The sequence below is a fragment of the Nocardioides sp. genome (genome assembly GCF_036401255.1).
GTDB lineage: Bacteria > Actinomycetota > Actinomycetes > Propionibacteriales > Nocardioidaceae > Nocardioides.
In genome coordinates, this window is the sequence record NZ_DASWVI010000147.1 from 1 (window position 1) to 55,283 (window position 55,283).

At 72.8% G+C, this 55,283-nt stretch carries 59 protein-coding genes (1 of these 59 running past the window's edge); 23 read left to right on the plus strand and 36 right to left on the minus strand.

Going from position 1 to position 55,283, the window contains the following annotated elements; translation table 11 throughout:
* On the minus strand, positions 1–375 hold a 375-nt coding region (locus VGD85_RS06730; RefSeq protein ID WP_331062676.1), incomplete at its 3' end, for an ATP-binding protein.
* 172 nt (positions 376–547) lie between these two features.
* On the minus strand, positions 548–802 hold the full coding sequence (locus tag VGD85_RS06735; RefSeq protein WP_331062677.1) for a hypothetical protein: 255 nt from the start codon (positions 800–802) through the stop codon (positions 548–550).
* Positions 803–874: 72 nt separating this feature from the next.
* Here VGD85_RS06735 and VGD85_RS06740 point away from each other — a divergent pair, with 72 nt between their 5' ends.
* Genes VGD85_RS06740 through VGD85_RS06750 form a run of 3 tightly spaced genes read left to right on the plus strand, consistent with a single transcriptional unit; the run spans position 875 to position 2,330 of the window.
* Positions 875–1,087: a hypothetical protein gene (locus VGD85_RS06740; protein WP_331062678.1), complete on the plus strand. Its 213-nt coding sequence runs from the start codon at positions 875–877 to the stop codon at positions 1,085–1,087.
* Positions 1,088–1,117: 30 nt separating this feature from the next.
* Positions 1,118–1,984 (plus strand): Fpg/Nei family DNA glycosylase, encoded by an 867-nt coding sequence (locus VGD85_RS06745; protein WP_331062679.1) that lies wholly within the window; start codon positions 1,118–1,120, stop codon positions 1,982–1,984.
* A 10-nt stretch (positions 1,985–1,994) separates the two neighbouring features.
* Positions 1,995–2,330 (plus strand): rhodanese-like domain-containing protein, encoded by a 336-nt coding sequence (locus VGD85_RS06750; protein WP_331062680.1) that lies wholly within the window; start codon positions 1,995–1,997, stop codon positions 2,328–2,330.
* Between the two features lie 16 nt (positions 2,331–2,346).
* Here the strand turns inward: VGD85_RS06750 and VGD85_RS06755 are convergent, their stop codons facing one another.
* Entirely contained in the window at positions 2,347–2,901 is a 555-nt protein-coding gene (locus tag VGD85_RS06755; RefSeq protein WP_331062681.1) for a hypothetical protein, read from the minus strand.
* A 58-nt stretch (positions 2,902–2,959) separates the two neighbouring features.
* Entirely contained in the window at positions 2,960–3,676 is a 717-nt protein-coding gene (gene aat, locus VGD85_RS06760; protein WP_414690769.1) for a leucyl/phenylalanyl-tRNA--protein transferase, read from the minus strand.
* A gap of 38 nt (positions 3,677–3,714) precedes the next feature.
* Between aat and VGD85_RS06765 the strand changes: the two genes are divergently transcribed.
* Positions 3,715–4,416 carry an EcsC family protein gene (locus VGD85_RS06765; protein ID WP_331062682.1) on the plus strand — a complete coding sequence of 234 codons (702 nt, stop codon included), beginning with the start codon at positions 3,715–3,717 and terminating at the stop codon, positions 4,414–4,416.
* A gap of 3 nt (positions 4,417–4,419) precedes the next feature.
* On the opposite strand, the gene VGD85_RS06770 is transcribed toward VGD85_RS06765, so the two are convergent.
* From VGD85_RS06770 to VGD85_RS06785, 4 genes are all read right to left on the minus strand, one after another.
* Positions 4,420–5,541, minus strand: a complete 1,122-nt coding sequence (locus tag VGD85_RS06770; protein ID WP_331062683.1) for a hypothetical protein — start codon at positions 5,539–5,541, stop codon at positions 4,420–4,422.
* A 122-nt stretch (positions 5,542–5,663) separates the two neighbouring features.
* Positions 5,664–6,596 carry a hydroxymethylglutaryl-CoA lyase gene (locus VGD85_RS06775; protein WP_331062684.1) on the minus strand — a complete coding sequence of 311 codons (933 nt, stop codon included), beginning with the start codon at positions 6,594–6,596 and terminating at the stop codon, positions 5,664–5,666.
* The gene (locus VGD85_RS06780) at positions 6,596–8,503 is read right to left on the minus strand and encodes an acetyl/propionyl/methylcrotonyl-CoA carboxylase subunit alpha (RefSeq protein WP_331062685.1); all 1,908 of its coding nucleotides are present in this window, start codon (positions 8,501–8,503) and stop codon (positions 6,596–6,598) included. The genes VGD85_RS06775 and VGD85_RS06780 overlap by 1 nt, the downstream gene beginning before the upstream one ends.
* A gap of 130 nt (positions 8,504–8,633) precedes the next feature.
* Positions 8,634–10,220 (minus strand): carboxyl transferase domain-containing protein, encoded by a 1,587-nt coding sequence (locus VGD85_RS06785; protein WP_414690770.1) that lies wholly within the window; start codon positions 10,218–10,220, stop codon positions 8,634–8,636.
* 113 nt (positions 10,221–10,333) lie between these two features.
* On the opposite strand from VGD85_RS06785, the gene VGD85_RS06790 reads away from it, so the two are divergent.
* Positions 10,334–11,620 (plus strand): O-acetylhomoserine aminocarboxypropyltransferase/cysteine synthase family protein, encoded by a 1,287-nt coding sequence (locus VGD85_RS06790; protein ID WP_331062686.1) that lies wholly within the window; start codon positions 10,334–10,336, stop codon positions 11,618–11,620.
* Complete coding sequence (gene metX, locus VGD85_RS06795) at positions 11,617–12,729, plus strand: homoserine O-acetyltransferase MetX (RefSeq protein WP_331062687.1); 1,113 nt, start codon at positions 11,617–11,619, stop codon at positions 12,727–12,729. The genes VGD85_RS06790 and metX overlap by 4 nt, the downstream gene beginning before the upstream one ends.
* A gap of 53 nt (positions 12,730–12,782) precedes the next feature.
* On the opposite strand, the gene VGD85_RS06800 is transcribed toward metX, so the two are convergent.
* The 3 genes from VGD85_RS06800 to VGD85_RS06810 form a co-directional block, all read right to left on the minus strand.
* Positions 12,783–14,327 (minus strand): vWA domain-containing protein, encoded by a 1,545-nt coding sequence (locus tag VGD85_RS06800; protein ID WP_331062688.1) that lies wholly within the window; start codon positions 14,325–14,327, stop codon positions 12,783–12,785.
* Positions 14,328–14,485: 158 nt separating this feature from the next.
* The gene (locus VGD85_RS06805; RefSeq protein WP_331062689.1) at positions 14,486–14,650 is read right to left on the minus strand and encodes a hypothetical protein; all 165 of its coding nucleotides are present in this window, start codon (positions 14,648–14,650) and stop codon (positions 14,486–14,488) included.
* Positions 14,651–14,706: 56 nt separating this feature from the next.
* Complete coding sequence (locus VGD85_RS06810; protein ID WP_331062690.1) at positions 14,707–16,863, minus strand: MMPL family transporter; 2,157 nt, start codon at positions 16,861–16,863, stop codon at positions 14,707–14,709.
* Between the two features lie 123 nt (positions 16,864–16,986).
* Between VGD85_RS06810 and trxA the strand changes: the two genes are divergently transcribed.
* The 4 genes from trxA to VGD85_RS06830 all read left to right on the plus strand — a co-directional run bounded on the left by trxA (position 16,987) and on the right by VGD85_RS06830 (position 18,708).
* Positions 16,987–17,367 (plus strand): thioredoxin, encoded by a 381-nt coding sequence (trxA, locus tag VGD85_RS06815; protein ID WP_331062691.1) that lies wholly within the window; start codon positions 16,987–16,989, stop codon positions 17,365–17,367.
* Positions 17,364–17,771, plus strand: a complete 408-nt coding sequence (locus tag VGD85_RS06820) for a DUF302 domain-containing protein (protein WP_331062692.1) — start codon at positions 17,364–17,366, stop codon at positions 17,769–17,771. The genes trxA and VGD85_RS06820 overlap by 4 nt, the downstream gene beginning before the upstream one ends.
* 1 nt (position 17,772) lies before the next feature.
* On the plus strand, positions 17,773–18,036 hold the full coding sequence (locus tag VGD85_RS06825) for a metal-sensitive transcriptional regulator (protein ID WP_331062693.1): 264 nt from the start codon (positions 17,773–17,775) through the stop codon (positions 18,034–18,036).
* A 123-nt stretch (positions 18,037–18,159) separates the two neighbouring features.
* Positions 18,160–18,708, plus strand: coding sequence for a TetR/AcrR family transcriptional regulator (locus VGD85_RS06830; RefSeq protein ID WP_331062694.1), 549 nt, complete (start codon positions 18,160–18,162; stop codon positions 18,706–18,708).
* On the opposite strand, the gene VGD85_RS06835 is transcribed toward VGD85_RS06830, so the two are convergent.
* Both VGD85_RS06835 and VGD85_RS06840 read right to left on the minus strand, forming a co-directional pair.
* The gene (locus tag VGD85_RS06835; RefSeq protein ID WP_331062695.1) at positions 18,701–19,360 is read right to left on the minus strand and encodes an SWIM zinc finger family protein; all 660 of its coding nucleotides are present in this window, start codon (positions 19,358–19,360) and stop codon (positions 18,701–18,703) included. The genes VGD85_RS06830 and VGD85_RS06835 overlap by 8 nt on opposite strands.
* An 8-nt stretch (positions 19,361–19,368) precedes the next feature.
* Positions 19,369–22,062, minus strand: coding sequence for a DEAD/DEAH box helicase (locus VGD85_RS06840; protein ID WP_331062696.1), 2,694 nt, complete (start codon positions 22,060–22,062; stop codon positions 19,369–19,371).
* A gap of 60 nt (positions 22,063–22,122) precedes the next feature.
* Here VGD85_RS06840 and VGD85_RS06845 point away from each other — a divergent pair, with 60 nt between their 5' ends.
* A complete protein-coding gene (locus VGD85_RS06845) occupies positions 22,123–22,611 on the plus strand; it encodes a glutathione peroxidase (protein WP_331062697.1) in 489 nt (162 codons plus the stop codon).
* A gap of 347 nt (positions 22,612–22,958) precedes the next feature.
* Here VGD85_RS06845 and VGD85_RS06850 read toward each other — a convergent pair whose 3' ends face one another.
* From VGD85_RS06850 to VGD85_RS06860, 3 genes are all read right to left on the minus strand, one after another.
* Entirely contained in the window at positions 22,959–23,639 is a 681-nt protein-coding gene (locus tag VGD85_RS06850; RefSeq protein WP_331062698.1) for a hypothetical protein, read from the minus strand.
* A 34-nt stretch (positions 23,640–23,673) separates the two neighbouring features.
* Positions 23,674–24,774 carry an alpha/beta hydrolase gene (locus VGD85_RS06855; RefSeq protein ID WP_331062699.1) on the minus strand — a complete coding sequence of 367 codons (1,101 nt, stop codon included), beginning with the start codon at positions 24,772–24,774 and terminating at the stop codon, positions 23,674–23,676.
* Between the two features lie 63 nt (positions 24,775–24,837).
* Positions 24,838–26,946, minus strand: a complete 2,109-nt coding sequence (locus VGD85_RS06860) for a RecQ family ATP-dependent DNA helicase (RefSeq protein WP_331062700.1) — start codon at positions 26,944–26,946, stop codon at positions 24,838–24,840.
* Between the two features lie 202 nt (positions 26,947–27,148).
* Between VGD85_RS06860 and VGD85_RS06865 the strand changes: the two genes are divergently transcribed.
* From VGD85_RS06865 to VGD85_RS06880, 4 genes are all read left to right on the plus strand, one after another.
* Complete coding sequence (locus VGD85_RS06865; protein WP_331062701.1) at positions 27,149–28,198, plus strand: serine/threonine-protein kinase; 1,050 nt, start codon at positions 27,149–27,151, stop codon at positions 28,196–28,198.
* A gap of 101 nt (positions 28,199–28,299) precedes the next feature.
* Positions 28,300–28,923, plus strand: coding sequence for a hypothetical protein (locus tag VGD85_RS06870; protein ID WP_331062702.1), 624 nt, complete (start codon positions 28,300–28,302; stop codon positions 28,921–28,923).
* A 1-nt stretch (position 28,924) separates the two neighbouring features.
* Entirely contained in the window at positions 28,925–29,986 is a 1,062-nt protein-coding gene (locus VGD85_RS06875; RefSeq protein WP_331062703.1) for an SGNH/GDSL hydrolase family protein, read from the plus strand.
* A gap of 44 nt (positions 29,987–30,030) precedes the next feature.
* Entirely contained in the window at positions 30,031–30,306 is a 276-nt protein-coding gene (locus VGD85_RS06880) for a hypothetical protein (protein WP_331062704.1), read from the plus strand.
* A 44-nt stretch (positions 30,307–30,350) separates the two neighbouring features.
* Here VGD85_RS06880 and VGD85_RS06885 read toward each other — a convergent pair whose 3' ends face one another.
* Complete coding sequence (locus VGD85_RS06885) at positions 30,351–30,986, minus strand: A24 family peptidase (RefSeq protein ID WP_331062705.1); 636 nt, start codon at positions 30,984–30,986, stop codon at positions 30,351–30,353.
* Between the two features lie 5 nt (positions 30,987–30,991).
* Entirely contained in the window at positions 30,992–31,354 is a 363-nt protein-coding gene (locus VGD85_RS06890) for a DUF192 domain-containing protein (protein WP_331062706.1), read from the minus strand.
* A 78-nt stretch (positions 31,355–31,432) separates the two neighbouring features.
* Here VGD85_RS06890 and VGD85_RS06895 point away from each other — a divergent pair, with 78 nt between their 5' ends.
* The 4 genes from VGD85_RS06895 to VGD85_RS06910 all read left to right on the plus strand — a co-directional run bounded on the left by VGD85_RS06895 (position 31,433) and on the right by VGD85_RS06910 (position 34,586).
* The gene (locus tag VGD85_RS06895; protein WP_331062707.1) at positions 31,433–31,843 is read left to right on the plus strand and encodes a hypothetical protein; all 411 of its coding nucleotides are present in this window, start codon (positions 31,433–31,435) and stop codon (positions 31,841–31,843) included.
* A 222-nt stretch (positions 31,844–32,065) separates the two neighbouring features.
* Entirely contained in the window at positions 32,066–33,385 is a 1,320-nt protein-coding gene (locus VGD85_RS06900; protein ID WP_331062708.1) for a hypothetical protein, read from the plus strand.
* A complete protein-coding gene (locus tag VGD85_RS06905; protein WP_331062709.1) occupies positions 33,382–34,017 on the plus strand; it encodes a hypothetical protein in 636 nt (211 codons plus the stop codon). Before VGD85_RS06900 ends, VGD85_RS06905 begins: the two co-directional genes overlap by 4 nt.
* Positions 34,014–34,586 (plus strand): hypothetical protein, encoded by a 573-nt coding sequence (locus VGD85_RS06910; protein ID WP_331062710.1) that lies wholly within the window; start codon positions 34,014–34,016, stop codon positions 34,584–34,586. The genes VGD85_RS06905 and VGD85_RS06910 overlap by 4 nt, the downstream gene beginning before the upstream one ends.
* An 83-nt stretch (positions 34,587–34,669) precedes the next feature.
* Here the strand turns inward: VGD85_RS06910 and VGD85_RS06915 are convergent, their stop codons facing one another.
* From VGD85_RS06915 to VGD85_RS06965, 11 genes are all read right to left on the minus strand, one after another.
* Complete coding sequence (locus tag VGD85_RS06915) at positions 34,670–35,362, minus strand: pilus assembly protein TadG-related protein (RefSeq protein ID WP_331062711.1); 693 nt, start codon at positions 35,360–35,362, stop codon at positions 34,670–34,672.
* A gap of 95 nt (positions 35,363–35,457) precedes the next feature.
* Positions 35,458–35,661, minus strand: coding sequence for a hypothetical protein (locus VGD85_RS06920; protein ID WP_331062712.1), 204 nt, complete (start codon positions 35,659–35,661; stop codon positions 35,458–35,460).
* 190 nt (positions 35,662–35,851) lie between these two features.
* Complete coding sequence (locus VGD85_RS06925; RefSeq protein ID WP_331062713.1) at positions 35,852–36,547, minus strand: response regulator transcription factor; 696 nt, start codon at positions 36,545–36,547, stop codon at positions 35,852–35,854.
* Positions 36,540–37,715 carry a sensor histidine kinase gene (locus tag VGD85_RS06930; RefSeq protein WP_331062714.1) on the minus strand — a complete coding sequence of 392 codons (1,176 nt, stop codon included), beginning with the start codon at positions 37,713–37,715 and terminating at the stop codon, positions 36,540–36,542. The genes VGD85_RS06925 and VGD85_RS06930 overlap by 8 nt, the downstream gene beginning before the upstream one ends.
* Positions 37,712–38,623: a type II secretion system F family protein gene (locus VGD85_RS06935; protein WP_331062715.1), complete on the minus strand. Its 912-nt coding sequence runs from the start codon at positions 38,621–38,623 to the stop codon at positions 37,712–37,714. The genes VGD85_RS06930 and VGD85_RS06935 overlap by 4 nt, the downstream gene beginning before the upstream one ends.
* Positions 38,620–39,534 (minus strand): type II secretion system F family protein, encoded by a 915-nt coding sequence (locus VGD85_RS06940; RefSeq protein WP_331062716.1) that lies wholly within the window; start codon positions 39,532–39,534, stop codon positions 38,620–38,622. The genes VGD85_RS06935 and VGD85_RS06940 overlap by 4 nt, the downstream gene beginning before the upstream one ends.
* On the minus strand, positions 39,531–40,910 hold the full coding sequence (locus VGD85_RS06945; protein ID WP_331062717.1) for a CpaF family protein: 1,380 nt from the start codon (positions 40,908–40,910) through the stop codon (positions 39,531–39,533). The genes VGD85_RS06940 and VGD85_RS06945 overlap by 4 nt, the downstream gene beginning before the upstream one ends.
* The gene (locus tag VGD85_RS06950; RefSeq protein WP_331062718.1) at positions 40,907–41,242 is read right to left on the minus strand and encodes a TadE/TadG family type IV pilus assembly protein; all 336 of its coding nucleotides are present in this window, start codon (positions 41,240–41,242) and stop codon (positions 40,907–40,909) included. Before VGD85_RS06950 ends, VGD85_RS06945 begins: the two co-directional genes overlap by 4 nt.
* On the minus strand, positions 41,239–42,795 hold the full coding sequence (locus VGD85_RS06955) for an AAA family ATPase (RefSeq protein WP_331062719.1): 1,557 nt from the start codon (positions 42,793–42,795) through the stop codon (positions 41,239–41,241). The genes VGD85_RS06950 and VGD85_RS06955 overlap by 4 nt, the downstream gene beginning before the upstream one ends.
* A complete protein-coding gene (gene cpaB, locus VGD85_RS06960; RefSeq protein ID WP_331062720.1) occupies positions 42,792–43,523 on the minus strand; it encodes a Flp pilus assembly protein CpaB in 732 nt (243 codons plus the stop codon). Before cpaB ends, VGD85_RS06955 begins: the two co-directional genes overlap by 4 nt.
* Positions 43,520–44,332: a hypothetical protein gene (locus VGD85_RS06965; RefSeq protein ID WP_331062721.1), complete on the minus strand. Its 813-nt coding sequence runs from the start codon at positions 44,330–44,332 to the stop codon at positions 43,520–43,522. The genes cpaB and VGD85_RS06965 overlap by 4 nt, the downstream gene beginning before the upstream one ends.
* A 254-nt stretch (positions 44,333–44,586) precedes the next feature.
* On the opposite strand from VGD85_RS06965, the gene VGD85_RS06970 reads away from it, so the two are divergent.
* On the plus strand, positions 44,587–45,219 hold the full coding sequence (locus VGD85_RS06970; protein WP_331062722.1) for a hypothetical protein: 633 nt from the start codon (positions 44,587–44,589) through the stop codon (positions 45,217–45,219).
* Between the two features lie 13 nt (positions 45,220–45,232).
* Here VGD85_RS06970 and VGD85_RS06975 read toward each other — a convergent pair whose 3' ends face one another.
* Complete coding sequence (locus tag VGD85_RS06975; protein WP_331062739.1) at positions 45,233–47,146, minus strand: vWA domain-containing protein; 1,914 nt, start codon at positions 47,144–47,146, stop codon at positions 45,233–45,235.
* A 122-nt stretch (positions 47,147–47,268) separates the two neighbouring features.
* On the opposite strand from VGD85_RS06975, the gene VGD85_RS06980 reads away from it, so the two are divergent.
* Positions 47,269–47,778: a DNA-binding protein gene (locus tag VGD85_RS06980; protein WP_331062723.1), complete on the plus strand. Its 510-nt coding sequence runs from the start codon at positions 47,269–47,271 to the stop codon at positions 47,776–47,778.
* 11 nt (positions 47,779–47,789) lie between these two features.
* On the opposite strand, the gene VGD85_RS06985 is transcribed toward VGD85_RS06980, so the two are convergent.
* Entirely contained in the window at positions 47,790–48,248 is a 459-nt protein-coding gene (locus tag VGD85_RS06985; RefSeq protein WP_331062724.1) for a pyridoxamine 5'-phosphate oxidase family protein, read from the minus strand.
* A gap of 140 nt (positions 48,249–48,388) precedes the next feature.
* Here VGD85_RS06985 and VGD85_RS06990 point away from each other — a divergent pair, with 140 nt between their 5' ends.
* Positions 48,389–48,910 (plus strand): hypothetical protein, encoded by a 522-nt coding sequence (locus VGD85_RS06990; RefSeq protein WP_331062725.1) that lies wholly within the window; start codon positions 48,389–48,391, stop codon positions 48,908–48,910.
* Here the strand turns inward: VGD85_RS06990 and VGD85_RS06995 are convergent.
* The gene (locus VGD85_RS06995; RefSeq protein WP_331062726.1) at positions 48,888–49,661 is read right to left on the minus strand and encodes a 2-phosphosulfolactate phosphatase; all 774 of its coding nucleotides are present in this window, start codon (positions 49,659–49,661) and stop codon (positions 48,888–48,890) included. The two genes, VGD85_RS06990 and VGD85_RS06995, sit on opposite strands and share 23 nt — an antisense overlap.
* A 128-nt stretch (positions 49,662–49,789) precedes the next feature.
* The gene (locus tag VGD85_RS07000) at positions 49,790–51,739 is read right to left on the minus strand and encodes a M13 family metallopeptidase (RefSeq protein WP_331062727.1); all 1,950 of its coding nucleotides are present in this window, start codon (positions 51,737–51,739) and stop codon (positions 49,790–49,792) included.
* A 167-nt stretch (positions 51,740–51,906) separates the two neighbouring features.
* Here VGD85_RS07000 and VGD85_RS07005 point away from each other — a divergent pair, with 167 nt between their 5' ends.
* Positions 51,907–53,343 (plus strand): hypothetical protein, encoded by a 1,437-nt coding sequence (locus VGD85_RS07005; RefSeq protein ID WP_331062728.1) that lies wholly within the window; start codon positions 51,907–51,909, stop codon positions 53,341–53,343.
* Between the two features lie 106 nt (positions 53,344–53,449).
* On the opposite strand, the gene VGD85_RS07010 is transcribed toward VGD85_RS07005, so the two are convergent.
* The 3 genes in view from VGD85_RS07010 to VGD85_RS07020 are tightly spaced (at most 25 nt apart) and all read right to left on the minus strand, a layout consistent with a single transcriptional unit that may run on beyond the window.
* Complete coding sequence (locus VGD85_RS07010) at positions 53,450–54,412, minus strand: NADPH:quinone oxidoreductase family protein (protein ID WP_331062729.1); 963 nt, start codon at positions 54,410–54,412, stop codon at positions 53,450–53,452.
* Between the two features lie 25 nt (positions 54,413–54,437).
* On the minus strand, positions 54,438–54,821 hold the full coding sequence (locus tag VGD85_RS07015; protein WP_331062730.1) for a DUF5655 domain-containing protein: 384 nt from the start codon (positions 54,819–54,821) through the stop codon (positions 54,438–54,440).
* Positions 54,818–55,283, minus strand: the 3' end of a protein-coding gene (locus tag VGD85_RS07020; RefSeq protein WP_331062731.1) for a M15 family metallopeptidase. It continues 764 nt past the right edge of the window; only the last 466 of its 1,230 coding nucleotides appear in the window; its start codon lies off the right edge, out of view — the gene reads right to left on this strand; the stop codon is at positions 54,818–54,820. Before VGD85_RS07020 ends, VGD85_RS07015 begins: the two co-directional genes overlap by 4 nt.

Genomic DNA, 55,283 nt, shown 5'->3' on the forward strand with positions numbered 1-55,283 from the left:
GGCGCCGGTGCGCAGCGCGAAGCTCTTGAGTACGCCGGCCACCGCGTCGACGCGGTCGGGGTCGCGGTGCCGGTGCGCGACCTCGCGGACCGCGGCGTGCACCGCCTGGGCGACCGGGAGCCGGACCCCCTGGTCGGGCCGCGCCTCGATCTTGCCGGTGCCCCAGGCCCGTCGTACGGCCTGGCCGCGCAGCGCGTTGAGCAGCACGGTCTTGCCGACCCCGCGCAGCCCGGAGAGCACCATGCTGCGCTCCGGCCGGTTGGCGGCCACCCGCTCGAGCGTGACCTCGAACTGCTCGAGCTCCCGGTCGCGCCCGGCGAGCTCCGGTGGCCGCTGGCCCGCCCCGGGGGCGTACGGGTTGCGGATCGGATCCATGCTCAGGACCGTATCGGGCCGTCTAGCCGATTCCGTAGACAACGCGCGACACGCCGGCGGGGTTCACCGGCCGGCCGGTGAAACCCGCACGACACGCCGGGGGGGTACGGCGTGTCGTGCGGGTTCTGGCTGACAAGTGGCCCTCCGGGGTCTGGCTGATCGCCCAGGTCGGTCAGGCGGACTCGGGCGTGCCGAGGCGGTCGCGGGCCTGCTCGTAGGAGCGGACCAGGCCGGCGCGGAGCATCTCGATCAGCTCGGGCACCTCGTCGATCGCCAGCCGGAAGGAGCCGGCGCAGACGTTCTCGCGCCACAGCGAGAGCACCACGAGCCCGGACTCCTGGTGCCAGGAGACCCGCAGCGCACGGTCGCCGCCGCGGGCGTCGAGGAAGATCGACCCCGTCTCGGGGAGCGGGCGTACGGCGGGCACGTCTCCATGATGCTCCTCGGCGCCGAACCGTGTCACCGGTTCGCGCAGTCGGCTTCGGGGCACCGGGGACCCATGAGCAGCCTCGAGATCGCCTGGGGCGTCGCGCTGATCGTCACCCTCGGCGCGCTGCCCGCCGGCATCGTGCGCACGGTCGCCTACCGCTCCGGCGAGATCGACCACACCCGGACCATGCGGATCGCGGCCACCGTCGCCCTCACGCTGGGCCTGGCCGGGCTGGTCGCGCTCGTCGCGCTCAGCGTCGCGCTCGGCCTCGCACGCGGGTGACCGTCGGCCCACCGCCCTACACTCGGTCGCGTGCCCGAGCTGCCCGAGGTGGAAGCCCTGGCCCTCGACCTGCGGGGCCGGTTGGACGGCCACGCCATCACCAAGGTCCACGTCGCGGCGTTCAGCGCGCTGAAGACGTTCGACCCGCCGCTGAGCGCGCTCGAGGGCACGCTGGTCGACGACGTGGGCCGGCACGGCAAGTTCCTCGACATCGAGGCCTCGGGCCTCCACCTCGTGCTGCACCTGGCCCGCGCCGGCTGGGTCCGCTGGCGCGACGAGGTCCCCGCCGTACCCCCCAAACCCAGCACCAAGTCGACGCTCGCGGTCCGGGTGGTGCTCGAGGACCAGTCCGGTCTGGACATCACCGAGGCCGGCACCCGCAAGAGCCTCGCGATGTACGTCGTCCGCGACCCGCTCGACGTCCCGGGCATCGCCAGCCTCGGGCCGGACCCACTGACCGACGAGTTCACGATCGAGGCGTTCCGGGAGATCCTCGAGCGCGAGGGCCGCAAGCAGCTCAAGGGCGTGCTGCGCCACCAGGGCACGATCGCCGGCATCGGCAACGCCTACTCCGACGAGATCCTGCACGCGGCGCGGATGTCGCCGTTCAAGCCGGCCGGTGGCCTCACCGACGACGAGCTGCAGATCCTGTACGACGCGCTGCGCACCACCCTCGGCGACGCGGTCGACCGGTCCCGCGGGCTCGCCGCGAGCGAGCTCAAGGGCGAGAAGAAGTCCCACCTCGCGGTGCACGGCCGCACCGGCCAGCCCTGCCCGGTGTGCGGCGACACGGTGCGCGAGGTGTCGTTCGCCGACTCGAGCCTGCAGTACTGCCCCACCTGCCAGACCGGCGGCAAGCCCCTGGCCGACCGCCGGCTCAGCAGGCTGCTGAAATAGCCTTGTCCGGGTGAACCAGATCCCGACCGTCTCCGTCGCCGGCGTCCCCGACCCCCTGCCCCAGGGCCTGGTGGTGCTCGACGTCCGCGACCCCGCCGAGTGGCAGCACGGCCACGTCGAGGGCGCCGTCCACATCCCGCTGTCGTTGCTGCCCCTGCGCCACACCGAGCTGCCCAGCGCCCAGATGCTCGTGGTGTGCCGCGTCGGCGGACGCTCCGCTCAGGCGGTCGCCTGGCTCCAGCGGCAGGGCCGCGACGCCGTCAACCTCAGCGGCGGACTGGTCGAGTGGGAGGCGGCCGGACGCGCGTTGGTGAGCGAGACCGGCCGGCCTCCCCAGGTCGTCTGACCCGGCAGCCCGGCCGCTACGGGCTGGCCGTCAGGTCGCTCATCTCGGAGGCGAGGTCGGACATCATCGACTCCAGGTCCGAGGGGTCCATGCTCGGCAGGTCCGACGGGTCGATGCTGGGCAGGTCGGACGGGTCGATGCTCGGCAGGCCCGGGAGGTCGATCGGGCAGTTCTCCTCGGTCCAGGCGCTGAACGCCTCTCCGTCGGCCTGGTCGGCGTCGCTGAAGTCCTCGCCGAGCTTCTCGAGGTCCGCGAGGGTGGCGTCCTCGTCGAGGTTCTGGGCCTGCTCGACGAACAGCTCGAAGCCCCGACGGGCGTCCTCGGGCATGTCGCTCGGCGTACCGATGTCCTCCATGTCGCCGGCCCAGTCCTTGAGCGCCGTGATCATCGCCGAGGAGTCACCGGTGGTGGCCTGGGCGAGGACCTTCTCGAAGAGTCCGTTGAAGCCCTCGCAGAAGTCGTCCTTCGACGCGTCGTCCGGCGCCGCGCTGCCCGAGCCCCCGTCGCTGCCGCCGCACGCGGTGAGCGAGGCGGCCAGGGCCAGACCCGCCAGGATCCGTAGTGCTCTCATGGGTCCGTCTCCCGTCTCGGTTGGTGCGCCGGCGCTTCCCCGTCCGCCGGCGTCGTCCTCATGCTCCACCCCCGACCGGTGGTTCGGACAGGGCGAGCGCCTGTGGGATCGGCAACGCGAGCGCGCGGCGCAGCGCGCCGAGGTACGCCGCGCGCGGGATCTCGACCGCGCCGAGCGAGGCCAGGTGGGGCGTCAGCCACTGGACGTCGAGCAGCCGGTCGGCGGCCCACTCGTCGCCGAGCACCTCGACCAGCCCGACGAGGGCCACCTTCGACGCGTCCCGCTCACGGTGGAACATCGACTCGCCGGCGAACAGCCCGCCGATCGCCACGCCGTACAGCCCCCCGGTGAGCCGGCCCTCGTGCCACACCTCCACCGAGTGCGCCCAGCCGAGCTCGTGCAACCGCAGGTAGGCCGCGCGGATGTCGTCGTCGATCCAGCCACCGGGCCGTCGCGGGTCGGCGCAGCCGGCGAGCACCTCCTCGAAGGCGGTGTCGATGCGGATCTCGGCGCGTCGGCGCGCCTGGCGCAGCGACCGGGACACCCGCAGCCCGTCGAGCGGCAGCACACCGCGACGCAGCGGGCAGAACCACGCCATCGGGTCGCGCGGTCCCCCCGCGGGCATCGGGAACAGGCCGTGGCGGTACGCCGCCAGCAGCGTGCCGGGCTCGAGGTCGGCCCCGATCGCGACCAGGTCGTCCTCGGGGAGCGGCTCGCTGCGCGGGTCCGCGAACGCCCAGCGCGACGGCGGCGGCTCCTCGGGCGGCACGGGCACGGGTCGACCGTAGCCGTCCGGTCCGTACCATCGGGCCCATGAGCGCCAACCGGAGCGGCGGGATCACCGGTCGCCTGGTGCACAAGCACCTCGCCCCACGGGTGCCGCACCTGGCTCCCGACGTGACGGCGTCGTTCGTCCGCGAGGCGCTCCAGCGCGCGATCCACGGCGTCGGGCCGCTGCCGCCCGCCGCGGAGGCCGCCGACAAGCAGCTGCGCGAGCAGCACGGCGACCACGACCGCGCGGTGCGCGAGGTCATCGAGAACCACGTCCGGTACGCCGGCGCCCAGGGGCTGCTGACCGGCGTCGGCGGCGTGGTCACCGCGGCGTTCGCGATCCCCGCGAACCTCACCGGCCTGGCACTGGTCCAGGCCCGGATGGTCGCCGGGATCGCCCACCTGCGCGGCTACGACCTCGACGACGCGCGGGTCCGCAACGCCGTGCTGGCCTGCATGCTCGGCCGCGACACCGTCGACCGGCTGATCAAGGAGCGCAAGCTGCCGGCCCCACCGATGGCGATCGCGACAGCGCCGGTGCACGATCCGCAGCTCGACCGGGTGCTGTCCGCGGAGGTGACCTCCGACCTGGTGACCCGGGTGGCCGGCAAGCGGCTGGCGATCACCGTCGCCCGGCGTACCCCCGTCGTCGGCGGGGCGTTCGGGATGGGCGCGGACGGTCTCGCGACCTGGCGCATCGGCCGGTACGCCGACCGCGAGCTGCGCCGGCGGCCGCGGGCCTGAGCCTCAGTCGCCGCGCAGCCGCTGCGCCTGGGCGCGGACCCGGTGGGTGAGCTGCCGCTCCGGGTCGGGTCGGCGAGCCGCCTCGCGGGTCATCGCGGCGAGGGCGTCGAGCGCGGTCGCGAGCTGCCGCTTCGCACGGACCCGGTCGGGGTCGTGCCACTCCTGGTCGGCGGGCGGGCGCACCGGGCGCAGCTCGGCCACGTCGCCGAGGACGTGCACGCCGCTGCCCTCGATCCACTCGATCCAGCGCTCGGCGCGCTCCTCGGCCCAGTCGTAGCGGTCGGGGGGCAGCCGCACGGCGGCGGAGGCGCGCTTGACCAGCTCCCCCTGGGCGAGGAGGTCACGGATCAACGCGTCGTAGGTCGACTCCCGCCGCGCCGAGCGCTCCATGCGCCGGTTGAGCTGCCGGATCACCTGGGTCTCGGCCATCCCGAGAGAGCGGTTCGAGCGGTCGCTGTCGAGCGGGGCCCAGGCGGGGTCGATGCCGAGGACCTCGCACATCCGCAGCCAGAGCCGGTCGTCGTGCTGGGTCTGGGTCGGACCCGGCACCCGCGGCTGGGTCTGGGAGTGCGGCACGGTCACGACGTGCACGTGCTCGGGGGGCAGGCCCGCCGCCCAGGTGCCGAGCACCCGCGGCAGGTCGAAGGCCCGGTAGAACCAGGTGCGGCCCTTCTCCGAGCGGTCCAGGAAGCGCCGGTAGGTCCAGCGCCGGCCCTGCTTGATGCTCTCCTGCCAGGCCGCCGGCAGCTGCCGCGCGAGGTCGCGGGCCGTGTAGACGATGTGGATCTCGCTGCCGGCGAGGTCGCGCATCGCGCGCGCGACCTGGCCGGGAGCCGCCGGCGCCAGGATCTCGTGGCTGACGATCACGGTCCCCGAGCGCCGCTTGACCCTGCGGACCAGCGCCTCCCAGCTGCCCTCGGCGTGCCCGGGCGGGCCGCCCCAGTCCTGGCCGAGCAGGTCGAGCGCCGCGCGGAAGTGGAACAGGCCGGGGCTGACCAGCGGCGAGCCGGTCGGCAGGTGCACCCCGTGGTCGGCCAGCGTCTTGGCGTTCAGCGCCAGCCGGTCCTGCAGGTAGGTCGTCCCCGTCTTCGGCGCACCGATGTGCAGGTAGACCTTCCGGCTCATGGCGCCGATTGTGCCGCAGCCCCCGCGCACCGCTGTAACGCGGGGTTAGCGGATCTGGTGACCCTGTTGTAAGGGGGTTCCTAGATCCAACAACCCCGCGTTACAAGCGAGGGGACGAGGGGTCAGCGGGCGGACGGGGCCAGCGCCCGGACGACGGCGGAGGGGCTGGGGCGGCCCAGGTGGCCGGCCATCCACACGCTGGTGGCGGCGACCTCCTCGAGGTCGACGCCGGTCTCGATGCCGAGCCCGTTCAGCATCCACACGAGGTCCTCGGTGGCGAGGTTGCCGGTCGCGCTCTTGGCGTACGGGCACCCGCCCAGGCCGCCGGCGCTGGCGTCGTACGTCGTGATGCCGGCGTGCAGCGCCGCGTAGGTGTTCGCGAGCGCCTGGCCGTAGGTGTCGTGGAAGTGCATCGCGAGCCGGTCGGCGCCCAGCCCGGCCTCGTCGAAGGCGCGGACCAGCGCGGTCACGTGGCCGGCGGTGCCGACGCCGATGGTGTCGCCGATGCTCAGCTGGCTGGCGCCGAGGTCGAAGAGCCGCTTGCCGACGCCGACGACCTGCTCGATCGGCACCGCGCCCTCCCACGGGTCGCCGAAGCACATGCTGACGTAGGCGCGCACGTCGAGGCCGGCGTCGCGAGCGCGGCGCACGGTGGGCTCGAACATCGCGAACTGCTCGTCGAGGCTCCGGTTGAGGTTCTTCTGGGCGAAGGTCTCGGTGGCCGAGCCGAAGATCGCGATGTGGCGTACGCCCAGCTCCAGGGCCCGGTCGAGCCCGCGCTCGTTGGGCACCAGCACCGGGCAGTCGCGACCGGCCGGTCCGAGCAGGCCGATCAGCTCCGCGGCGTCCGCGAGCTGGGGCACCCACGTGGGGTGGACGAAGCTGGTGGCCTCGACGATCGGCAGGCCGGCGTCGACGAGGCGTCGCACGAACTCGGCCTTGACCTCGGTCGGCACCAGCGCCTTCTCGTTCTGCAGGCCGTCGCGGGGCCCGACCTCGTAGATCGTGACCCGGTCGGGCAGCCCCGGGGCGGGGATCACCGTGGGCGTGCGCATCAGTCCTCCATCTCCACCGGGGCCTCCGCCGTCTCCACCAGGAACAGCCGGTCGCCCAGCGCCACCTGGGCACCGGTCGTGGCGTGCACCTGCCGCACGACACCGTCGAACGGCGCCTTGAGGCTCAGCTCCATCTTCATCGCCTCCAGCACGCCGAGCACCTCGCCCGCAGCCACCGGAGCGCCGGGCTCGACCCGGACGTCGAGGACGGTGCCCGGCATCGGCGCGGTGATCGCGCCGTCGCCGACGTCGACCGCCTGATCGCCGAACACGTCGGGGCGGTCGAAGACGAAGCGCTGACCGCGCAGCGCGACCTCCGCGGTGTGCGGCTGGACGTTGACGACGGCCGAGTGCAGCCGGCCGTCGATCTCGAGGGTCAGCACGTGGTTCTCCGCCGACACCTGCCGGACCGGCAGGTCGTCGACGCGCCCGGCGTGCCGGTCGACGACGACCGGCCGGTCGAGCTCGACGATCGTGGGCGCCGGGTCGGCGCCGGAGCGCCAGCCGTCGGCCTGGAACGGCTGCCCGGCATCGGTGCCGGCCGCGAGCATCGCGCTGACCCACGCCACGAACACCCGCGGCAGCTCGTCATCGGGCGCAGGGACGGTGTGCCGGTCGAGCCAGGCGGTGTCGATCGTCGCGTCGCGGAACTCCTCGCTCGCGACGAGCGCGCGCAGGAAGCCCGTGTTGGTCGTCAGGCCGAGGATCGCGGTCCGGTCGAGGGCGTCGACGAGCGCCCGGCGCGCGGTCTCCCGGTCGGGGCCGTGGACGATGACCTTGCCGAGCATCGGGTCGTACGACGTGCTGACGACCTGCTCCGGCTCGAGCGCGTGGTCCACGCGCTGGTCCGGCGGCCACCGCACGATCGACGTCCGGCCCGCCTGGGGCAGGAACCCGCCGAAGGAGTCCTCGGCGTACACCCGCGCCTCGATCGCGTGCCCCGAGGCGCCTACGTCGGCCTGGGTGATCGGCAGCGGCTCGCCGTCGGCGATGCGGAGCTGCAGCTCGACCAGGTCGAGACCAGTGATGGCCTCGGTGACGGGATGCTCGACCTGCAGCCGCGTGTTCATCTCCAGGAAGTAGGCCTCGCCGGTGCTGTCGTCGAGGAGGAACTCCACGGTCCCGGCGTTGCGGTAGCCCACGTGCGCGGCGAGCGCGACCGCACTGGAGGTGACGAGCTCGCGCACCTCGGGCGTGATCGTGGGGGCCGGCGCCTCCTCGAGGACCTTCTGGTGGCGGCGCTGGGTCGAGCAGTCGCGCTCGAAGAGGTGCACGACGTTGCCGTGGGCGTCGGCCATCACCTGGACCTCGATGTGGCGGCCGCGCTCGACGTACTTCTCGATGAGCAGCGTGTCGTCGCCGAACGCGCTGAGCGCCTCACGCGCCGCCGCGGCCTTCGCCTCCTCGAGCTCGGCCTCCTCACGGACGATGCGCATGCCCTTGCCGCCACCGCCCGCGGCGGCCTTCACCAGCACCGGATAGTCGGTGGTTGAGGAAGGCGCGCTAGCGCCTGTCTCGAAACCACCCCACGACGGGACGACCGGCACCCCGGCGGCGACCGCGATCTCGCGCGCCGCGTCCTTGCGGCCCATCGCGTCCATGACGTCGGCCGATGGCCCGACGAGCGTGATGCCCGCGGCCTCCAGCGCCCGGGCGAACGCGGCCCGCTCGGAGAGGAAGCCGTAGCCGGGGTGCACCGCGTCGGCACCGGCCCGCTTCGCCACGGCGACGACCTCGTCGACGTCGAGGTAGCTCGCGACCCGGAACGCGTCGTCGGCGGCCCGGACGTGGGGTGCGGTCCGATCGAGGTCGGAGTAGATCGCGACCGTGCGGATGCCGAGGCGGGCGGCGGTGCGTATGACCCGCAGCGCGATCTCGCCCCGGTTGGCAACTAGCAGAGTCTTCATGCGTGGTCCTCGATCCGCCTGACTATTGGATTTCGACGCGCCCGTTGCGGCCTCGTCCCTCGGCCGCAGGGCTTGCTCAATCTGGCCGCGCCCACGCGCCGCGCTCGTCCCTCGCGCGTCACTGCGCGTCTCACATCCTCCAGACGCCGTAGGAGGGCGCGGGCACCGGCGCGTTCGCCGCGGCCGCGAGGCCCATGCCGAGCACGCGGCGGGTGTCGGCGGGGTCGATGATCCCGTCGTCCCAGAGCCGCGCGGTGGAGTAGTACGGGGAGCCCTGGGTCTCGTACTGCTCGCGGATCGGCGCCTTGAACGCCTCCTCCTCCGCCGGGTCGTCGAAGCCCCGCACGGTCGCGAGCACCGACGCCGCCTGCTCGCCGCCCATCACCGAGATCCGGGCGTTGGGCCACATCCACAGGAACCGCGGGTCGTAGGCGCGCCCGCACATGCCGTAGTTGCCGGCGCCGAACGAGCCGCCGATGACGACGGTGAACTTCGGGACCACCGAGCACGCGACGGCGGTGACGAGCTTGGCGCCGTCCTTGGCGATGCCGCCGTTCTCGTACTCCCGGCCGACCATGAAGCCGGTGATGTTCTGCAGGAACACCAGCGGGATGCCGCGCTGGTTGCACAGCTCGATGAAGTGCGCGCCCTTGAGGGCCGACTCGCTGAACAGGATGCCGTTGTTGGCGACGATGCCGACCGGGTGGCCCCAGATGTGCGCGAAGCCGGTCACCAGCGTCTCGCCGTAGAGCTTCTTGAACTCGTGGAACCGGCTGCCGTCGACCACGCGGCGGATCACCTCGCGCACGTCGTACGGCGTGCGGGTATCGGCGGGCACGACGTCATAGAGGGTCGAGGGGTCCTCGTGCGGCTCCTCGACCGGCCGCACCTCCCAGCCAGCCACGGTGGTTGAGGAAGGACGGAGTCCTGTCTCGAAACCACCGTGCCTCGGCAGCGTGTCGACGATCGACCGCACGATCGCCAGCGCGTGGGCGTCGTCCTCGGCGAGGTGGTCCACGACGCCCGACGTGCGGGCGTGCACGTCGCCGCCGCCGAGCTCCTCGGCGGTCACGACCTCGCCGGTCGCGGCCTTCACCAGCGGCGGGCCGCCGAGGAAGATCGTGCCCTGGTTGCGCACGATCACGGTCTCGTCGGACATCGCCGGCACGTAGGCGCCGCCCGCGGTGCAGGAGCCCATCACCGACGCGATCTGGGGGACGCCGCGCGCGGACAGGTTGGCCTGGTTGAAGAAGATCCGCCCGAAGTGCTCGCGGTCGGGGAACACCTCGTCCTGCATCGGGAGGAACGCGCCGCCGGAGTCGACGAGGTAGACGCACGGCAAGTGGTTGTCGCCCGCGATCGTCTGCGCGCGCAGGTGCTTCTTCACGGTCATCGGGTAGTAGGTGCCGCCCTTGACCGTGGCGTCGTTGGCGACGACCACGACCTCGCGGCCGCTCACCCGGCCGATGCCGGTCACGACACCGGCCGACGGCACGCCACCGCCGTACATCCCGTCGGCGGCGAGTGGGCTCAGCTCGAGGAACGGGCTGCCGGGGTCGAGCAGCCGGTCGACCCGGTCGCGCACCAGCAGCTTGCCGCGGTCGGTGTGCTTGGCGCGGGCGCTCTCGCTGCCGCCGAGGCGCGCCGCCGCGAGCCGCTCGCGCAGCTCGTCGACCAGCTCCTTCATGTGGCTCACCCGGCCAAGGTTAGCGATCATTAACCAACGGGTCCACTGTCCAGATTTCGAGACGGTCTCTCACCATGCGGACGCTCAAAGTCGACGGGACCACTGCTCTTTACGCTGCCAGGACCGCCACCCGAGGAGACACCATGAGCTACCGCCCCGAGACCCTGGCCGTGCACGCCGGCCAGGAAGAGGCCGACCCCGCGACCAACGCGCGGGCGGTGCCGATCTACCAGACCACGTCGTACGTCTTCAACGACACCGAGCACGCCGCGAACCTGTTCGCGCTCGCCGAGCCGGGCAACATCTACACCCGCATCATGAACCCGACCCAGTCGGTCTTCGAGGAGCGGATCACGCAGCTCGAGGGCGGCGTCGGCGCGCTCGCCACCGCGAGCGGCTCGGCCGCGACGACGTACGCCGTGCTCAACCTGACCTACGCCGGCGACAACATCGTCGCGCTCTCGACCCTCTACGGCGGCACCTACGCGCTGTTCGCCCACACGCTGCCGCAGTTCGGCATCGAGGTCCGCTTCGTCGACCCCGAGAAGCCCGAGGAGCTGGCCCAGCACGTCGACGAGAAGACCCGGCTGGTCTTCGGCGAGACCGTCGGCAACCCCAAGATCAACGTCGTCGACATCCCCGCCTGGGCCGAGGCCGCCCACGCGCAGGGCCTGCCGCTGATCATCGACAACACCGCCCCGACGCCCTACCTCGTCCGCGCGCTCGACCAGGGCGCCGACGTCGTCGTGCACGCCGCGACCAAGTACATCGGCGGCCACGGCACCTCGATCGGCGGCGTGATCGTCGACTCCGGCCGCTTCGACTGGGCCGCCCACTCCGAGCGCTTCCCCGGCCTGACCAAGCCCGACCCGGCCTACCACGGCGCGGTGTGGACCGAGGCGGCCGGCCCGGCGGCGTACATCATCCGGGCCCGCACGGTGCTGCTGCGCAACACCGGCGCGGCCGTCGCCCCGCTGAACTCCTGGCTGTTCCTCCAGGGCCTGGAGACCCTGCACCTGCGCATGGAGCGGCACAGCTCGAACGCGCTCGCGGTCGCCGAGTTCCTCGCGGGCCACGACGCCGTGTCGTGGGTGAGCTACCCCGGCCTGCCGGACAGCCCCTACAAGGAGGTCGCGGACCGCACGTTCACCGGCAAGGGGTACGGCGGCCTCGTCAGCTTCGGCGTGAAGTCCGGGCGCGACGGCGGCAAGCGCTTCATCGAGTCGCTGCAGCTGTTCAGCCACCTCGCCAACATCGGCGACGCGAAGTCGCTGGCGATCCACAACGCCACCACCACGCACAGCCAGCTCACCCCCGAGGAGCTCGAGGCGGCCGGCGTGCCCGAGGACATGGTGCGTCTCTCCATCGGCATCGAGAACGTCGAGGACATCGTCGCCGACCTGGAGCAGGCGCTCGCCGCCAGCAAGTGAGCGGCACCCTCGGCTACGTCGAGACGCAGCGGGTCGTCCTCGCCGACGAGGACGACCCGCTGCTCCTGCGCGGCGGCGGGCGCCTCGACCACGTGGAGGTCGCCTACGAGACCTACGGCGAGCTCGCCCCGGCGCGCGACAACGCGGTGTTCGTCTGCCATGCCCTGACCGGCACGGCCAACGCCGCCGGGCTGCACCTGGGCACCAAGAAGCGCGGTTGGTGGGACAACATGATCGGCCCGGGCCGGCCGGTCGACACCGACCGGTTCTTCGTGATCTCGCCCAACATCCTCGGTGGCTGCTCCGGCACGACGGGGCCGCTGTCGACCGATCCGGCGACCGGCCGGATCTACGGCCTGGACTTCCCGCTGCTGCACATGACCGACCTCGTCGCCGTGCACCGCCGGCTGCTGCGCCACCTCGGCGTCGAGCGCCTGTACGCCGGCATCGGCGGGTCGCTCGGCGGCATGCAGGTCCTGCAGTGGGCGATCGACGACCCCGCCGCGATCGAGCGGGCCGTGCTGGTGGCCGCGTCGTCGCGGCTGACCGCAGAGAACATCGCGTTCTCCGCCGTGGCGCGGGAGGCGATCATGAACGATCCGGACTTCGTCGGCGGCCGGTACGCCGAGCACGGCGTCTTCCCGTGGCGCGGCCAGAAAGTCGCCCGGATGATGGCGCACATCACCTACGTGTCCGCGCAGTCCCTGGAGTCGAAGTTCGGGCGAGCACGCAGCTCGACCGGCGACGCCTGGACGATGGAGTCCGACTACGAGGTCGAGCACTACCTGCAGCACCAGGGGCTGACGTTCCTCGACCGCTTCGACGCCCTGTCCTACCTCTACCTGACCCGGCTGCTGGACTACTTCGACCCGTTCGGCGACTCGGGCACCGACGACGCGCTGCGGGCGGCGACCACGCGCTTCCAGGTCACCTCTTTCGACAGCGACTGGCGCTTCGCCACCCCGCAGTCACAGCGCCTGGTCGCGGAGCTCGAGCGCGTCGGCGTACCCGTCGACTTCGCCGAGCTCTCCTCGCCGTACGGCCACGACTCGTTCCTCCTCGAGCCGCCCGGCTACCACGACCGGGTCCGCGCCTTCCTCGACACCTGACGCGGCGAGCCGGCGCAGCCTGACAGGCTGCGCCGGCTCGGGGTGGTGAGGGGCTACTTCGGCGGGGCCGGGACCAGGCAGGCCGTCGGGGCGGACTGGTTGCCGCTGAAGTCCGTCGCGTAGACCTCGGCGTCACCGGTGCCGGTGATGTGCAGGATGCCGCCGGGCATCGGCTTCACCGACGGCTTGGCGCCGTTCTCGGTGTACTTGATCAGCTGGCCGTCGGCGTAGGGGCCGAAGACCGTGCCGCTGCCGGTGTCGCGGACGTAGATCTGCGGCGCCGCGTCGACCGCGTCCGAGGAGGTGAGCTCGAAGAACCCGTCCGGGTTGTGCGAGCCGGGCACGTGGCCGCCCGGGTTGGGTCCCTCGGGGCACTCGGCGGTCGGCGCGGTGGTGTCGACCACCGTGATCGTGCCGGTCCCGGTGCCGGTGTTGCCGGCCGCGTCGGTCGCCGAGCAGGTGACGGTGGTCGCGCCGAGGCCGAACAGGCTCCCGGAGGCCGGCGAGCACGTGGGCGCCAGCGGGCCGTCGACGTTGTCCACCGCGGAGGCGTCGTACGTCGTGGAGGCGCCGTCGGGACCGGTGGCCTCGACGGTCTTGCTCTCGACGGTGACGACCGGCGGCGTGACGTCGTTGACGGCGATCTCGACGGTCTGGACGAACTCCGGTCCCGGGAGCTCGCCGTTGACCAGGAACCGCGTCGTGCAGCTCAGGGTGCTGCCCTGGGGCGCGTCGCCGGCGAGGGTGGCGGTCTCCTCGAACGTCGTGGTCCCACCCGAGGTGACCGTCCGGCTCGTGTGGTCGAAGGAGAGCGTCAGGCCCGGGTCGCACGTGGTGTCGTGGGTGACGACCGCGGGGAGGTTCTGCAGCTCGCTGAGGATCGTGCTGGCCACCTCGGACGGGTCGGCGGCGGACAGCGTGCCCCCGGTCTGGCCGGTGACGTACGTCGCCTGGCCGTCGATGTCGAGGTCGCCGACGTCGATCGCGATCACGCGGATGCCCGCGGCCTGGAGGCCGGCGGTGGCGGATCCCAGCGTGAAGCCGAGCGACGGGTCGTGGCTCGGGGCGTCGCCGAACATGACCAGCACCCGGGTGCCGTCCGGCCGGAAGTCGATCGTCGAGGGCACCCGGCCGAGCGCGCCGATCCAGGCCTCCGGGGCGTCCCCGCCTCCCGCGGCGGACCAGGCGTTGATCCCGGTCACGACGTCGGCGGCGTTGCCGGTCAGCTGCTGGTCCACGCGGTAGACGTCGGCCCCGTCGCTCTCGTCCTTGTACTCGGCCACGGCGAACTGCGCGGTCGGCTGGGCGCTCTGGATCTGGCTGAGGATGGCGCTGGCGTTCGTGCGGACGTTCGCGATGCTCCCGTCCATGCTCCCGGTGGTGTCGGCCATCAACACGATGTCGGGCCGGGGCGGGATCGGCGGCGTCTCGACCGTCTTGGTGATCGTGACCGACGCCCCAGGGTCGAGGCTGTCGGCGTAGTGACCGGGGGTGACGCCCGGACCGGCAAGGGCGGCGGCCGAGGTCGCCACGGCGAGGGCGGTGGCGCCCGCCACCGGCAACAGCCGGCGCGGGATCGCCCGAGATGTGGTGCGCATGATGAGTCCTCCGAGGTAAGGCGGCTTGTGCCGCCTCATCGACGCTAGGAACGCACCCCGGCCCCCGGACATGACTCTCCCGGGCCACCCCGCGCCCCCCGTGAGGGGGATTACGCAGGCTCACGGCCTGCGGGCGGGGTGACCCGGGAGAAGGGAGCTCAGCCCTGTCGGCGGAACCGGTCGAACAGCCCCGGCCGGGGCTCGTTCTCGTGGCCCTGGCAGCGGTCGGCCTTCGGCACGCCCGCCATGACCTGCGAGACGTGGGCGCCGCAGCCGGACCAGCTGGCCTTGCCGCACCGGCGACAGGTGATGCGATGACACATGGTGATGAGGATCCTCTCTGTTGGGTCTGTCTGTGTCGGTCGGCGAACCGCCGAGATCAGCTGTGGGAGAAGCGGACGTCGGGCAGCACGCGCGAGAGCCAGTTCGGCACCCACCATGCGGCACGGCCGGTGAGGCGCAGCAGCACGGGCAGCAGCACCAGCCGGACCAAGAAGGCGTCCAGCAGCACGGCCACGCCGAGGACCACGCCCATCTCCTTGGGCGGGAGCGGTCCGGAGAGCGCGAAGGTGAAGAACACCGCGACCATCACCGCGCCGGCGGCGAAGATCACCCGGCCCGAGTGCGCGATCGATCCGACCATGGCCTCCCGCGGGTCGCCGGAGTGCTCGTAGTGCTCCTTCGCCGAGGCCAGCAGGAACACCGTGTAGTCCATCGCGATCGCGAAGATCATCGCGAAGAAGAACACCGGCGCCCAGGCGTCGAGGAAGCCCTGGTGCTCGAAGCCGAGCAGGTCCGAGCCGTAGCCCTCCTGGAAGATCAGCCGCGCGACACCGAAGGCCGCAGCGGTCGACAGCAGGCTGGCCAGCGTGCCGAGCAGCGCGATCAGCGGCGCCTGGAGCGCGACCAGCAGGAGCAGGAAGCCGAGCGCCAGGATCACGCCGATCACGAGCGGCGTCGAGTCGTCGAGCTGCGACTTCAGGTCGAGGTTCTCGACCGCGGCGCCACCGACGACGGCGGACTCGGGCAGGTCGGCGCGCAGCCGGTCGACGGTCTGGCCGAGCTCCGGGTCGGACGGGTCCACCGTCGGCACGGCCTGGATCAGCACGTGGTCGGTGCCGTCGGGGGCCGCCATGGGCGGCATGGCCGCGGCGATGCCGGGGTCGGAGGTGAGGGCGTCGTACGTCGCCTCCGCCTCGTCGGAGCTCGCCACGACCTGGAGCGCACCCGGCGCTCCCTCGCCGAAGTTCTGCTGCACGATGTCATAGCCGACCCGGGCGCTCGCGTCCTCCGGCAGCACCTTGATCGACGGCATCGCGGTCTTCAGGCCGAAGATCGGCGCGGCCAGCGCGAGCAGGACGACGAGGGCCGCCAGGCCGAACGCGAACGGCCGCTTCCACAGCCGCTCGCCCCACGCGGCGAACTTCGGCGAGCGGTGCTCACCGGTGTGCACCCACGGCAGCGCGAGCTTGTTGATGCGCTGGTCGAGCTTGTGCAGCACCAACGGCAACAGGGTGAGCGTCGCTCCCAGCACGAAGATCACCGAGAGCATGATGCCTCCGGCCATCGACCGGAAGGCCGGCGCCGGGACCAGCATGACGGCGGAGAGCGAGATCAGCACGGTGGCGCCGGACAGCAGCACCGCCTTGCCCGCGGTGTCCATCGTCTCGGCGATCGCCTGGCGCGGGCTCTCGTGGTGACCCATGCGGGCCGCCCGGAAGCGCACGACCATGAACAGCGCGTAGTCGATGCCGAGGGCGAGCGCGAACATCATCGCGAAGTTCATCGCCCAGATGGAGACGGGCACGACCTGGTTGATCAGCACCAGCGAGCCGGCCGAGGCCACCAGGCCGGCGAGCGTCAGGATCAGCGGCAGGCCCGCGGCGACGAGCGCGCCGAACGCCAGCACGAGGATGGCCAGGGTCACCGGCCACGAGAACATCTCCGACTTCAGCATCGCGTCGAGGTTGGCCTCGTTGAAGTCCGACCACAGCAGCGAGGCACCCGTCGGGTTCACCTGCACGCCGTCGGCCGACAGGTCCTCCAGCGGACCCTTGAGGTCGTCGGCCACGCGCACCATGTCGTTGGGGTCCGCGCCGGCGCCGGCCAGCAGGACGGCCGTCGAGCCGTCCTGGCTGAGCGTCGCACCCTCCTGGGGCTGGACGACCTCGGCGATCCGGCTGTCCTCCTCGAGCAGGGCGGTGGCGCGCGCCAGGATCTCCTTGCCGGCGCCTTGGGTCACGGGGCCGTCGTTGCTGCGCACGACGACCTGGATCGCGGAGCTGGCGTTGCCGCCGAAGTGCTCCTGGGCGAGCTCGCGGACGGCCACGGACTCCGAGCCGTCGGCCTGCCAACCGGCACCGGACAGCTCGGCCTCGACCTTCGGCGCGAAGGCGCCGAGGCCGACGATGATCAGCAGCCAGACGACGGCGGTCATGCGGGTGTGGTGGGTGACCCACACACCGAGGCGGCCCAGCGGGCCGGGGCGGTAGCCGATCTCGGGATCGACGTCGGGGGGCGTCGTGATGGTCGACATGGGGAAAGAAACTCTCACTCTCGGGGTTTCGGTGCATGGTCGGAATACCCCGGGGGGTATCCGTCGTTCGGAACCATAACACCCCCGGGGGTATCGTATTCCCGGGACGAACAGAGGAGAGACATGACCACCACCGCCCTGACTTCCGCCGTGTTCGAGGAGACCGTGACCGGGAACGACATCGTCCTGGTCGACTTCTGGGCCTCCTGGTGCGGACCCTGCCGCCAGTTCGCCCCGGTCTTCGAGGCCGCGTCGGAGAATCACCCGGATGTGGTATTCGGCAAGGTCGACACCGAGGCCGAGCGCGACCTCGCCGCGGCCGCCCAGATCACCTCGATCCCGACGCTGATGGCCTTCCGCGAGGGCGTGCTCGTCTTCGCGCAGCCGGGGGCGCTGCCCGCCACCGCGCTCGAGCAGGTCATCAGCGCGGTCCGCGAGCTCGACATGGACGACGTCCGCGCGCAGCTGGCCGCCCAGGGCCAGGGACAGGAGGGACAGCAGTGAGCTTCACGCTGAGCACGACCGTCGAGCGGCCGTACGACGACACCGTCGCCGCGGTCCGCGCGGCACTGGGCGACCAGGGCTTCGGCGTCCTCACCGAGATCGACCTCAAGGCGACACTGGCGGCCAAGCTCGGCGTCGACGTACCCCCGCAGGTCATCCTCGGCGCCTGCCGCCCGCAGCTGGCCCACCGTGCGCTCGAGGTCGACCCGTCCATCGCAGCCGTCCTGCCCTGCAACGTCGTCGTCCGCTCGGTCGGCGAGACCACCACGCTCGTCGAGGCGTTCGACCCGGACGCCATGATGGGCCTCGCGGGCGACGGCCTCACCGACGTCGCCGCGGAGGCCCGGGAGCGGCTGTCCGCCGCGCTCGCCGCACTGACCCCACCATCGGCCGAGGAGAACTGAGATGGAGCTCGATCCGCAGGAGATGTCGCCGGTCATCAACCGCATCAAGCGCGCCCAGGGCCAGCTGGCCGGCGTACTGCGGATGCTCGAGGACGGCCGCGACTGCGAGGACGTCGTCACGCAGCTCGCGGCCGTCTCCCGGGCGCTGGATCGGGCCGGGTTCGCGATCGTCGCGACCGGCCTCCAGCAGTGCCTGGCCGCCGGCGAGGGCGTCGACAGCCTCGACGCCAAGAAGATGGAGAAGCTCTTCCTCTCCCTCGCCTGAGGCCCCCTCCCCGGGAAACTGGCGCCGACTCGACCGCCCTCCCGGGGAAACTGGCGCCGACTCGACGGCCCGTTCTGGGAAACTGGCGCCGGCTCGGCGGTTAACGGGTACTAACCTTCAGGCATGAGCCGCCGCGACCAGATCCTCGCCACGGCGGCCGAGCTGTTCGCGGCGCGTGGCTTCCACGGCGTGTCCGTGGCCGACCTGGGTGCGGCGTGCGGGATCTCCGGGCCGGCGCTCTACAAGCACTTCCCGTCCAAGCGGGCCGTGCTCGCCGAGATGCTGGTCGCGATCAGCGAGGAGCTGCTGCAGGTCGGGGCCGAGCGGGCCGAGGCCGCGGCCGGGCCGCGTCGCGCGCTCGCCGCGCTGGTCGACTGGCACGTCGACTTCGCGCTGCGCCACCGCGCGCTGATCATCGTCCAGGACCGCGACTGGGAGGCGCTGCCGCAGGAGGCGCGCGAGCGGGTCCGCGCCCTGCAGCGCGAGTACGTCGACCTCTGGGCCGCGCAGCTGCGCCTCGACGACCCGGCCCTCGACCTGCCGACGGCTCGGGCGATGGCGCACGCGGCCTTCGGCCTGATCAACTCCACCCCGCGCAGCGGCCGGCTGCCCGACGACGCGATGCGCGGACTCCTCAGCCGGATGGCGCTGGGATCGCTCGGGGTCAGCTGACCTCGGGCTGGTGCTCCAGCAGCCGCGCGGCGTACAGCGCCGCCTCGACCGCGGCCTCCAGGTCGGGATCGTCCGCGTCCTCCGCGTGCGGGTCGCCGCCCGGTGCGACGGTCCGCGCATGCAGGCGCGCGAGCAGGTCGTCGCGGGGCAGGCCCCGCAGCTGCAGCAGCAGGAACGGGTCGGCGTCGACCAGCCACGCCAGCTGGTGCAGCACCGCGAGCGCATGCACGCACGGATCGGTCCAGTGCTCGCACGTGCACGAGGACCCCAGCTCGCCGCCGTAGGGCAGCAGCTCGACCCCGGCCTCCTCGGCGTGCTCGACCAGACCGTGCGGCAGCTCCCCGGCCAGCAGCGCCGCGATCCGGCCGGACTCGGCGGCCACCGTCTCCACCAGCGCGTCCACGTCGGCCGGGTCGAGCACCGGCACGGTGCCCTCGACGGTCCACAGCCCGCGCCGGTCCTCGACCGACGCCACGAAGCGGCCCGGCTCGGTGCCGATCTGCCCGACCTGGCCGGCGCGGGCGATCGCCCGCGAGGCGACCAGCTCGGCGTCGGCGTACGCCGCCTCGTCGACGGCGCGCACCCACGCCTTGCCCCACCACGTCGTGGCCCGCACCGCCGAGCGGCGGGGCGCCAGGCGGGGGTGCAGCACGGTCGGGTTCATCGGTCCGGGCGCAGGGCGACGAAGTCGCGCAGCTCGTCGTCGCTCAGCTCGGTCAGCGCGGCCTCGCCGCGGGAGAGCACCGCGTCGGCGAGCGCCCGCTTGCGCGTGAGCAGCTCGGCGACCTTGTCCTCGACGGTGCCGCGGGTGATCATCCGGTGCACCTGCACCGGCTTGGTCTGCCCGATCCGGTAGGCGCGGTCGGTGGCCTGCTCCTCCACGGCCGGGTTCCACCACCGGTCGACGTGCACGACGTGGTCGGCACGGGTGAGGTTGAGGCCGGTGCCCCCGGCCTTGAGCGAGAGCAGGAACACCGGGACCGCGCCGTCCTGGAAGCGGGCGACCATCGCCTCGCGCTCGCGCACGGGGGTGCCGCCGTGCAGCAGTTGGTGGGGTACGCCGGCGCGCGCCAGGTGGCCCTCGAGCAGTCGCGCCATCGCGACGTACTGGGTGAACACCAGCACCGCGCCGTCCTCGGCGAGGACGGTCCCGACGAGCTCGTCGAGCAGGTCGACCTTCTCGGAGCGCCCGGACAGCCGGGCGCCGGAGCGCTTGAGGAACTGGTCGGGGTGGTTGCAGATCTGCTTGAGGCCGGTCAGCAGCATCAGCACCAGTCCGCGCCGCGATGCCGGGTCACTGGGGTCGGCGCGCTCGATGCGTGCCATGGTGTCGCGCACGAACGACTCGTAGAGCACCACCTGCTCGCGGGTCAGGCTGAGCCGGTGGTCGGTCTCGGTCTTGGGCGGCAGCTCGGGGGCGATGCCGGGATCGGACTTGCGCCGGCGCAGCAGGAACGGCCCGATCAGGTCGGCGAACCGGCGGGCCTTGGTCGGCTCGAGCCCGGACTCGATCGGCCCGGCCCAGACCTTGCGGAACGCGTTGCGGCTGCCGAGCAACCCGGGCGTGGTCCAGTCGAGGATCGCCCACAGCTCGGTGAGGTTGTTCTCGACCGGGGTGCCGGTCAGCGCGACCCGGGCGGCGCTCTCGATCGAGCGCAGCGCCCGCGCCGTCGAGGTGCGCGGGTTCTTCACGTGCTGGGCCTCGTCGGCCACCACGAGGTCCCACCGCACCGAGCCGAGCGACTCGGCGTCACGCCGCATCGTGCCGTACGTCGTGAGCACGAACCCGTCACCGGCCAGCGACACATCCCGCGCGCTGCCGTGGAACCGCACCACCGGCACGCCGGGCGCGAACCGGCGGATCTCGTCCTCCCAGTTGCCGAGCAGGCTGGCCGGGCACACGACGAGGGTCGGCCCGGAGCAGCCGGCCTCGCGGCGGTGCAGGTGCAGCGCGATCAGCGTGACGGTCTTGCCCAGGCCCATGTCGTCGGCGAGGCAGGCCCCGAGCCCCAGCGAGGTCATCTCGGCGAGCCAGGTCAGCCCGTGGCGCTGGTAGTCGCGCAACGTCGCCCGCAGCGCGGCGGGCGGCTCGACCGGCGACCGGGTCGCGGCGTTCAGGAGCCGGTCGCGGACCGTCAGCAGGCTCGCCCCGACGACGACCTCGTGATCGCTGTCGGCGACCTGCACCGACCCGGTGAGCGCGGCGGCCACGGCCTCGGCCGGCTTGACCGTGCGGATCAGCCGCCGGCGCGCCTTGCGCGCGATCGCCGGGTCGACCACGGTCCATGCGCCGCGCAGCCGCAGCAGCGGCGAGGCGGACCGGGCGAGCTGGTCCATCTCCTCGGCGGTGAGCGGGTCGCCGTGCAGCGCGATCTGCCAGTTGAACGCGAACAGCGCCTCGGTGCCGAGCACCGGCTCGTTGAGCGGCTCCTCGCGCGGCTCGGCCGGCGCCCGGTCGAGGACGGTGGTGGCCGTCAGGTCGCGACCGAGCGAGCGCGGCCACAGCACGTCGATGCCGGCCGCTCGGAGGGCGCCCACGCCCTCGTCGAGGAGGCTGACGAGCTCGTCGGTGTCGAGGGCCAGCTCGTCGGGCACGCGCAGCTCCAGGAGGCGGTCGAGCACCGGCCACGCCTCGGCCGCGGCACGCAGCGCGATCGTCGCGTGGGTGCGGGCCCGCTCGCCGAAGCCGTGCTCCTCGGGCGTCCCGGTCCACAGCAGCGCGAGGTCGCAGAGGTGGAGCGGGTTCTGCTCGTCGTGCGCCTGCGGCACGAGGCGTACGGCGCCTCCGACCAGCTCCTCCTCGTCGGCCTCGACCCGCAGCGAGATCGTGACGAGCTGCGGCAGCTCGCGCGCGTCGACGCGCCGGTGGCGCTCCAGCCGCGCCTGCAGGCGCTCCTCGAAGGTCGGGCGGCGCTCGCGCGGCGGGGTCGTCGCGCTCGTCGGCGGATGCGGCCGACCATGAGCCGGCCCCCGCGGCTGGGTGCGCGGCATCGCGTCCGCGACCGCGTCGAGGAGGTCACGGACCAGCCGCTCGTCGTCGGCGCCGGCGCGTGCGAGCATCGCGATCCGGTGCTCGTCGTCGTCGTCGAGGCCGGAGACCCGCCAGGCGGGCGGGCTGCCGGCCGGGGCGAACTTGCCCGCGGCCACGAGCCGCAGCCCGAGCAGGGCCGCGCCCGACAGCACGCCCACGGTCGGGTGCAGGTCGTCACGCGAGCGGGCCTTGGTGAGCACCGGCAGCGCCGCCCGGATCGGCAGGCTGACCGTGCGTCGCTCGTCGGTGAACTCCACGACGCCCTCCCGGGGCGGGTCGGCGGCACGGAAGGTGGCCGGGCCGGTGACCGGGACGAAGCTCACGCTGTGACCGTAGTCGGCGACACCGACGGGGCGCTTCGGGGCGCCACGTAGCCTGCTGGCATGAGCATCCTCGACGCCCCCATCGCGCGCCTGGACGGCACCCCCACCACCCTCGGCGAGATCACCGGCGGCCGGCCCGCGCTCCTCGTCAACGTGGCGAGCAAGTGCGGGCTGACCCCGCAGTACACCGGCCTCGAGGAGCTCCACGAGCAGCACGCGGCCCGCGGCTTCTCGGTGGTCGGCCTGCCCTGCAACCAGTTCGGCGGCCAGGAGCCGGGGTCCTCGGAGGAGATCGCCGAGTTCTGCTCCGCGACGTACGGCGTGACGTTCCCGATGACCGAGAAGATCGAGGTCAACGGAGAGGGCCGGCACGAGATCTACCGCGCTCTCGTCGAGACCCCGAACGAGAACGGCGAGGCCGGCGACATCGCCTGGAACTTCGAGAAGTTCCTCGTCGACGGCGACGGTGCGGTCGTGGCCCGGTTCAGCCCCGGCGTCGAGCCCGGCGACCCGCGACTCGTCGCGGCCGTGCAGGCCCGGCTGGGGTGAGACCCGCGTCCTCCTGGTGACCGAGCGCACAGCACGCGCACGCCGGGGGAGGAAGAACGCCGGCACCAGCACCAGGGCGACCATGATGGTGGCCACCACGAACACGTGCGCGAACGCGTCGGCCAGGCCGGGGACGAACGTGGCCGGGTCGGACGGGTCGAGGTCGATGGTGCCGCAAGGTCGCCCAGCCCGACCCGGCCCTGGTCGTCGGCCACTGAGCACACCGTCCGGATAGCGGCCACGAGGGTCGACCTTCCGGACCTGTCAGCCAGAACCCGCGCGACACGCCGATGCCCACCGGCGTGTCGTGCGGGTTTCACCGGTCAGCCGGTGAAACCCGCACGCCGTCACCGACCGGCGGCACTCCGCTCCGCGAGCCGGACCGCGGCCTCGCGCACCAGCTCGGCGCGGTCGGGGTCGGCGGCGGCCTGCTCGGGGACCTCACCGCCGAGTAGACCGGCGGGCTGGGTGAGCCACGCCCACACCTTCCAGGGATCCATCCGCGCCGCGAGCAGCGGCTCGAGCACGGGGCCGAGCTCGGGCCGCAGGTTGCCGTCGGGGGTGAGCTGGAACGCCGGGACCAGGGTGCGCTCGTCGGCGGCGACCACGAGCAGCCGGTGCTCACCACCGGCCTTGTGCACCACGAACCGGGTTGCGTCGACCGAGGACTCCCGCAGCTCGGCGAGCGTCTCGTACGTGAACCACGGGCTCTCCAGGAGCTCCTGGCGCAACCGTGCCTGACGGGCGATCTGCACCAGCTGGACGGGCACGGCGTGCTTCGGCTCGGAGCCCTCGCTGCGCAGCAGCCGCTCGAGGTCGACCAGCTGGTCTCCCGACATCGGCAGCCCGGTGTGCGGGTCGGTCCACGCGACCGTCCCTCGCGCGTCGCGCGCGAAGGTCGGCAGCCCGGCGGCCGCCAGGTGGTCAGCGAGGCCGAGGGACTCGAGCCAGGCGGCGAGCCGCTCACCGAGCTCCCCCACTCGAACGTCCACCTGCGAGCCGTCGTGCGTGCCGTCCTGCGAAGTCATGCCATCAGAGTGCCGCACCCGATCCGCGGAGGCGTCATCGGTCGGCGGCCAACGCCTCGCCGAGGAAGTCCAGGACCCGCCGTTCCCACTCGTCCGGGGCCGTGCGCAGCCCCGCCACGTGGCCGGCGCCGGGGACAGTCCAGACCTCGACCGCCTCCGGGGCGGCTCGCTCGAGCCGCTCCGCGGCCAGGCCCTCGGTCTCGACGTCGCCGGCGGCCACGAGGAGGAACGAGGTCCCCCGGGCCGCCGCGGCGACGACCGAGTCACGCAACGGGGCGGGCTCGGGCGCCGGGGTCAGCAGGCCGGCCACGGCGTACGTCCCCACGTCGATCGCCTGCTGGAGGTGTCCACGGACGCCGTACGCATCCAGGTAGGCCTTGTCGGCGGCGACCCGGTTGGTGGCGCCCTCGGCCACGACCGCGCGGACGCGGTCGTCGACGCCGGCGGCCCCGATCGCCTCCTCGCCGCCCATGGACAGGCCGAGCAGCCCGATGCGGTCCGGCGCCACGCCCGGCTGAGCGACCAGGAAGTCGACGGCGGCCGCCACGTCGCGCTCGCCCCACCAGCCCAGGTCCATGCCGCGTCCGTCGCTCTCGCCGTGACCGCGGGCGTCGACGAGCAGCACGCCGTAGCCGGCCCGGGCGACCACGCCGGCCTGGTCGAGGGCGGCGGTGCGGGTCGACCCCGCGCCGTGCAGGACGACCACGGCCGCGCCGTTGCTCGGCGCCACCCACCAGGCGGCCAACGCGACGTCGTCGGAGGTCCGCAACGCGACGTCGTCGTAGGCCAGGCCGACGTCGGCCGGGGTGCGCGAGCCCAGGTCCGGCCGGGCGGGCAGACCGGCCGCGACGCCCAGTCCGACCGTCCAGGCGGCGAGGTACGTCGCGACCAGCAGCAGCGGGATCGTCAGCGCCCACCAGCGCCGCCGGGTCGAGCCGAGCAGCCGCCGGACCGACCGGACGGCGAGCAGGGCGCCGACCACCAGCAGCGCCGCCCCGACCAGGCCCAGGACACCCAAGCCCTCCTTGCGCAGGTGCGGCAGCGCGAGGCCGAGCCCGGCCGACGCGACCACGGCGGCGCCGGTGAACGCCGATCCGGCGAGGAGGATGCGCCCCCGAGGCTGCTGCTCAGGCACGACGCGACGCTAGGAGCACCCGGCGGCCCGCCGCCAGGGCAGAAGGTCCGCAGAGGTCCGTCGTCACGAGGTGGCGGCGAGCACCAGCGGCCGGACCTCCGCGGCCCCGGCCCGGCGTGCGGCGCGGGCGGCGAGCGTCAGCGTCCAGCCGGTGTCGGTGCGGTCGTCGACGAGCAGCACCCGCAACCCGTCGAGGGGCTCCTCGGTGTGCAATGCGAACCGGCGGCCGACGGCCGCCACCCGTTGCGCGGAGTTGGCGGCGCCCTGCCCGGGGCCCACGTCGGGGTTGACGATCGCCCAGCGACCGACGACCGGCACCCGGAGGTAGCGCGACAGCCCGTCGGCCAGGTCGCTCGTGAGCGTCGGGTGGGTCTCGGACTCGACGACCACGATGCCGTCCACCGGCGGGCGCCAGTCGCCGAGCACCTCCACCACCGCCCGCACCAGCGGGATCGGCACCGGACCGTCGGGCGTCGACGGACCGAAGAGCTCGCGCAGCGCGCCACCGTGGCCCAGGTCGGTGAGCCGGGCGACCGCCCGTCCCTCCTCCGCGCCCTCGGTGATCTTGCCCTTGAGCTCGATGCCGAGGTTGGCCAGCGCGGTGGGCCACATCTTGCGCGGCTCGACGACCACGCCGGGCCGCGCCAGCCGCGCACCCGCCTCCTCGACCGCGGCCGCCGAGACCTCGGTGGAGAGCTCGAGGCCCCCGCAGTTGTCGCATCGCCCGCAGTCGGCTGCTTCGGGGTCGTCGAGCTGGTCGCGCAGGAACCGCATCCGACAGGCGTCGGTCGCGATGTAGTCGAGCATGGCCTGCTGCTCGCGCTGGCGGGCCTCGGTGACGCGACGGTAGCGCTCCCCGTCGTAGGCCCACTCCCGCCCGGTGGCCTCCCAGCCGCCGCGGACGCGGCGTACGGCGCCGTCGACGTCGAGCACTTTGAGCATCGTCTCGAGGCGGGTGCGGTTGAGGTCGACGTAGGTCTCCAGCGTCGCGGTGCTCAGCGGCCGGCCCTCGGTGGCGAGCACCTCCAGCGTGCGGCGCACCTGCTCCTCGCGGGGGAAGGCCAGCGAGGCGAAGTAGGCCCAGATGTCGCGGTCCTCGATCGCGGGCAGCAGCACGACGGTCGCCTCGCTCGTGCCGCGACCCGCGCGGCCGACCTGCTGGTAGTAGGCGACCGGCGACGGCGGCGCACCCATGTTGACCACGAACCCGAGGGTGGCGTCGAAGCCCATGCCGAGCGCGCTGGTCGCGACCAGCGCCTTGACCCGGCCCTCGACGAGGTCCTGCTCGAGCGCGTGCCGCTCGGTCGGGTCCGTCTGACCGGAGTACGCCGCGACCGCGTGGCCGCGCGAGCGCAGGAAGTCGGCGATCTCCTGGGTGGCCGCGACCGTCAGGCAGTAGACGATCCCGGACCCGGGCTGGTCGGCGAGGTGGTCGGCCAGCCACGCGAGCCGCTGTTCGGCGGTCTTGAGCCGGACGACGCCCAGCCGCAGCGACTCGCGGTCGAGCGAACCGCGCAGCACGAGCACCTCGCCCATCGCGCCGTGGCCGGCGCCGAGCTGCTCGGCGACGTCGGCGGTCACGCGCGCGTTGGCGGTGGCGGTGGTCGCCAGGACCGGGATGCCGTCGGGGAGGTCGCCGAGCAGCGTGCGGATGCGGCGGTAGTCGGGGCGGAAGTCGTGGCCCCAGTCGGAGATGCAGTGCGCCTCGTCGACGACCAGCAGCCCGCAGGTCGCCGCCAGTCGCGGCAGCACCTCGTCGCGGAAGCCGGGGTTGTTGAGCCGCTCGGGGCTCACGAGCAGCACGTCGACCTCGCCCGCCGCGATCGCGGCGTGGATCGGCTCCCAGTCCTCCATGTTGGTGGAGTTGATCGTGACCGCGCGGATGCCCGCGCGCTCGGCGGCCGCGATCTGGTTGCGCATCAGTGCCAGCAGCGGCGAGACGATCACGGTCGGACCCGCGCCCTGCTCCCGCAGCAGCAGGGTCGCGACGAAGTAGACGGCCGACTTGCCCCAGCCGGTGCGCTGCACGACCAGGGCCCGCCGGCGCGCCACGGCCAGCGCCTCGATGGCCGCCCACTGGTCCTCGCGGAGCGTCGCATCGTCGCTGCCGACCAGCGCGCGCAGGTGTCCCTCGGCGCGCTGGCGTACGTCGGTCGCGGCTGGTGCGGTCATGCGGCCTGTCTACCAGCCGGCTCCGACGGGCCCCCGAGACCGGCCGTCGAGATTGGCCGTCGAGATTGATGCCCGCGCGAGGTATCTGGCCCGGCCGGCTCCGCTCCTGGTCAGCGCCGGCGCGCGCAGGCACGGGGGCGTGTGCGCGCCGGCACCCCGTAGCATGCGGCCATGCGTCCCTCGGCCCGCGCCGCGCACGTCGGTGTTGGAGCAGACGCCCGGCCAGGTCGTCTCGGTCGTCCAGGTCGTCCAGGTCGTCCAGGCGGTCGGCGTGGGTGAGGTCTTCGCACGCCGCTACGAGCTGCTCGATCCCATCGCCGACGGCGGCATGGGCTCGGTGTGGCTGGTCCGCGACCTGACCGAGGGCGACGTCAAGGTGGCGAAGCTGCTGCGCCAGAGCGACGCGGGCTCGTTGTTGCGGTTCATGCGGGAGCAGTCGACCCGCATCCACCACCCGCACGTCGTCACCCCGCTGTCCTGGGTGGGCGAGGACGACTCCGTGCTGTTCACGATGCCGCTGGTGCGCGGCGGCTCGGTGGCCGCGCTGATCGGGGACTGGGGCGCGCTGCCCGAGCAGTGGACCGTGGAGATCGTGGCGCAGGCCCTGACCGCCCTGGACGCCGTGCACGGCGCCCGCGTGGTGCACCGGGACGTGAAGCCCGCGAACCTGCTGCTCGAGCCCACCGGGCCCGGGCGGCCGCACGTCCGGCTGTCCGACTTCGGCATCGCCGCGCCCCTCGACCAGCCTCGGATGACCGTCGCCGCGACGGCGCTCGGCACGCCGGGCTACGTGGCGCCCGAGCAGCGCGCCGGCGGCGACCCCGATCCGCGTCAGGACCTCTACTCCGTCGGGATCGTCGGCCTCGAGATGCTGCTGGGACATCCGCCGCCGTTCACCCTCGACGAGCTCCCGACGACGCCACTCGCGCGGTTCCTCGCCCGGGCGTCCGATCCGGACCCCGAGCGCCGACCCGACTCCGCCGCGACGATGCTCGCCGAGCTGCGCGCCGAGTGGCCCGAGCGGCCGTGGCCGGACGGCGAGATCGAGGTCCTCGACCAGTTCGCACCGCACGGGAACACGCCCCGGTCGGCGGAGCCCCGGCTCGAGCCACCGACGACCGTGCTGCCCCGCGAGGCGCCGGCCACGCCGCCGCACCCGCGCCGGCAGCCGTCGATGGCCCCGATCGTGGCGCTCGGCATCGCCGGGGTGCTCCTGGTCCTCGCCGCCGTGGTGCTCCTCGTCGTCGGCTGATCACGCGCGTCGCGGGGTCTCGCCGCGGACCGGCGGGGTGGGACCGGCGGTAGGACCCAGGGCCCAGGAGGACGGAGCCGCTCGCGCCTAGCGTGCGCGGCATGACCAGGCGCGCAACACGCTCTCTCGGCCTCGCCGTCGCGTTGATGGGGATCGGCGTCACCATGGCCGGCTGCGGCCACGAGACCGGCACCGCAGCCGACGCCTCCAACACGGTGAGCACCGCCGACTACCTGATCACCTCCGAGGCGCTGCCGCGCGGCTGGGGCGACAGCAACTCCCAGGGCGTCGACTACCGGGTCAGCGTGTGCGGCGTCGACCTGGAGCCGACGCCACCGGTGCGCGCGACGAGCATCCGGTTCTCCGAGGGCCCACTCGGTCCGTTCCTCGAACAGCACGTCCGCGTCTACGACTCCGACGTCACGTCCGGGGTGATCGACCGGTTGCGGGAGGCGCTGCCCGGCTGCTCCGCCTACACGGTGACGGGCAGAGGGCCGGACAAGCCGACCGCGCGCTTCACCGTCGAGCCGCTCACGGTGGACGGTGCACCGGCCGACAGCGTGGCCTGGCGGCAGACTAGCCACGGCAGGCTCCCGGTCACCTCGGACTTCCTGCTGGTGCGCCGCGGCGACGCCGCGGTCATGCTGATGTCCTACGCCATCCGGCACGATCCCGACCCGCGGGTGCTCGAGCAGGCCGCCGCGGCCCTCCCCGAGGGGCAGTGAGATGGCGGCCGTCCGGCGTGACGAGCGCGGCGCGGGCACCGTCGAGTACGTCGGCGCGACGATCGCCGCCGCGATCCTGGCGCTCGGCGTCCTGGCCACCCCGGCGAGCGGCACGATCTCCAACGCCTTCGCCCAGGCGGTCTGCAGCGTCATCCAGCGCGACGGCTGCGGCGTCACACCGGGGTCCGGTGAGACGCCCCTGGAACAGGCCACGAGCGGTGACTACGTCGCGCTCGGCGACAGCTACTCCTCGGGCGAGGGTGCCTGGGACTACGAGGACGGAACGGACTTCGACGACCGCGACGACCTGTGGCCCTTCAACGACGACGAGGAGGACCACAACCGCTGCCACCGCTCCGAGAACGCGTACTCGCAGGTGGTGGCCTCCAGCAACGACTTCGCCGGCGACGTCACGTTCGTCGCCTGCTCGGGCGCCGTGATCACCGACCTCACCCACTCCAACCACGGCAACACCGGCGAGGACCCCCAGCTCGACGCCCTGGACGAGGATGTCTCGTTGGTGACGATGACGATGGGCGGCAACGACCTCGGCTTCGCCGACGTCGTCAAGGACTGCATCATCAACGGCGCGCGCGGGGTGGGGTTCGTCGACAGCTGCCAGGAGAAGCACGACCAGCGCATCGAGGACCTGCTGCCGGAGCTGGAGCAGCGCCTGATCGACCAGTACCGGGCGATCAAGGAGAAGGCGCCGAACGCGCGGGTCGTCATCATCGGCTACCCGCAGCTGTTCCCCGAGCACCCCGGCGACGACTACCACGACCTGCTCTACAAGGAGGACCAGGTCTGGATGAACGAGAAGGCCGCCGAGCTCAACGCGATGCTGCGCGACGCCGCCCGGCAGGCCGGTGTCGAGTTCGTCGATCCCACCGACATCTTCCGCGGCCACGGCATCGGCAGCGACGACCCGTGGATCAACGACCTCGACTGGGGCGGGCCGGGACTGATGATCGTCGACCCGAGCAGCTTCCACCCCAACGCGGCCGGCCACGCGGCCATCGCCCAGCTGATCCAGCAGCAGCTCGAGCACCCCGTGTACCCCTGAGCCTGCCCGTGGTTAGGGTGGCGGCCGTCGACGAGGAGGACCCGGTGAGCGCAGGCACGGTACGGACGATGGCCGCGGTGTGCCTGCTCGGCTGTGGGGTCCTCGTGCTCCACGCGCTGATCCTCGGCATGCACGTCGAGGCGACGCCGCAGGCCCTTGAGGACGCCGACCGCGGGCGCGCTGTCGGCTACCCGGCGGCCGCGGGAGCGGTGGCGGCCCTCGTGGCGATGGCCGGCGCCGGGCGGCGCTGGGGCACCGGCGCACTCGCGGTCGGCCTGGTCCTCGGGCTCCTCGCCCTGGGCCTCGACGTCCGCGGCTGATCCCCGTTGACCCGCCCGTAACTTTCGGCGGGTCAACGGCGCGGTCAGCCGGCGGCCAGCACGACGAGGTACGCCGCCGCCAGCATCGCCGGGCCGAACGGGAACGTCGCCTTGCGGCCGGCTCCGGTGCGGACGGCCACCACGACCCCGACGAGGCCACCGAGCACGAACGCGAGGAAGAACGCCGCGAACGCCGCCGCCCAGCCGAACCAGCCGGTCAGCATGCCGAGCACCCCGGCGAGCTTGACGTCGCCCAGGCCGAGCCCGGCCGGGTTCAGCATGCTCAGCACCAGGTAGACGACCCCGCTCCCGACCGCACAGGCCAGCGCCGACCCCCACGATCCCCACTGGCCCTCGGCCCAGGCACAACCCGCGAGCAGCAGCAGCCCGGCAGGATAGGCGGGCAGCGTCCAGCGGTCCGGCAGCCGGCGTACGTCGAGGTCGATCGCGGCCAGCCCGGTCATCCACACCAGGGCGAGCGCGAAGGTCGCGAGCACCGCCGGCGCGTCGGCCAGGCGCCAGCCGAGCACCGCCTCGCCGACACCGAGCACCGGCACGACCCACCACACGCGCCGCGGCGGGAGGTGGACCTCGTCGTCGTAGCGGTACCGCCGGAGGGCGAGCCAGGCCCTCAGCAGCACACCGGCCGCCAGCCCACCCGCACCGAGGGCGGCTGCCACCACCATCAGGCCTCGCCGATCTCGAGAACGGAGCCGATCTCCACACCCCACATCGCCATCGACCCGGCCGCCGCCTCGATCGTCGCGCTCGCCCGGCGTCGCGGACGCGTCATGCCCAGCCACGGCCGGAGGGTCGCGACCAGGATCACCTCACCCGACCGGTCCACCACCGCGACGTCGATGGGATAGCGCATCCCGACCATGTGCACCGAGGGGCAGCGGGTGATCCACAACGCCCCCTCGACCGCCCGCGTGCCGAGCAGGCCCTTGCGTCTGGCCCGCCCCGTCGTCGCCACGGCGAGCGGTGCGACGGGCCGCCCGTCGCAGAGCAGCGTCCGGTCGCCCGGACCGAAGACCCGGCGGCTCACCGGAGGTTTGCCGACCTCGTCACGGTGGCAGGATCCGGGCGTTCTCGGATCGCACCGGGCCACGGAACAGGAGGCGGAATGGATCGGCGTCGCGCCATCGGACTCGTGGCGGCACTCGTCCTGGGGCACTTCGCGGCCTGGATCGTGGCCGTGCTCGTGGGCCTCTCGTCGGACAGCGTGACCGCGACGGTGGTGCTCCGCACCCTGCTCGGCCTGGCCATGGTGGTCATGCTGACCCGCATCGTCATGCGGGGAGCGTACGACGACGGCACGGTGGCCACGAGGCTCGTCGTGGCAGGGGTGGTGTCCTACCTGCTCTCCCCGGTCGCCTGGATCGGCCGGGCCCTGATCGCCCAGCTGCTGCTCGATCCCGGGCCGGCGACGTTCGCCGTGGACCTGCCGATCTGGGTGGTCGCGGTCGTGCTGGCGGGCCGCTCCGTCGGCCTGCGGGAGGCGCCGGCGCAGCGTCGGCCCTACCAGATGACGTGACGCCCGGCCCGAGGTCGCGGTCGGAGGTGGCCCGGCGCCCTGGGCCCGTCGACGGGCCCGCGGACCTACGGTCACCGCCGGTCGCCGCGGGAGTCTGACAGCAGCGTGCACGCATGGGTGCCGGGACCGCCCGGCCCGACGGGAGAGGCAGAGGCCATGCTCGGGGGACACGATCCAGCAAGACGGCGGGAGCGGGGGGCCGCGACCCTCGAGACGACCGGCGTGACGATCATCGCCGCGATGCTCGTGGTCGGACTGATCGTGTCCGCCACCCCGCAGGCGCGCATCATCGGGGAGACGTTCTCCTACTACGTCTGCCAGGTGGTGACGCTCGGACAGGGTGGTTGCACGCCGCCCTCCAGCTCGCCCGAGGCCCACAAGCCCACCGACCCGTGCGTGGTGACCCAGGACGGCGTCGAGCGCAACGCGAAGGTCTCGGTGCTGGTCGTCACCGCGTCCGACGGTCGACGCATCGAGATCCAGCGGCTCAGCAACGGCGAGTACCGCGTCACCGTGACCGACACCGGTGGCGCCGGTGCCGAGGTCGGGGTCGGAGGCGGGTTGACCGTGACGGTCGCCGACACCACCGTCGGCGGCAGCGCGACCGCCAACGCCGGTGCGTCCTTGGACATCAAGGACGGCGACGTCTACTACACCGACAAGGACGGCATCGACGACCTGATGAACGCCCTCCTCCAGGACCAGGTCAAGGACGCCACCGTCGGGGACAGCGGGCCCATTCGCTGGGTCACCGACCAGGCGACCGACCTGGTCGGCATCGGGCACGACCTCCCCGATCCCGACGAGACGTACGCCGAGGGCGGGGTCTCCCTCAACGCCAGCGCCCAGGCGACCGCACTGACCGAGAGCGCCAACGCCGGCCTCTCGGAGTCGGCGCTGCTCGGTGTGCGACACAACCGCAACGGCTCGACGACGGTCTACCTCACCACGACGGTCTCGGGCGAGGCTGGCCTGCAGGGGCTGGGCATCGACACCGAGGGCAACCCCCAGTTCCAGGGCGCGAAGCTGGAGGGCAAGCTCCAGGTCGTCACCGCGGTCACCCTGGACGCCGAAGGCAACATGACCCAGGTGCAGGCCACCGCCAGTGCCGGCGGCACCTCCACCGGTCTCGCGACCGCCTTGTTCGGCGGCAGCGGTGACGCCGCCTGGACCAACCAGCAGTCCGGCCTCCACGTCTGGCAGGCGACGCTGCCGATCAAGGACTCCGCCGACCAGACGACGGCCAGTCAGTTCCTGCTCGCCCAGGGAGTCGGCTCGCTCGGGGCCTGGACCAACCCGCTGCTGGGGACCGCGGCGGCCATCGGCACCCAGAACTTCTTCGACGCCGTGCGCAACCACGGCACGCTCACCCAACAGACCTACGACACCAACTCCAGCACCGTCTTCGGGGTCGATGCCGCCCTCGAGTTGGGTGTCGAGGTGGGGGTGTCCGGCAACGTCAAGACCGACTCGATGACCACGACCGGCGCGCAATACTGGGACGGCAGCCAGTGGGTCGATTGGGAGGAGTGCGCCGCATGATCCGACGTCTGGCCGCCGTCTCGGGAGCCCTCACCCTCGCCCTCGCGCTCACGGCGTGCGGGGGCGACGGCGGGGACGAGCCGAAGACGGCCGACGACCCGTACCTGCCGACCGGGAGCCCGAGCGTGACGGTGACGATGACGAGCCCGCCCGCCGACTACTCGACGGTCAGCGGCGAGGGGTTCTCGATCAGCGCTCCCGGGGAGTTCCAGCAGCGCCGCCTCACCAGCGCCGACGGCGAGCCGATGCTCGTGCTCGAGAAGCCGTCGTCGATCGAGGCCATCCCCCAGCGCGTCGTGGTGATCCGCGACGTCGACCCGCAGCAGTCGGCCGCCGAGCAGTCGTTCGCGCTGGAGTCGGTCAAGGCCGCGGGCGGACCGGCCGGGGACGCCGAGCGCTCCCAGGTCGACGTACCCGGAGACGCGGGCCCCGCCTTCCTCATCACCTGGAAGGAGGAGCGGCCGGCCGAGGGGGCCTCGACCGTCCAGGTCACCTACTGGCAGCTGATGGAGCAGGTCGGCAAGGACCTGATCATCAACGTCGTGGCGTTCGCGCCGACCTCCGAGTTCGAGACCTCCGAGGTGAGCAAGATCCTGCGCACGTTCGTCGCCGACGACTCGCAGGTCGCATGAGGCTCAGCTCCGCACAGCGCCAGACCCTCCGGGCCGGCGCGGTCCTGCTGATGCTGTGTGGCGTGGGGCTCGCCGTCTTCGCCGCGCTCTACAGTCCGCAGTCGACCGGTTCCGGCGACCTGACGGTCGTGGACGACCCGACCTCGTTCAAGCTCCCCGACCCCGGTCTGTTCAGCGGTGAGGTGATCGTCTACGGCCACGGCACCGGCGAGCAGAGTCCCCAGGACCTCGGCTGCCGGTTGCTCGGACGCTCCGGTGACGAGCAGAGCAGCGCGAAGATGAGCGAGCTCGCCGTCCTCACGCTCGACCCGGTCACCGTCGACGGCCAGCGCCTGGAGCCGCTCTTCGCGGTGCGCTCCTATCCGCAGGGCGCGACGATCAGCTGCTCCCAGGGCCAGGCGGCGGCGCCGATCGCGATCACCGACGAGTCGACCTTCGGCCGGCTGGGCACGTTGGTCCGGGTGTTCGCCGGCGGGCTCGCACTGGTGTGCGTCGTGGTCGGCGTGACGGTCTGGTTCGCGTTCCGGCCCCCACGTCGCGACCTACCCCGGCAGGCCTTCCCGTCCTGACCGGTGCACCGCACGGACATGACGCCCTCCCGGGGTCCCCGGGAGGGCGTCGTGTCGGTGCGGCCACCGCTCACTCGATGAGCTCAGTCGACCAGGCGGGGCTCCAGGCCGTGGACGTCGACGTCGACGAGCGACAGCAGGCCGCTCTCGCCGCCGATGACGAAGTGGGCCACGATCGGTCCGCAGGTCAGCGTGGTCCCGATGTCCGGCGGCGGAGGCGGCGGCGTCGGGCTCGGCGGCGGCCCGCTCGGATCGTCGTCGGGGGGCTCGGTGGGCGTGGGCGTGGGCGTCGGGCTGGGGCTCGGTGGCGGGTCGTCCTGCCAGGAGCAGGAGCCGACGTCGAAACCGGTGCTGGCCACGGCGTCTGCGACCGCGGGGCCAACGTCGTCGGAGACGGGCTCGTTCATCTCCACGGATGCCTCGACCCGGTTGTGAGCGAGGTCGAAGCAGTACGACGTCAGCGAGGCGTCGTTCTTGCCCGCGTAGGTGCTGGCCTGGCTCTGGCCCAGGCCGCAACCGACCAGGCCCTCGAAGCCGCCCTTCGAGTGCAGCATCCCCAAGATCGCCGGCAGCTCGTCGGCCAGCGCACCCGCTCCGGCGAGCGCAGCGGCGTCGGCGGCGCTCTGCGCCTGCGACTTCTCGTCGGTGCCGTGACCGAGCGCGGCCACCCCCCACAGCGCGAGCGCGATCAGGAAGGTGGACGCCATGATGATGATCGGCGTCGCGATCTGGCCGCGCTCGTCTCGGCGCCGATCACGTGCGTGCGACCGGTTCATCGACGAACTCCCCCTGGTGGTCTGGCGACTGGTGGACGTGGCGAACGCGGGCCCCGGAGTCCGGGGCCCGCGTCAGCGGCGGTGCGGAGCGGAGGTCACCCGCCGGTCACGCTGTTCACGGCGGTGGTGAAGACGCCGCCGAGGTCGATGGCGTCGGCGGCCTGCAGCACCGCGAGGGCGATGCCGGCGGCGACGATGATCATGCCGACGTACTCCAGGGTGCCCTGGCCCTTCTCGTCGTCGCGGGCCTCGAGCAGGTGGGCCTGGAGCATCAGGTAGGTCATGATGAGCTTCTGCATCTGGATCATCCTCTTTCACTGTCTCGGCCACGTCCCCCGTACGGGCCGTAAGCCTGTGTCCTGGATCTGGGTCGCCGTCCCTGACGACACTGTGAAATCTAGGTGCGATCGGCCGCCGCGCCGGGGGCCCAGGGGCCCATCGTTGGGCCCACTGCCGGGCCCGCCGCTGGGCCTCCTGGTGGGCCCAGACTCACTCCAGCTCCCGGGTGCCGAGCCACACGGCGATGGCCTCGCTGCGGTTGGTGACCACGAGCTTGCCGAAGATCGCGTTCACGTGGTTCTTCACCGTCTTCTCGGCGAGGTAGAGCTCTCGGGCGATCTCGCTGTTGGTCTTGCCCTGGGCGATCAGCTCCATGAGCTCGACCTGGCGGTCGCTCAGGTCGAACCGCTGCTGCCGGCGCCGACGCTCGACCTCGGGATCCTCCGTCCTCGGTCCGCCGCGCAGCACCTCGAGCGCCTGGTGGGAGAACGCGCCGGCGCCGAGCGCGGCGCTGCGCACCGTGTGCACGAGCGTGGTGGCGTCGAAGGAGCCGTGGACCAGGTAGCCGCTCGCGCCGGCGTCGAGCGCGGCTCGGATGTGCTCGGGCTCGTCGGTGAAGGTCAGCATGATCACCGTCGTCTCCGGGGCGATCGCCCGGGCCGTCTGGACGCCGTCACGCCGAGGCATCCGGACGTCGAGCAGGACCACGTCGGGTCGCAGGCTGTGCACCATCGACTCCGCGAGCACCCCGTCCCCGGCCTCGCCGACGACCTCCACCAGGTCCGAGGTCTCCAGCAGGCTGCGCAGCCCGGTGCGGACGACGGGGTTGTCGTCGACGACCAGGATGCGCGTCGGCCCCTCGGCCGGCGTCGGCAGCGGCAGGGTGAGATCCTCGAGGTCAGACATAGCTCGCCTCCTTCAGGCCCATGAGCGGCGCGACCAGGCGGACGCTCGTCCCGCGGCCGGACGCGGTCTCGATCTCGGCTCGCCCACCGACCTGGGCCAGGCGCTCGGTGTATCCGCGGACCCCGAAGTGGCCCTCGCGCTCCCGTTCGGGCAGCACCTCGAGGGAGAACCCGCATCCGTCGTCGGCGATCTCGACGAGCAGGTCGTCGCCATCGCTGCACATCCGGACCGAGAGCCGGTCGGCGCCCGAGTGCGCCAGCGCGTTGAGGATCGCCTCGCGGGCGGCGGCGAGCAGCTCGTAGCGCACCGACGGCGCCGAGACCGACACCTCCTCGAGGTCGAGCCGCAGGCGTACGTCGCGTCCGTGGGTGCAGTCGCGGGCGAGCGCGGCGAGGGACTCGTGGAAGGGCTGGTCGAGGTGGTCTTGCCGCAGGGTCGAGAGCAGCTCTCGGAGGCGCGCCACCGCGTCGGCCGAGGCCCGGGCGATGTCACCGGCCTCAGCGGCCGCGCGCTGGGGGTCGCGCTGGATCCAGTGCTCCAGGGACTGCGCGGTCAACGTCAGTCCCTGCAGGGTCTTGGCCGTGGAGTCGTGCAGCTCGCGGGCGAGCCGGGCGCGCTCGGCCGCCGCCGCGGCACCGGACACGAGGTCGGCGAAGGCACGTTCGGACTGACGCTTGCGTGTCGCGAGCAGCCGGAACACCTGGCCGAGCACGACGACCGACACGAAGGTGATCGGGAAGCCGAAGGCCACGAGGAAGGAGGAGTCGATCTCGCGGTCGAGCAGGCTCGCGGTCAGATAGCCGCCGACCATCGCGACCGTCGACAGCGCGGCCGGCAGCGGTGGCAGCACGACACCGGTGACGACACAGCTGCTCAGCGCGACCAGGACCAGCGGGTTGTCGGTGCCGAGCGCCACCATCAGCGCGGTCATCACCAGCCCGTCGACCATCACCAGCAGGGGGTGTCGCTGCAGGAAGTCGGGCACGGAGGGCAGCGAGATGCCGGCCATGCTGCTGAGGGTCAGGAACGCGATGGCCACGATGGCGACGGGCGAGAGCGTCCTCTCCACGAAGCCGGCGAGGCTGGCCAGCAGCGTCATCATCCGCATCAGGAACGCGACCCGGATCAGGGTCCGGACCTCCATCACGTCGGTTGCGTCGTCACTCATCCCGAGAACCCCCCGAACAGGTTGCCGAAGTCCAGACCCGAGCCCAAGACGATGCCGACGATGAGGATGATCAGCACCGCAGGCACCAGCACGATCGTCGTCACGAGCGTGACCCGCGGGGCGACCCGCGCGGCCTTGCGGCGCATCCGTTGGGCGTGCTCGCGGCGCTGGTCGATCGCGATCTGGTTGAGGGCGTCGACCAGTGGTGCGCCGAGCTCGTCGGACTGCAAGAACGCGGTGACGAACTGGCTCAGCGCCTCGGAGTCGCTGCGCTCGCGCAGCTGCTCGAACGCCGCCCGCAGCGAGGCGCCGTGCTGGACCTGCCCGAGCGCGTGCTGCATCTCGGCCGCCAGCGGGCCACCGAAGCGCTCTGAGACCCGCATCAGTGCCGGGCGGAACCCGACGCCGGCGGTGACGGTGACGGCGAGCACGTCGAGGAAGTCGGGCAGGTCGCGGTCGAGGGCCTCGGTGCGCAGGCGGCGCAGGCGAGAGAGCCGGGAGAGCGGGAACACCACGGGCGCCACCAGGCACAGCACGAGGCCCAAGACGTTGGCCGAGGCGAGGCAGATCAGCGTGGCGGGAGCCAGGAGGATGACCCAGAGCATGACCCCGCGGATCACGCCGTCGACGCTCAACCCGTCGGGGCGTCCGGCGTAGGCCACCTGGGCCTGCAGCCACTCGACGGCGCGGTGGGGCAGCCGGCGCCGCACGCGCGGAGCCAGTCGCGTCGCGAGTCGGCCCAACGGCCCCTCGCCGCGTGCCGCGCGACGCTGCTCGGGCCGCAGCACCATGAGCTCCTCGAGCCCCAGGCCCTCCGCGGCGTCCGCCCGCAGCAGCCGGTAGCCGTGCAGGGCCAGGAGCAGCGCCCCGGCCACGGCCACACCCGGCAGGTAGATCGTGAGGTTCATATGTCGAACCTCGTCATCTTGCGGATCAGGTAGTAGCCGAGCACGAACAACGAGCCGGCGATGACCAGAGAGATCTGCCCGACGATCTGCCCGGTCATCGCCTCGACCGACCCGGGCTGGATGGTGTTGAGCATGAACAGCATGCCGACGCCGAGCAGGATGACGAGGTAGCCGGTGGCCAGGGCCTGGGCGAGCGTGGTCCGGATCTCGCGGCGGGTCTCCTTGCGGGCCTCGAGCGTGTCCGCGATGTCGCGCAGCGAGGTCACCAGCGAGCCGCCGCTGCGGGAGCAGACCACCAGCGTCGACAGGAGCACCCCGACCTCGCGGGAGGGCAGCCGACTCCCCATGTCGTCGAGCGCGGTCTCCAGATCGGTGCCGAACCGCAGCGCGTCGGCCACGTGTCGCAGCTCGGTTCCGGCCGGCGCGGCCAGCTCCTCGCCCGCGATCCCGATGGCGGTCGAGATCGACAGGCCCGCGTTGGTCGCGTTGGCCAGCACGCGGGCGACCTCGGGCATCTGGACGATGAACGCCTCGAGCCGGCGCGCCTTGGCGCGACGGATGTAGGCACGCAGGGCGAACCCGCCGATGCTCACGCCCAGGATGCCGAACACCGGCGCCAGGGCGGTCCACAGCAGGTAGGCGGCCAGGAGGCTGACGCCGCTCGCGACCAGGACGACGCTGAGCGCACGCTGACGGATGCCGGCCAGGACCAGCTCGCGCTCGACGGCCACGCCGAGCCGAGTACGCCGGAAGCTGCGGTTGAGGCGGTCGAGCAGGGGCTGGTCCTCGGCCTGGTCGTAGCCGGCGACGGCCGCCGCGATGCGGCGCCGCTCCGTGGCGACCGATGACAGCGACCGCAGGCCGAGCAGACCGAACAGGACGGCGGCGACCGAGCACAGCAGTGCCGTCACGACCATGAGACGCCACCCCCACTGTCCAGACCGGTCAGGCCGTCGGCGGCGTGGAAGCCCGCCGGCAGCTGCTCGGACCGCTCCTGGAGCCGGGCCACGAGGCGCGGGTGCACGGGGTGGCGGACGAACGCACCGCGCGCGCCTGCCTCTCCGGGCGCGTGCGGGTCCCAGTGGACGATCCGGCTCAGCTCGAAGTCCTCCCGGCGCCGCGAGGAGAGATAGCTGACCTCGACGACGCGGCGGGTGCCGTCGGCGGACCGCACGAGCTGCACGACCAGGTCGATCGAGGAGTTCACCTGCTCGCGCAGGGCATGGAAGGGGATCTCCACGTCGGACATCGCCGCCATGGTCTCCATCCGCGACAGGGCGTCATCGGTGGTGTTGGCGTGCACGGTCGTGAGCGAGCCCTCATGGCCGGTGTTCATCGCCTGGAGCATGTCGAGCGCCTCGCCGCCGCGACACTCGCCGACGACGATCCGGTCGGGACGCATGCGCAGCGCGTTGCGCACCAGGTCGCGGATGGTCACCTCACCGCGACCCTCGACATTGGCCGGCCGGGTCTCGAGCTGGACCACGTGCTCCTGCTCCAGCGAGAGCTCGGCCGCGTCCTCGATCGTGACGATGCGCTCCCGGCCCGGGATGAAGGCCGACAGGGCGTTGAGCATCGTCGTCTTGCCCGAGGCGGTCCCGCCCGAGACGACGATGTTGAGCCGCGCCCGGACCGCGGCCTCGAGTAGCTGGGCGGTCGCCGAGTCGACGGCGCTGCGCTGGATCAGCTCGTCCATGCCGTAGCGCCGAGGGAACAGCCGGATCGTGACCGTCGGGCCGCGCAGCGCCAACGGCGGGAGCACGACGTTGACGCGTGCACCGCGCGGCAGCCGAGAGTCGGGAGGCAGCCGGGCGTCGACCATCGGGCTGGACTCGTCCACGCGGCGGTTCACGGTCGAGACCACCCGGTCGATCGTCTGCAGCAGCTGCTCGTTGCTGGTGAAGCCCGACGGGATCCGCTCGAGCACGCCGTAGCGCTCGACGTACACGGTGTCGTGCCCGTTGATCATGATCTCGCTGACCGCCGGGTCGGCGAGGATCGGCTCGAGCACACCGAGACCGACGGCCTCGTCGACCACCCGGCGGACCAGGCTGGTGCGCTCCCGGGTGCTGAGGATGATGCCCTCGCGCGAGACCAGGTGGTTGAGCACCCGCTCCAGGCGGGTACGCCGCTGCGCCTCGTCGAGGCGCCCGACCTCGGTCAGGTCGACCTCGTCGAGCAGCAGGCGCTTGAGGCGCCGCACCAGCAGCTCATCGGAGCTCTCGCTGGCGCCGAGCTCGACGCCGTTGCCCGCGACGCCGGCGAAACCCCGGTAGCCGCCGCTCACGGCGCCACCGCCATCGCGACCTCGCGCTCGACCGTGAACGCCGGCAGGGGGGCGACCCGCGGCACCTCGACCACGAGCTTCACCGAGTCACCCGACACGTCGACGCGGGACACGTGGAGCCCCGCCGGCAGGGCGTCCTCCGCCGCGGCGACGGGGTCGCGTCCGAGGCTCTGGGCGCGCGCGGACTGTCGTGCCGCCTCCTGGGTCTGCGAAGCGGCCCACCCCGCGACGCCCACCTGGAGGGTGTAGAGCGCGACGAGCACGAGCAGCGGCACCAACGCGACCACCTCGATGGCGACCGTGCCACGCTCATCACGACGACGGCTGCTCATGGCTCCTCCACCACCTGCGAGGTCTGGGAGATGTGGCCGGGCAGCTCGGCGCACCCGGGACAGAGGGCGGGAATGTCCATCGTCACCTTGACCGTCCCGTCGCCGAGCACGCTGACGTGCACCTGGTCCTGGATCGATGCCGGAACGGCGTCGCGGGCCGCGGCCGCGGGGTCCTCCCCGATCGCCTGGGCTCGCGCCGCGGCGTTGGCGGCATGCCCGTTCCACACGAAGGCCAACGCGGTCAGGCCCACCTGCCAGGCCAGCAGCACGACGAGGATCACGAGCGGCACGAGGACGACGGTCTCCACCGCGACCTGACCCGTCTCGACGGCGGCGCGACGTGCGCCCCCGCGGCGCCGTGCCGGAGCGCGGGTCGGCGGCTCCGCGACCGCGACGCCGCTCACCCCGATCTCGGCACCGATCCGCTCCAGGGCCGACCACCAGGCGGCCTCGCGGACCTCGCCCGGGTCGCGGGAGTTCACGGCGCGCTCGAGGCGGCGGAAGGTCGCGGGCAGCCGGGTCGAGACGACCTTCGCCGAGGTCAACCGGGCCAGGGCGTCGGGGTTGAGGACGTCCTCGCGCGAGACCCGGTTGACCAGGACGTTCAGGTCCTGCTCGGCGCTGACGCCCAAGCTCTCCCACGCCTGCACGGTGCGCCGGAACGACCGCATCGCCAGCACGTCCGGCGTCACGACCGTCACGACCGTGTCCGCCACCTCGACGGCCGCGGCCTGCGCCGGCGTGGCGTGGGAGCCTCCGTCGACGATGATCACGTCGAACTCCTGGCGCAGCAGGCCGAGGATCGCACGCACGGCGGCAGGGGTGACGTACTCGGTCTCGGCGACCTGCATCGGCGTGAGCAGCAGGGAGATGCCCGACTCGTGCTGGACCAGCGCGTCCAGGATCGTCGCGGGCGAGAGGTCCTCGGCGACCTTCGCGACGTCGGCGATCGAGACCCGCTGTCGGGCCTCGAGGATGCTCGAGACGTCACCGGCCTGCAGGTCGAGGTCGACCAGGCAGACCCGCAGACCGGAGACCTTCCGGCGCAGGTCGAGCGCCATGTGAGTGGCGATCGTGGTCGTCCCCACGCCACCCTTCGCGCCGGCGAACACCGTCACCCGCCCGTGCCGACCGAGCGCCTGGGTGGTGTCGGCGACCGTGCCGGACAGCAGTCCCCCCATGCGCTCGGACCACTCCCGGGCCGCCTCGTAGCGTCCGAGCAGGTCGTCGAAGGAGATGGGGTAGGAGACGACGCCCTTGGCGCCGGCCTCCATCGCCTTCAGCGCGCCCTCGACGTCGCCGGAGGAGTTGAGGACGACCACCCCGCTGGCCGGGGAGCGGAACACGATCTCGCGCACGACCTCCGGCGCGCTCTGCGGGCCGAGCCGGTCGTGGACGACCACGACGTCCGGCCGGAGCCGGCCCACGGCGGCCGACAGCTCCCCGGTCGACTGCTCGTAGGTCACCACCTCGGCGCCGTCGATCTCGGCCAACAGGCTGCGGATCTCGCTCTGGACACCCTGGTCGGCCGCGCCGACCACCACCTTGGTCACTGTGCCTCCTCCGGGATCGCCTTGCCGCCGAGGTCGCTCGCGTCGAACTCGTCGACCTCGCGCGACCGGTTGGTGCCCACGTCGCCGGGCAGGGCGACGAGCCGGACCTCCTGGGCGAACGCCGCCGCATAGGTCACCGACAGCGCGTCCTCGGGCTCCAGCGCGAGCGTCACCGGGACGACGTCCTTGGTGTTGGCCACGCTGCCCTCGTCGTCGACCGTGATGGTCTGCTGACCGCCGATCGAGACGATGCGGACGTCGCGCACGAGGACCCGGGCCTGCTTGGGCAGACCCGGCACATCGGCGAACACCGCGACGATGTCGACCCGGTCGCCCGGGCGGACCCGGCCGGCGACCCCGGTCACGCTGTTGACGTTGATCGCGATCTCACGCTCGGTGGGGCTGAGGTCCGTCGAAGGGATCAGCATGTCGGAGGTCACCACGGTGCCGGTGGCGAGGGGGAACGACACCCGCCGCCCCTCGAGCTCACGCAGGCTGGTGACCGCGGTCCGTGCCGCCCAGCGCCGAGGCACCTCGATCGCGTGCAGGTTGGAGGCGCCCAGAGGGCTGTAGGCGTCGACGGGCTTCGCCACCTCGTAGACGGTGATCCGTGGGCCGACCTGACTGTCGACGTCCTTGACGTAGTTGCTCACTGCGAAGAAGACGGCGAGCGACAAGGCCGCGGCGGCGAGAAGGAACAAGACGCCGCGACGCTGGCGGGGGTTCACTGGGTGGCTCCTCCGGCGGTGCTGAGCGATGCGAGGTGGGGTGCGGTCGCCGGTGGCGGGGTGCCGGCGGGCTGGGCGGTCACCGGGACCGCGGGGCCAGGGATCGCGCGGACCCGGCAGAAGGCACAGTCGTGGCCCCAGACGGCCTCATCGCAGATCGGGCAGCGGCCCGTGGCGGGCGAGAGCTCCGCGACCCCTGGCCACGCGACCACGAACTCGACCGCCTTCGCGGTCCCCCAGACCGGCGTGGGATCACTGGTCGCCTCCCGGCGGACCGGCCGGCTGGTGAGCCCCATCGAGAAGAGTGTCGCGACGGCGACCTCGGGAAGCTCACCGAAGGCGTGGCAGTCGTAGGCCGTGGCCACCACCCCGCGCGGGGGCACCCGCGGGAGCTGTCGGTCGGGCGCGAGCTGTCCGATCGGGAGCTTGGCCACCCACCCCGGGTCGCCGTGGACGGCCAGGTAGCCGGACCGGTCCCGCAGCCAGGAGTGCACGTGCTGGCGCAGGGTCGGCGCCGGGGTGGTCAGCTTGGCGACCGACGGCAGCCAGGCGCCCCAGGTCAGGGCATCGAGCCGGGCCCGGACGTCGGCGAAGACGGCGTTGGCGCCGTGGACCCGGTCGGGCACCATCTCGACCGCACGCATCATGGCCGTCGTGGAGAACGGCACCGCGACGACGCGCACGCTGAGCTCGGGGCGGACCGCAGCGACGGTGGCTGCCGCGACGTGCGCAGGGCCCGACCCAGCCTGCGGGCTGAGGACGAGGAGCTGTCGTGTCGTAGGCGAGAGCACCGTCTCGTCCGTGGCCAAGGAGGTCGGGTCAGACCACGGATGAACCTGCCACGACCCCCAGGTCGCAGTCCCCCGTGGCCTGGCGACCGGGTGCTCCTCGAGGAGCGCAACCGCCAGTGTCATGGTCCGTGCATACCCCGTTGTGCGCCGGCCTAACCGCGCGGCTCGGAATGGCTTCGGCGCCGCGGGATGCGGGTAGCCTCTGCGTGCGCGGCAGCGCAGCCGGACGAGGATCCGCGCGCTGGCGCGGACAAGGGGGAGGAGCGTTCGGGGTGGCGGACGGAGAGTCGCTGGCTCGTCGGCTGCTCGGCGGTGGCCACGGGCGGGACCAGCGAGCGCCGCGGCTGCGCGACACCGCCCGCATCCGGCGCCGGCGGGCCTGGGTCGCGATCGCGCTGCTCGTGCTCGGCCTCGGGTGCGCCGGGTTCGGCGTCGTCGCCGGCCGGGCCGCGCCGCCGAGCCCGATCCAGCTCGATCCCGACGGCGTCACCTCGGTCCCTGCGACGCACTTCTACCAGAGTCCGTGGGTGCTCTACGGACAGGTCGACGATCCCCGGCGGGTGCCATCCCTCACCGACGTGGGGTGCGCGCCGGACGGCGACCTGCGCCTCCCCGAGCAGCCGGACGACATGACGCAGTACGGGTCGCGGGTCATCGACGGGGTCTCGATCGCGGCGCTCGCCCTGCTCTCCCGGTCCGGGAGCCAAGCGTCGGTGCGGTGCAGCGACGCCGCGGACTACGCACCCTTGTGGCTGATGCCCTCGTCCGTCGCCGAGCCGTTCACCGCGACCGGCATCGCGATCCTCGGTGCCGTGCTCCTGGTGGTCGGCGCGTTGGTCCATCCGGCCACCGACGAGCTCCCGGCACGCTGGCGGGCAGCGCGCGGGCGACGCGACGAGCGCTGACGCGACCGTCCGGTCAGGCGGCCTGCCGGCGCCGCCACAGCAGGAGTGCGACGACCACGGCCGCGAGGCCGGCCGCGCCCAGCCCGGCGGCCACCAGCGTGGTCGCCGAGGAGTCGTCGTCCGACGACCCGGCCCCGGAGGCCGACGGGTCCTCGGTGGGCTCCGACGTCGGGCTCGTCTCGCCGCTGGGGCTCTCCGTCGAGCCGTCGCCACCGCTGGCGCCGGTGGCCACCGACCACGTCGCGCCACCGGCGTACGTCGGGCCGGCCGCCGCGTCGCCCACGACCTCGACGTCGATGGTGATCGGCAGCTCGATGGTGTAGTCCTCCGGCTCGACCACGACCATCAGGTAGTAGTCGCCGGCGGTCGTGTAGTCGCCTCCGCCGTCGAACTTCGTCGGGAGCTCGGTCGGGACCCGGCTGACCGGTGCCGTCGCCGTGGTCAGGGTGGCGCCGTCAGCGGTCTCGGAGAAGGTCGCGTCGTCGGGGTAGCTCAGGCCGCCTTGCATCGGGTCGAAGAGCCGGATCCCTGCCAGCGGGGGGAACCGCCCGAACGCGTCCGCGGTCGCCCCGTGCGGCTGGGCGAACTTCACCGACACCCGGGCGGCCTGCCCGAACTCGAGCGGGATCCGGTACAGCAGCGCCTCACCCGGGACGACCGTGCTCGACCACCGGCCGGCGCCGATCTCGGTGGCATTGGCGAACGATGCGCCTCCGTCGACCTTCTGGGCGGAGCCCGAGACCTGGGGCGGTGTGACCTGGATGCCGCTCCCTGCGGGAGGCTCGTAGCCGGCGTCGGCGAGGGCCGGCTCCTCACTGACGCGCAGGCCGAACGGCACGACGCCGTCCGCACCTGGGCCGCGTGAGACCGTGATCCGGTACTGCCCGGGCGCACCGCAGTCCGTGGTCGAGGTCTCGCCCTCGGTCGACGGTGCAGCGCTCGCCTCGACGCCCATGAGCATGCGGGTGTCGAGCAGGCGGGTCAGCCGGGCGTAGTCACAGCGCGCATCGTCCGGTCCGTAGATCGTCAGGTTGAACCCTTCGGCGATCTCGGCAGCTCCCTGGGTGATCGCGGCGGCCCGGATCGTCGTGTCGGCGGTCTGACGCTCGAAGACGTAGCTCTTCGTGGCGCCGGACCCGGCCAGGGTGTCGATCCAGTCGCCGACCGTGATCGGCGTGGGGTCGTTCTCCGGGCCGCCGGTGATCGGTTGGCCGGTCAGCGTGAAGGGCCGCACCGCCCGGCTGGCCACCCGGGCCAGCCTGCTCTCGATGTCGCCGGCGCTGTCGGCGTCGTAGTAGTGGCCGTTGCCAGCCTCCGCGATGCACCTGAGCTGGTCACGCGCCGCCCCGGAGACCGACAGACCCACCACGTCGATCTGCAGGTCGATGCCGCCCTTCTCCAGGTCGGCCGCCACCTTGCAGGGGTCGGGGTCACACGTCGACTCCCCGTCGGAGACCAGCACGATCGAGCGCGCTCCCTCCTCACCGAGGTCCTTCGCCGCCTGCTGCAGCGCGTACGGGATCGGCGTCTCGCCGTACGGCTTGTACTTCCCCACCGCCGCGGAGAGGTCCGCACGGTTGTCGGTCCCCGGCGGCACCACCAGCTGGCTGTCGGTGCACGCCCCCTTGTCGGTGCGCGAGAACACCTTCGCCCCGAACACCCTCAGGCCCACCTGCGCCTGGTCGGGCAGACCCTCGATGACCGTGTGCAACGCCGTCCGCGCGGCCTCGATCTTCGACTGGCCACCGCCCGCCGGCTCCGCCATCGACCCCGAGGAGTCCAGCAGCAGGACCATCCGGCCCAACCCGGCCTCGTCGTCACCAGCGGCCGCCGACGCGGTCGAGGGCACCGACGTGCCCGCCACCCCACCGACGCAGACCACAGCCAAGAACACCAGCGCCACCACGCGACGCAGCCCGATCATCATGTTCACGACCTTTCCGTCCGGACCCGATCGCCAAACACCGTAGGTATTCGCAATAGCGAACGTCAAGGTTGCTTGTGCGAACAGATCGGTCGTACGCTCTCGCTCACGAAGGGAGGCGCCGCGTGGACGAGGCGGACAAGATCGAGCAGCAGCGGCGCCTCTACGGCCAGCCGTTGGGCGACCTCGTCCGGCAGGTGACCGGCCGGCTGGGACTCACCCAGGCCCGGGTGGCGGACATCTTGGGGCTGAGCCCCGCGATGATGTCCCAGCTCGTCGGTGGCCATCGGGTCAAGATCGGCAACCCGCAGGCGGTCGCGCGGCTGCAGACGCTGCTGGCGCTGGCCGACGAGGCGCCCGCCCTCAGCGGCGAGGCGGTCGCGGGCCGGCTCGACGAGATCCGGGCCTCCCGTCCGGGACTCACCACCGGGCAGATGACGGCCACCACGAGTGTCGACGCCGCCGAGATCGTCCGCCGGGTGCTGCGCGCGGTCGCCTCCGGGCGCGAGCTCGACGCGGCCGCCCAGCAGCTCCACGACACCGCACCCGCGCTGGCCGAGCTGCTGCGCGTCTACGGCACCGGCACGTCGGAGGAGGCGGCCCACCACCTCCAGGAGATCGCCCACCTGCTCTGACCGGTGCGAGCTCACCCGAGCCAGTGGCCACCGCGCATCAGCGTGCGGCCGGCGATCTCGTCGGCCTCGCGCCAGGCCTGCACCCGCTCGGGTCGCAGCACCGCGAAGACGTACGCCGCGTCCCCGCGCGGGTCCCAGTCCGCCTGAGCGGCGTACGCCGCACCGAGGCCGGCGTCCTCGTCGACGGGCACGAGGCGCTCGAGGACCGCGTCGACCATCGTGACGTCGCGGGTCGGGCCGACCGCGAGCCGGGCCCGCCCCGACGCCGCGAGATCGCGCGCGGTGCGCGACCTCTCCTGCACGGCGATGACGAGCCGCTCGCCCGTCCACGCGAGCGACAGCGGCACCAGGTGCGCCTCGCCGGCGGCCGAGGCCGTGGCCACCCACACGTCGATCTCGGGCGTCGCCCACATCGCGAGCGTGTCGGCCTTGCGGGTCGCTCGGTCACGGGGGCCTCGGGGTCCGGTCACGAGCGGCAGTCTGCCAGTGCGGTGGCCCGCACCGGGGCCGCCGGCGCCGCGCCCATGGCCCGAACGGGGTGGCCCGGGCGGCATCCGCTCCGTGACCTCCGCCTCCACCGGCGCGCGCCGTCCGGCTCTAGCGTCGAAGCATGTTCACAGCTCTCTCACGTAGCGCACCGGCACTGGCCATCGCCGCCGGCGCCCTGCTGCTCTCGGCCACCGGCGGCGCGGTCGCCGCCACGGTCATCACCGGTGCCGACATCAAGGACGGCACCGTGACCACCAGGGACATCAAGAACTCCACCCTCAAGACCGCCGACCTCTCCGCGGCCGCGATCGCCGCACTGGAGGGCGACCCGGGCCCCGCGGGACCGCAGGGTGACCCGGGGCAGGCGGGACCTCCGGGACCGGTCGGGCCCGCCGGAGCACCGGGCATCAGCGGCTGGGAGCTCGTCAGCAACAGCACCAGCGTCCCCAGTGGTGCCGACGGCACGGTCTACGCCACCTGCCCCACCGGCAAGAAGACACTGGGCATCGCGGGCTACTTCGTGACCGGCACCGAGGGCATCCAGTCCAACCTGGCCACCGCCACCGGGGCCGTGTACGGCCACAACAGCAAGGCGACCGCCAACACCCTGGTCATCGAGATCATCTGCGCCACCGTCGGCTGACCGGCTCGCCGGGGCGGGCGGTCGCGGCGACGAAAGCCTCTCCGTCGAGGACGGGTACGGCGGCACACGCGTCGTGCTCGGCCGCGACCGCCACGTCCCCGGCGAAGCCGATCTCCACGAGCTCTCGGCCACTGGCGCAGTCGTGCAGCTCCTCGGTCAGGCGCGCCTCGACCGCCCGGAACGCGCATTCGGCCACGCGCGCTTCCGGGCTGAGGCCGGTCGCGCCGAGGTCGACGAGCGCCGCCACCACCGCGCCCGCGCCCCAGAGGTCCTCGACCGCGGGACGCAGCGACCCGTCGGGCCAGCGCTCACCGGCAGCGACGACCGCGACCGACGCACCGTCGGGGAGCCAGCGCGCGACGGCGACGGCGTTGCGCAAGGACGCACCGACGACGGTGACGCCGGCATCGGCCAGGCCGAACGCGATCGACGAGCCGTTGGGCGAGGGCAGCACCAACCGCTCGATCCCCTCCGCGGCCCGCACCGACACCGGCGACAGGCTGACGCCGGTCCGCTCCGACCGCCCGGTCGCCAGCACCGCGGCGCGCTCAGCGGCGTACGCCGTCGCTCGCTCGTCCTTCCAGCGGAAGGGATAGACGGTGATCCCCCGCTCCACGGCCACGGTGAGCGTGGTCGTGAACGACAGCACGTCGACCACGACCGCCACGTCCGCGCCGCCGACGATCGCTGCAGCACCGGTCGCTCCCCACTCGAACCGCAGCCGATACGCCGACTGCGTGTGTGCCCCCATGCCCGTCACGACGTCCTCCCGGGTGCGCTGTCATCTCGCTGTAACGCCGTGTTACCCCCTCTGCCCACGATGTTGCAGCACGGGGATAGAGCGGGTAAACGGGCGTTACAGCGGGGAAGGCCGACCCGTCACCAGATCCGGACCCGCTGCTCCGGGTCGAGCCACAGGCCATCGCCGGGCTGGGTGTCGAAGACCTCGTGGAACTCGTCGAGGTTGCGCACGATGTTGGCGCGGAACTCCGGCGGGCTGTGCGGGTCGATGGTGAGGTACTGCTGCTCCTGCTCCTTGCGCCGCTTGGTGCGCCAGCAGTAGGCCCAGTTCAAGAACACCTTCCGCCGGTCCTCGGCCGGGGCGTCCCCGCCGCGCGAGATGAGGTACGCCGTGTGCCCGATGGTCAGGCCGCCGAGGTCGCCGATGTTCTCGCCCACGGTGAGCGCCCCGTTGACGCGCTCGCCGGGCAGGGCGCGGGGCTCGAAGCCGTCGTACTGCTCGATCAGCGCCTTCGACTTCACCTCGAAGGCGGCCTTGTCGTCGGGGGTCCACCAGTCGTGCAGGTTGCCCTGGCCGTCGTACTGGGCACCCTGGTCGTCGAAGCCGTGGCCGATCTCGTGGCCGATGACCGCGCCGATGCCGCCGTAGTTCTCCGCGTCCTCGGCGTCCGGGGAGAAGAACGGCCGCTGCAGGATCCCGGCCGGGAAGCAGATCTCGTTGGTGCCGGGGTTGTAGTAGGCGTTGACGGTCTGCGGGAGCATGAACCACTCGTCGCGGTCGACCGGCGAGCCGATCTTCCGCAGCTGCCGGTCGGTCTCGAACGCCGACGCGGCGGCCACGTTGCCGAGCAGGTCGTCGCGGGTCACCCGCAGGGTCGAGTAGTCCCGGAACTTCTCGGGGTAGCCGATCTTGGGCCGGAACGTGTCGAGCTTCTCGTAGGCCCGCTGCTTGGTCTCCTCGGTCATCCAGTCCAGCCGCGAGATCGACTGGCGGTACGCCGCGAGCAGGTTGGCCACCAGGTCGTCCATCATCGCCTTGGCGCGGGGCGGGAAGTGCCGGGCGACGTACTCCTTGCCGACCGCCTCGCCGATCGCGCCCTCGACGAGCGCGACCCCCCGCTTCCACCGGGCCCGCAACTCGGGGGTGCCGTTGAGCGTGCGGCCGTAGAAGTCGAAGTTGGTCTCGACGAAGTCGTCGGTGAGGTACGGCGCGGCCGCGCGCAGCACGTGGGCCAGCAGCCACTGCCGCCAGTCCTCGAGCGGGATCTCCTCGAGCACCGAGGAGAGGTGCGAGAAGTACGACGGCTGCCGCACGCACACCTCGGCGAGCGTGGCCTCGTCGCCACCGAGGTTGGTGACGTAGGCGCTCCAGTCGAAGGCCGGGCACAGCTCGACGAGCTCGGCGAACGTCATCAGGTTGTAGGTCTTCTGCACGTCGCGGGTCTCGGCGCGCTCCCAGTGACCGGCGGCCATGCGGGTGTCGATCGCGAGGACCGTCGCGGCCGCGGCGCCCGGGTCGGGGTGCTCCCCGAGGCCGAAGAGCGTCGTCAGGTACGCGACGTACTTCTCCCGGATCTCGGCGAACTTGTCGTCGCGGTAGTAGGACTCGTCGGGCAGGCCGAGCCCGCCCTGCACGAGGTTGAACAGGTAGCGGTCGGAGTTCTTGGAGTCGGTGTCGACGTAGGAGCCGAACATCCCGTGGCCGCCGATGCGCTCGAACTCACCGAGGAAGGCCGCGAGGTCGCGGATGTCGCGCAGGCCGGCGACGGCGTCGACCAGGGGGCGCACCGGCGCGAGGCCGCGCCGCGCGATGGTGTCGGTGTCCATGAACGACGCGAACAGGTCGCCGATCTTGTGCGCGTCGTCGTCGACCTCCTCGCCGGCGAGGACCTTGCGGGCCAGGTCCTCGATGATCGCGTGCACGTGTTCCTCGGCGGCGTCCGAGAGCTCGACGAACGGCCCCCAGCTCGAGCGGTCGGCGGGGATCTCGGTCTCGTCCAGCCACCGGCCGTTCACGTGGCCGAAGAGGTCGTCCTGGGGCCGGATGTCGGGGTTCATGCCCGCCCGGGCGTCGTCGAGGATGCTCACGGCGACGACAGTAGCCGGGCGCGGGCGAGGTATGCCTCCTGCTTCGCGCAGGGCGAACGCGCGGCCCACACGGACCGAGCACCGGCCCGGCACGGGCAGCCAGGACCTCCGACCGTGGCGCACGCGGGTGGACGGTGCCAGAGTCGGCTCCAACGGGAGGTACCGCCATGCGCTCGTCACGTCGTCTCGCTGCCCTCGTCGCCACGCTCGGGCTGGCCCTGCCCCTCACGGTGGGTACGGCCCTCGTCGCGTCACCCAGCACGGCCGATCCCGCGCCTCCGCTCGACCGCGGCGCGCCCGGGACCTGGACGAAGGTGACCACCGGCAAGGTCCTCAACATCTCCGAGCCCGGGCTCTACCGCACCGCCGACGGGGTCCTGCACGTGCTCTACCCACGCCAGAACGCCTCCACCGACGACATCGCGTTCACCAACATCGGCCCCACCGGCGCCGTCGTCGCGACCGGCGACGCGGTGGCCGGCTGGGCGGACCTGCCGCAGGACCCGAAGGTCGTGGGTCTGCCCGGTGGCGGGATCCGGCTGGTGTTCGGCGGCATCCACGACATCTACGGCGGGGACCCCTACGACACCGGCCAGATGTTCAGCGCCACCTCCGACGCCGGCGGCACGACCTGGACCCTCGCGCAGGGTGCGCTGACCGAGAGCCACTACGCCTACGCCAGCTACGGCACCGGGGCCACCACGCTCGCCGACGGCACGCCGGTGGTGTCGTTCCCGCTGAACTCCATGCTGACCTGGAACGCCGGCACGCCGACCGACTCGACCTTCACGGTGTCCTCGTGCTGCCTCTACGACTCCACGCTGGTCCGCGACGACGACGAGGTCTGGGTCGCGTACGCCGGCAACGGCAGCTCGGCCTCGACCGCCGGCCTCTTCGTCAAGCAGCTGCTGCCCACGGACACCGGCCCCACCTTCAAGATGCCCCGGTCCAGCGAGGGCACCGACGTGAGCACCCCGAGCCAGTCGACCGCGTTCGTAGCGCGGCCGGGCGGCGGGATGTACGCGGCGTACTGCATCGGCTATCCGACCTGCGACCGGATCGGGCTGTGGCGGTTCGGCAGCGACGAGCCCGTCACCGTCCCCGGCTCGAAGGGCGCCCGCGACATCGCGCTGGCCTCCGGCCCCGGCGGCCGGCTCTGGATCGCGTGGACGACCTACGACCAGGTCAAGGTCGTGCGCACCGCGACCACGGGCACCCGCTTCGGCGCGGTCCGCACGATCAAGCCCCCGCCGGCCGCGGACAGCCTGCACGGCGTGTTCGTCGCTGGCTCGGACGGGTCCGCGGACGTGCTGCTCAACAACGGCTCGGCCCTGTTCCACCAGCAGGTGCTCCCCGGGCTGAGCCTCACGGCCGCGCCCCGGTCGTGGCGCCACGGCACCCGGCAGAAGGTGACGTTCACCGCCACCGACGCCGGCGCCGCGATCGGCGGGGCGCGGGTGAGCGCCGCCGGCCGGTCCTGCACCACCGCGGCCGCGACCGGGCGCTGCTCGATCACGTTCCGGATCGCGACCTCGAAGCGGTTCGTCGCCACCGTCCACGCTGACGGCTACGCCGCCGGCAGGGTCCGGCTCCGGGTCCGCTGACCTCGTCCGCGGGCCCCATCTCCCGTCGAGACACCAGGAATGGCTGCTCCGCGGCCGCAACGACAGCCACTTCTGGTGTCTCGACGCGAGGCGGGCGCCGGAGCGGCTACCTGACCCGCAGCACCGACTTGCCGAGCGTGCGGCGCTGGTCCATGTCGACGAGTGCCCGCGCGACGTCGTCGAGGTCGTACGTCGCGCCGACCGGCGGCTTGACCACGCCCGACTCCAGCATGGGCAGCAGCGCGGCCCACTGCTGCTGCATGTAGCCCGGGCGCATCATCGCGTAGGCGCCCCAGCCCACGCCGCGGACGTCGACGTTGTTGAGCAGCAGCCGGTTGACCTTGACCTCGGGGATGCCCTGGCCGGCGGCGAACCCGACCACCAGCAGCCGGCCCTGGGAGGCCAGGCAGCGCAGCGAGTCGGTGAAGACCGTGCCGCCGACGACGTCGACGACCACGTCGACCCCGCGGCCGTCGGTGAGCTGCATGACGGCGTCCTTGAAGCCGTCGAGCAGCACGGCCTCGTCGGCACCCGCGGCCCGGGCCACCTCGGCCTTCTCCTCGGTGCTGACCACGGCGACGGTGCGTGCGCCGTACCCCTTCGCGACCTGGAGCGACGCGGTGCCGACGCCACCGGCGGCGCCGTGCACGAGCACGGTCTCCCCCGCACGCAGGCCGCCGCGCTCGGCGAGCGCGAACTGGGCGGTGAGGTAGTTCATCGGCAACGCCGCGCCCTCGTCGAAGGAGACGTGGTCGGGCAGCGCGAACGTGAACATCGCCGGGTTGGCGACCAGCTCGGCGGCTCCGCCGTACCCGTTCACGCCGGCGACGCGCTGGCCCGGCTCGAACGGTCCGCCGCTGACGACGGTGCCGGCGAAGTCGACCCCGAGCGTGAACGGGACGTCGGGCTTGAGCTGGTACTCGCCCTTGCTCAGCAGCAGGTCGGGGAACGAGATCCCGACCCGATGCACCTCGACGAGCACGTCGTCGGGACCGGGCGTCGGGTCGGGGACGTCGCGCACGACGACGTCGGAGGGACCGGTGGTGTCGAGCACTTGGGCGGCACGCATGGGTCAGGACCCTAGGACATGGGCCTCAGTCGGCCCGGTCGTAGGCCTCGCGGAGCCAGCCCAGGAGCTCGGCGTCGAGGTCGACGGCCGGGTCGCGCAGCTCGACGTGGTGGACGACGTGCCGCGGCGAGGTGCGCACGGCCTGCTTGACCCGCGGGGAGTCGAGCTCGTGGTCGAGCGCGAAGGTCAGCACCACGTCGGCGGCGGGGCTGCGGAGGTACTGCCGGGGGTTCCACAGCCACGCGAACCCACGCCCGCGGCGGAACCCGATCTGGCTGCGGCCGACGCGCTCCTCGCAGCCTCCCCAGCCGGTGATCGTCTCGTGCACGATGCGGTACGCCGCCAGGCCGGTCTCCCCCGCACCGAAGAGGTCGGCCGGCGTGCGCGGCGCGGGACCGGCGGCGCTCACCGCGGCTCGACCAGGCGGTTCATCTCGAAGTGCATGGGATCGGTGTAGCGCCAGTCGCCGCCCCACGTGAAGCCCCAGCGCTTGAAGATCGCGACCACGCCGCGGTCGATCTCGCCGGCGGTGCCGCGCTGGTTGCCGGGCACGTTCAGGTCCAGCGCCAGCCCGAACGCGTGGTTGGAGAGCGTGGTGCTGCCGGCGATGAAGCGCGGGTAGTAGCAGCCGGCGTACTCCCCGGGATGGATCTTGTCGGCGAGCCCCTGGGCGACGACGTCCTCGAGCGCGGCCCGCAACTGCGGGATCATCAGCCGGTTGCAGGTGACGTTGCCGAGGATCGGCACCGGCTCGGTCACGATGTGCGCCGCCACCCAGGCCGGGTCGGGTGCGATCCGGCCACCGCCGAGCACGCTGTAGCGGAACGTGCCCACGGCGTCGGCGATGGTGCCGACGACCACCGCGGTCTGC

Excerpts from the sequence above, each read along its gene's own strand:
- VGD85_RS06740 (WP_331062678.1), top strand. The coding sequence starts at position 875 with ATGAGCAGCCTCGAGATCGCCTGGGGCGTCGCGCTGATCGTCACCCTC.
- VGD85_RS06755 (WP_331062681.1), bottom strand. The coding sequence starts at position 2,901 with ATGAGAGCACTACGGATCCTGGCGGGTCTGGCCCTGGCCGCCTCGCTC.
- VGD85_RS06765 (WP_331062682.1), top strand. The coding sequence starts at position 3,715 with ATGAGCGCCAACCGGAGCGGCGGGATCACCGGTCGCCTGGTGCACAAG.
- VGD85_RS06770 (WP_331062683.1), bottom strand. The coding sequence starts at position 5,541 with ATGAGCCGGAAGGTCTACCTGCACATCGGTGCGCCGAAGACGGGGACG.
- VGD85_RS06775 (WP_331062684.1), bottom strand. The coding sequence starts at position 6,596 with ATGCGCACGCCCACGGTGATCCCCGCCCCGGGGCTGCCCGACCGGGTC.
- VGD85_RS06780 (WP_331062685.1), bottom strand. The coding sequence starts at position 8,503 with ATGAAGACTCTGCTAGTTGCCAACCGGGGCGAGATCGCGCTGCGGGTC.
- VGD85_RS06785 (WP_414690770.1), bottom strand. The coding sequence starts at position 10,220 with ATGATCGCTAACCTTGGCCGGGTGAGCCACATGAAGGAGCTGGTCGAC.
- VGD85_RS06790 (WP_331062686.1), top strand. The coding sequence starts at position 10,334 with ATGAGCTACCGCCCCGAGACCCTGGCCGTGCACGCCGGCCAGGAAGAG.
- VGD85_RS06800 (WP_331062688.1), bottom strand. The coding sequence starts at position 14,327 with ATGCGCACCACATCTCGGGCGATCCCGCGCCGGCTGTTGCCGGTGGCG.
- VGD85_RS06805 (WP_331062689.1), bottom strand. The coding sequence starts at position 14,650 with ATGTGTCATCGCATCACCTGTCGCCGGTGCGGCAAGGCCAGCTGGTCC.
- VGD85_RS06810 (WP_331062690.1), bottom strand. The coding sequence starts at position 16,863 with ATGTCGACCATCACGACGCCCCCCGACGTCGATCCCGAGATCGGCTAC.
- trxA (WP_331062691.1), top strand. The coding sequence starts at position 16,987 with ATGACCACCACCGCCCTGACTTCCGCCGTGTTCGAGGAGACCGTGACC.
- VGD85_RS06825 (WP_331062693.1), top strand. The coding sequence starts at position 17,773 with ATGGAGCTCGATCCGCAGGAGATGTCGCCGGTCATCAACCGCATCAAG.
- VGD85_RS06830 (WP_331062694.1), top strand. The coding sequence starts at position 18,160 with ATGAGCCGCCGCGACCAGATCCTCGCCACGGCGGCCGAGCTGTTCGCG.
- VGD85_RS06845 (WP_331062697.1), top strand. The coding sequence starts at position 22,123 with ATGAGCATCCTCGACGCCCCCATCGCGCGCCTGGACGGCACCCCCACC.
- VGD85_RS06850 (WP_331062698.1), bottom strand. The coding sequence starts at position 23,639 with ATGACTTCGCAGGACGGCACGCACGACGGCTCGCAGGTGGACGTTCGA.
- VGD85_RS06860 (WP_331062700.1), bottom strand. The coding sequence starts at position 26,946 with ATGACCGCACCAGCCGCGACCGACGTACGCCAGCGCGCCGAGGGACAC.
- VGD85_RS06870 (WP_331062702.1), top strand. The coding sequence starts at position 28,300 with ATGACCAGGCGCGCAACACGCTCTCTCGGCCTCGCCGTCGCGTTGATG.
- VGD85_RS06875 (WP_331062703.1), top strand. The coding sequence starts at position 28,925 with ATGGCGGCCGTCCGGCGTGACGAGCGCGGCGCGGGCACCGTCGAGTAC.
- VGD85_RS06895 (WP_331062707.1), top strand. The coding sequence starts at position 31,433 with ATGGATCGGCGTCGCGCCATCGGACTCGTGGCGGCACTCGTCCTGGGG.
- VGD85_RS06905 (WP_331062709.1), top strand. The coding sequence starts at position 33,382 with ATGATCCGACGTCTGGCCGCCGTCTCGGGAGCCCTCACCCTCGCCCTC.
- VGD85_RS06910 (WP_331062710.1), top strand. The coding sequence starts at position 34,014 with ATGAGGCTCAGCTCCGCACAGCGCCAGACCCTCCGGGCCGGCGCGGTC.
- VGD85_RS06915 (WP_331062711.1), bottom strand. The coding sequence starts at position 35,362 with ATGAACCGGTCGCACGCACGTGATCGGCGCCGAGACGAGCGCGGCCAG.
- VGD85_RS06920 (WP_331062712.1), bottom strand. The coding sequence starts at position 35,661 with ATGCAGAAGCTCATCATGACCTACCTGATGCTCCAGGCCCACCTGCTC.
- VGD85_RS06925 (WP_331062713.1), bottom strand. The coding sequence starts at position 36,547 with ATGTCTGACCTCGAGGATCTCACCCTGCCGCTGCCGACGCCGGCCGAG.
- VGD85_RS06930 (WP_331062714.1), bottom strand. The coding sequence starts at position 37,715 with ATGAGTGACGACGCAACCGACGTGATGGAGGTCCGGACCCTGATCCGG.
- VGD85_RS06935 (WP_331062715.1), bottom strand. The coding sequence starts at position 38,623 with ATGAACCTCACGATCTACCTGCCGGGTGTGGCCGTGGCCGGGGCGCTG.
- VGD85_RS06950 (WP_331062718.1), bottom strand. The coding sequence starts at position 41,242 with ATGAGCAGCCGTCGTCGTGATGAGCGTGGCACGGTCGCCATCGAGGTG.
- VGD85_RS06975 (WP_331062739.1), bottom strand. The coding sequence starts at position 47,146 with ATGATGATCGGGCTGCGTCGCGTGGTGGCGCTGGTGTTCTTGGCTGTG.
- VGD85_RS06990 (WP_331062725.1), top strand. The coding sequence starts at position 48,389 with ATGTTCACAGCTCTCTCACGTAGCGCACCGGCACTGGCCATCGCCGCC.
- VGD85_RS06995 (WP_331062726.1), bottom strand. The coding sequence starts at position 49,661 with ATGGGGGCACACACGCAGTCGGCGTATCGGCTGCGGTTCGAGTGGGGA.
- VGD85_RS07005 (WP_331062728.1), top strand. The coding sequence starts at position 51,907 with ATGCGCTCGTCACGTCGTCTCGCTGCCCTCGTCGCCACGCTCGGGCTG.
- VGD85_RS07010 (WP_331062729.1), bottom strand. The coding sequence starts at position 54,412 with ATGCGTGCCGCCCAAGTGCTCGACACCACCGGTCCCTCCGACGTCGTC.